The organism is Chloroflexota bacterium (genome assembly GCA_026713825.1).
GTDB lineage: Bacteria > Chloroflexota > Dehalococcoidia > Lucifugimonadales > UBA1127 > UBA1127.
In genome coordinates this window covers 1-42,064 of sequence record JAPONS010000030.1, presented here as the reverse complement: position 1 = coordinate 42,064, position 42,064 = coordinate 1, and the positions used below count along the sequence as shown (strand labels likewise).

Here is a 42,064-nt window from a genome sequence, read left to right as displayed (position 1 = left end):
GGCGGTGCCGGCGGGGGACCGGGGGTGGCGGCCGCTCTCCCGCCCCCACCATTCGTTTTCGCGACGGAGTGGCTAGCCAAGCTTACGGAGGAGGACAATCTGACCGCCAGCGACGAGCTCCCTGCTGATGTTGCTTCCGCCAAACAGGTCGCCCTGCATACTGTGGGCCTGTATGTTCACCAGCAGCATGGTCGTGCGGCTGTTGAACAGGGAGGTCACGTCAAGAACCCCGGTGGTCTCCCAGTTGCCGAGGTCGTCGGGCGCAGTGTCCACGGTGCCCACCGGGGTAAAGCTGCGGTTGACTTCCGCGATGCGGACGAGCTGGGCAGTCTGAGGATTCAACTGCCACACCGAAGCCTCGCGGCCGCTGGAACGGCCGAAGACGGCAACACGCGTGGCGCGGTCTTCCTGGACGTAGATCATGCCGTCATCGGCCAAAGCCACGTTATCGGGGCTGCGGAGACCAAAGTCGGCGCCACCGGGGAACTGGCTGTTGCCGCCATCGTCACCGGAGTAGAGGATGCGGGCGTTGGCGGACAGAGTGTTGGCGGCGACGTCAATAAGGTACACAGCGCCCCAATCATCGCCGGGGTAGCTCTCACCGTCCCCGGTTGAAGCCAGGACGATCTGGCGTGAGTTCCGCGGGTTAGTCGCAAGGTCCTCTGGACGGGAAAAGTGGAATGCGCCCACGCCATCGATGCCAAGCGCATCGCTGCCGAAGGCCAGGGCATCCTGCATCTCCTGAGTCACGTAGCCCTGGGCGTCGTAACCGTCAGTGTTCGCCTTGGCGGCGTCAAATATCTCAATCTCCTCAAAGGTTCCCTGGCGGAACTCACCGGTCCTCCCAAACTCATTGGGGGTTTCGTCACCGTTCCGGGTCTTCCAGACGTAGAGGGTGCCCTTGGCCAGGCCGTTGCGGTCCAGGAATGAACCGTCGCCGAGGGCGTTCTTGTCGCCAATGTAGAGCTTCAGGGGAGCGCCTGGGCGGTCGTCACTGATAACCATGCCGATGGACGTAGATGTGCCGGTGTCAATGAAGGTTACGTTCTCAAAAGCGGCGCGCCCAGCCACCGGGACGGCGTAGAGGTCTCCCTCATCGACATCGAGGGCAAAGAGCTGACCGCCCTCGACCTCCTCACCGGTAAAGTAGACGTCATCCACAAGGCCAAAGGACCCGTTGGGAATGTAGGTGGCGGAGCAGAGCAGGCGAAGGGGGCCCGAGTCGACATTGTCGACCGTGCGCACCGTCAGGGGAGCGCCCGCACGGTTAACAATTCGGTCGTACGCCAGTCCGGAAGCCTTCACCCTGTGGGTCTCCTTGTCGATGTCGAAGTAGGAAATTCGAGACCCGGTAAGAGAGAGGTTGTTGCTCAAGGTGTAGGCCACACCCTGTTCTGCCAAGAGCTCATGATTTGTAAGGACCCGGACGGTGGCGCTGTTCAAAGAGAATGCGCCAGTGCCGTCCAAGAATCCCGGCGGCCGGTAATTGTTGACGCGGTCTCCGATGGTGAATACGGTGATGACCTCCCAATCAGGGCTTGGAGCAAGCATGCCCAAGCTGGGGCCTGCAGAAGGTGCGAAACTGGGCTCCGGCAGCGCCGCCAGCGTACGCCAAGCGTCTGAGGGCTCATCGGTGTACTTCCAGGCTATGGCGCCGCCAACGGTGGTGAACTCAATGTCTCTCTCGCTTGCGCTCCCATCGATGCCGGGCGGGCCCTGCTCGCCGCGGGGGCCGGGCGCGCCGGCCACGCCCGGTTCGCCCTGGGGCCCCTGGGGGCCCTGCGGGCCACGAGCCCCCTCCGGGCCGGCAATGCCCTGGAGACCCTGGCCGCCACGCTCTCCGGGCGCACCTTCCTGCCCAGACGGTCCAGGCGGTCCTTGTGCGCCCTCTTCGCCACATGCCCCGGCCGCCAAGGACAAGGCCAACGCCGCAAGCAGCAGGGCTGCCAGCGACTGCATCCTGTTGATCCTACTCAGCAACATAGTTCCTCCTTGAATGCATTGGGTGGAATGGAGGCATGGCAAGCGGATGCAACGCCCACAAGCCGGAAGCACCACCTACTATACGATGTTTGGAGAGTTCATGCAGTAGGCGGAGATTAACCCGAAATCAACTACTGTGTGACCTGGAATATCGAAGTTAATTGAAAAGTTCTTGATGCAATTGTTGCAGAGGGTACGTATAGAAACGCTGTGACTTACCGTCAGAATCGGCGGGAACTCCTTTCTCACCCTGGTTGTCACTGCACTTACTGTTTGGTTGGCCGAGATACTTGGCGCTTGAGGGGCCAAGCAATTGCGCCATTCGGCTTTACTCCAGTCATTATCAATGACTTCACGCAGCTCCAGAGCGTGTCCGCCTTAACTGAGGCCGGCATCAGCTACGGGTTGCCGGACCACGTCTACGACGAACAATCACGGGGTTGGCGACAGGGGCGGGAGCGCCGTTGCCGAAATGGCACGCGGTCTCAGTTTTGCCCCCTTGGATACTGCTTTCCTTGTATCCAAGTGTTGAATCCCGTAGAGTAGCGTATATGAAGGGGGCCGCTTTCCCTCACGGCTTCGTGTGGCCGCCCAACTACAGAGGAGGCATCAGATGACCGACCGCCTGTTGGACAGAATAGAGGGCCCAGCCGACCTCAAGCAGCTGTCGCAAGCGGAGATGGAGCAGCTTGCCCAAGAAGCGCGAGACACTATCGTCGAGGTCATCACGGAGCGTGGCGGTCACCTGGCTTCCAACCTCGGCGTAGTAGAGCTCACGCTGGCGATCCACAAGGTATTCGAGAGCCCCACGGACCGCATCGTCTGGGACACCACCAACCAGCTTTACACGCACAAGCTGGTGACCGGCCGGCGTGACGAGTTCAAGGACATCAGACTTGCGGGCGGCATATCGGGCTTCGGCGAGCCCACGGAGAGCCCGCACGACGTCCTGGTAGCCGGGCACGCGGGCACCGGCCTTTCTGTGGCCCACGGCATTGCCGAGAGCGTCGCGAACCGGGGAACCGAGGCGTGGACGGTGTGCGTCGTTGGGGACGGCGCGCTGACGTCCGGATCGAGCCTCGAAGCGCTGAACAACCTTGTCCACCGCAGCCCGGAGCGGCTCATCATCGTGTTGAACGACAATGGAATGTCGATCTCTGAGAACATCGGCTTCCTCACCAATTGGCGAAGAAAGCTCATCAGCCACCCGGAGTACCAGGCGATGATCGGCCGGATGCGGGCCCTGTCGAGGCGGGTGCCCAGCGGGGAGGCGATCTACCGGCTCGTGAAGCGCATGGGCGGCGGCATAGAGGGCTTCATCCTGCCAACGGTCATGTGGACGGAGATGGGCTTCCATTATCTGGGACCCGTTGACGGACATGACATAAAGCAACTCCAGGAGACGCTGGAGCAGGCTAAGGTCACGTTGGGCCGGGTGCCTTTGGTCCACGTTGTGACACACAAGGGGCATGGCTACAAGCCGGCCGAGGACGACCCTGTGAAGTTCCACCAGCCCAGCTCACCGCTTGGAGCAGGCTCCGGCGCCCCTACCTATTCGGCGGTGTTTGCCAAGACCATCAGCCACATCATGCAGGAAGACCGCGGGGTCGTGGGCATCTCCGCCGCCATGCTGGAAGGCACCGGGCTGGCGGAAGTGCTGCAGGAGTTTCCCGACCGGGTGTTTGACGTGGGAATTGCTGAGCAGCACGCGGTGAGCATGGCTGCCGGCATGGCCGCGGATGGCATGCACCCGTTTGTGTCCATCTATTCCACGTTCATGCAACGCGCCTTTGACCAAGTGGTACACGACGTTTGCTTGCCCAACCTTCCGGTCACGCTCATCGCGGATAGGGCCGGCATTGTGGGGGAGGACGGCAAGACCCATCATGGCGCCTTCGACATATCGTACCTGCGAGTGCTGCCCAACGCCATCGTGGCGGCGCCGATGGACGAAAACGACTTGCAGCACCTGATCTACACGGCCTACCGGCATCCGGGGCCGTTTGCCATTCGCATCGCCCGGGGGTCGGCCGCCGGCGCGGAGCTGGACGCCGAACTGCAGGAGTTGCCAATTGGGAAGGGCATTGTTATGCGCGAGGGGCGCGACGTGACCCTTTTCGTGCTAGGCAAGCCCGGCACGGCGGCGATGCAGGCCGCAGACAGGCTGGCGGAGCACGGAATCGCGTGTGGCGTGGTGAATGCGCTCTTTGTGAAACCCCTTGACGTGGACCTGCTGCTCGACGCTGCCCGCAATACGGGCCGCATCGTGACCATCGAGGAAAACGTCCTGGCTGGGGGATTTGGATCCGCAGTCCTCGAGGCGTTGTCGGACGCGAGGGCGGAGGGGGTGACCGTGCGCCGTATCGGCATGCCGGACTCCTTCGTGGAGCACGGCACGGCAGCCGACCAACGAAGGCAGCTTCAACTGGACACGGACGGCATCGTTCAGATGGTGCTGGAGATGTTTCCCCAGCAGCAGGAAGCCACGGTCTAGACCCTCATCATCGTCGGCTACGGAGCTGCGACCGCACTGACTGTGGCGGGCTAGGCGCCGTCCGCAGCATCGGACTCCACGGCGCCCACCACCTCTTCATCATCGTCGTCATCGAGGTCATCCTCTGCTGCCACGGGTTCTTCGGCAGTCTCGGTGGCGCGGGCCGCGTTCACCAAAGGCAAATGTATGGTCATCTCCGTACCCTCGCCCGGCGTGCTCATAACATCGATTGAGCCGCCATGCTCCCGGATGATGTCGTTGGAGATTGCCAGGCCCAGTCCTGTACCCTGTCCCGTGGGCTTTGTGGTGAAGAACGGATTGAAGATCCTCTCGACAACATCCGGGGGCATGCCGTTGGCGTTGTCCCGAACCTTGATGGTGATCCGTTCCTCGTCCCTGATTGTTTCGATCCACACCGTTGGCATGTAGTTGCCGCCTGTGCGGAGGATTTCCTTTCTCTTCTCGTCAGTGGCGTAACAGGCGTTGCTGACGATGTTGAGGAAGACGCGGCCAAGGTCCTGCGGGATGGCCTCCAATTGGCCAACGTTGCTATCCAGGGATACCTGCAAGTCCAATTGGAAGTCGGGATCGGTTGCGCGTGCGCTGTGGAACGCCAGCCGGGAGTATTCATCGACGATGTTGTTGACGTCGATGGTCTGCCACTCGGCCGTATCGCGGCCCATCATGAGCATGTCGTGGACGATGCGGTTGGCGCGCGCCGTGTGAGAGCCGATGCGGTCAAGGTTGCTGGACAGGTCGTCGGAGATTTCCTGAATCTCGTCCCGCTTTTTCTGTGGAATGCTGTCGCCCGCTTCGTCGAGCACCTCATGCAGCTCTTCCAGGAGCTCCGTCGAGACTTCGGAGAAATTCTTGACGAAGTTGAGCGGATTGCGGATCTCGTGGGCAACGCCGGCCGTAAGCTCACCGAGCGCAGCCAGCTTCTCACGCATCACAATCTGGTCTTGTGCGCGGTTGAGCTGGGAAAGGGCGCTCTCCAATTCCTCGTTCTTGCCCTGTAGCTCACCTGCCAGCTCTTCAACAAGGTTGAGGCGTTGCACTTCCAGGGCGTGCTGGCGGAAGACCTCCAGCGCGGCGGCCATGTTGGCTACCTCGTCGCGGCCCTTCATCTCGACCTTGGCTTCGAGGTCACCGCTGGCCATTCGGCGCATCCAGGCTGAGAGGGTTGCAAGGCGCCGCAACAGAGAGCGGCCGACGAAGAGCCAGGCGATGAGGATGGCGCCGCCGACGCTGATGCCGCTGATGGAGAGGAGGAGCGCCTGACCAGTGGAGATTGCTTCCTCTGACGCTAGCGTTGCCTCTGCCGCCCGCACGTTGGCGGCGTCTACAAGGCCGTCAACTTGAGACACCAGTGCGACCGAGATGCCCCGATTTTCCGCGGCAAGAAGATCCTGCCTCTCCGCAAGGCGCAGTGATTCACTCAGTGTAATGAACACTCCCTGATCGCCAAGGCCCAACTCCACAAGCTGGTCCAGCAAAGGATCCAGTTCCTCCTGAAGATTACTGTTACCCATGGCTGTCTGAATGCGGAGGATTTCACCGGAGGAGGACTCAAAGCTCTCCTCCAGCGGCTTCAGGAGAGCCGCAGCGGAGATGCTGAAGGCGCTCTCCAACAGGAGCGTCGAGCTGTCGGATTGAGCGTGAAGGTCCGCCAGCAGGCGATAGCGGCCAAGCTGCTCCGTGGAGAAGTGTTCTTCAGGGAGGATCGGTGGGTCCTCAAGTGTCCGGAAGCCCGTCATGGTGAAAAAGATCTGGTCGTCGACTTCAGATACCAGCAGTTCATCCAACTGCTCACGGACATCTGCGAGATCCTGGCGAAGAAACTCAGAGCGAGATTCCAGCTGAAAGTGCATGGCGCGCAGTTCCCGAATGGCGTCGATATTGCCGAGCAGGTTATCGATGTTCGACTCGATGCCGAGGAAGGTGGCGGTGTGCTGCTCCCCGCTCCGCAGCGCCGACAGATCTTCCAGGAGGTTCTGGTGGGACTGCTCAACACTGGAGGCAATGGAGGCCAAGTCCTGGAATGAGTTGGCGCTGGCCAGGCGGGGCGCTGCGTCGGTGAGGGACGCGGTGCTCTGGGCGACCTTGAACGCCGCCGTAAGCTCCGGCACCGTGTCATCGTTCACACGGCTTTGGACCTCGCCGAGGTTGTTGAAGGAGAACCAGCCGACAAGACTGGCGGCGATGGTGAGGGCCACCGCGCTGCCCAGCGCCATATAGAGCTGTGTTGAGATCCTATACCGGAGATTCAGTATTGACCTAAACATGACTCTGCCCCTATTGAACAAATGCGTCGCGCATGTTTGTTACAGGCTGAAACTCGCCGTTCTCGTCAATTCGGGTGATGAATACCCTGTCCGAGCCCTGATTGTCACCCTGGCCGTACTGTACATGGAACCCGCCGAGGTCGATAGGCTCGCCGTCACGGAGTGACTCAAGGAAGCACTCCCGCGTGATGTCTTCACCACAGCGCTTGACTCCCTCGATGGCCAACCTGCCCGCCAGGTATCCCTCGAAGGACACGAAGCCCGGCTCTCTGTTGGGGAAGTACCGTTCGAGGGCACGCAGGTATTCCTGGGTTATGGGAAGGGAGGCGTCCGAGGGGAAGGGCACGACCTGCGTGATGAAGACATCCTCTCCGCCCGATCCCAGACTCTCAGCCAGGGCGTTGCTGCCGACAAAGGACACTGCGATGAACACCGGGTCCATGCCCAGATGCCGGGCCCATTTAATGAGCGCAGCAGCCGGTTGATACGCGCCGATGATGATGACGGCTTGAGGGTCACCCTGACGGATGTCAAGAAGGGCAGCCTTGACCGCGGTGGTAAGCCGCTGGTAAAGGCCGATGGAGGCCAACTCCATATCACGCTTTTCCATGGCGTTGAGGACGCCCTGAAGTCCGGCGCGGCCAAACGAGTCATCCTGGTAGAGAATGGAAATGCGGGTGATGCCCAAGTCCGTAGTCAGCCGCTCCACCATTTCCTCTGTCTCCTGAAAGTAGGAGGAGCGGAGGTTGAGCACATTTTCGAGCTGGGGGTCCCGAAGGAATTCCGCGCCGGTGAAGGGCGCAATGTACGGGACGCCGGCCTCCTGCGCAACGGGGACGGCGGCACGGGATGTCGGCGTGCCGACGGCGCCGATAAGCGCGAATACCTCAAGCTCCTCAATGAGCCTGATCGTGTTGATGACAGCCTTCTCAGGAGTATAGAGGTCATCAAGGTTGGAGAGCTCCATGCGCCGGCCATTGATGCCGCCCTGGTCATTCACCTCATTGAACGCCGCTTGTATTCCGATGCGCATGTTCTGGCCAAGCGCGGCGGCGGAGCCGCTGAAGTCGGCGCTCTGTCCAAAGTGGATGCGATTCGGCGCGACGCCGGGGACGCCCGCATTCACAGGCTCTGCTGTCGGAGTAAGGGTGACGACGTTATCCGGGGTTTGGGTGCCGCCTCCTTCCGCGTTCTCTCCGCCCAAGAAGGGGATAAAGTCGCAGGAACCCGACACGATGGCGAAGAGAGCGGCGGCAATCAAGAGAGCCTTGGCCAATCCGCTCCGAACTGTGGGGCGCATGGCCGTCTGTTCTCCAGACATCCGATCTACTTCTCCCTATTGGCGATCAAGGTGAGGTAGTTGCGGTCTCCCTCTCTGCGGTACTGCATGTCATCCATCATGTTTCGGACAAGATAGACGCCCAGGCCACCGATAGGACGCTCGGCCATGGGGGCATTCACGTCGGGCACGGGGGCTTCATTCAGCGGATCGAATGGCTTCCCGCTGTCCGCGATTTCGATGGTAAGCCGGTGGTCCTCTGAGATGAGGGTGATGTCAATCTCATGGTCACCGCTCTCGAACCCGTAGTCCATGATGTTGATGACCAACTCTTCCAAGGCCAGGTTGACCTTATAGGAAAGTTCTGCAGCCCAGCCTTCGCGCTCCGCAAGGGTCTCCACCTCGGCTGTGATGTGACCGATCTCATCGCGGTTGGTGCGGACCTTCAGTGCGAGGGTTTCGCTCAAGTGTTAGCCCCCTTGCGGTGGAGGACCAAGCAGGTGATGTCGTCGGACTGGGCCGCGCCTGCCACAAATTCTGCCACCGCGGCAAACGTGACGTCGTTGGCTTCAGTCGCTGACTTGGGTGGACGGCCGGCAAAGATTTCGAGGAGCCGGTCATTGCCAAACTCTTCATGGTCTCGATTCATGGCCTCGTTGACGCCGTCGGTATACAGGACCACGGTATCGCCGGGGCTGAGCACAATGGAGTCCTGCTGGAATTCCATGTCCGGAACGATGGCCAACGCCAGCCCGGCGGTCAGGGGCAAAAGGGAGCGTTCTCCGTTTGCCTTGATGAGCAGGGGAGCATTGTGACCGCCGTTGGCGTAAGTGAACCTTCCCGTGTAGGCATCGTATACCGCGTAGAAAACGGTGACGAACATGGCGGCATCGTTGTCCTGGGTGAGGAGGTCATTCACTTCCTTCAGCACTTCCGCAGGCTCCGGGTGGCCAATGGCGGAACCCTTGAGCAGGGTACGGCTGGACATCATGAAGAGCGCGGCGGGCACGCCCTTGCCGGAGACGTCCGCAATGGCGACGCCGACGCGTTCATGGTCCAGCTGGACGACGTCGAAGAAGTCGCCGCCGACGCTGCGTGCAGGCTCCATGCTTCCGTAAATCTCAAAATCGTCGCCCTTGGGGAATGCGGTGGGGAGGATGGACTGCTGCATATTGCGCGCGACATCCAACTCATTCTGGAGGGCTACCAGCTTGTCGCGGGAGGAGAGGGCCTCGCGCCACTGGGCAATGTGCCCAAGAGTACGATCGATGGTGACCTCCAGGTCCTCGAAGTCGATGGGCTTGGTGACAAAGTCAAAGGCTCCGCGGTTCATGGCTGTGCGGATGTTCTTCATGTCGCCGTAGGCGGAAATAATGACGGCGCGAATGTCCGGGTCCACGTTGGGAATCTGCTGCAGCAGCGTCAGGCCGTCCATTTGCGGCATGTTGATGTCGGAAACCACCATGTCGATGGTGCCGTCATTCTGGAGCCGCTCAAGGGCCTCGACGCCATTCTGCGCGAACACGAACGAATACCTGCCCGAGCGAATGCGCCGCCGCATGCGCTGGAGCACCAGCGGCTCAACGTCGGGCTCGTCGTCTACCACGAGGATTTTATAGGTGCGTTCGTTCTCCGCAGGTTGTTCCATGCGTATTTCACTCCCTGGCAGGGCTACTAGAAGCGTATCCGGCATTGACGCCTACAGGGACTTCCCTGGATGGCCGGGCCAGTCACGGTACGACTGAGAGTTGCCCTAGCCACCAAGCGCCGAAAGGGCGTCTGCCCGAGCGGCGTGGATGGGGATAATCTTGTCGAAGCCGCTGAGGGCGAACACCTCGCTGATGGGGCCGGTCAACCCGCAGACGCCAAACTTGCCGGACCGACCCTGCATCTGCCGGGAGATCAGCAGGATTACACGGAGACCGGCGCTGCTGATGTAGGCGAGGTTTTCCAAGTCCATGACAAGGGCAGCGGCGCCGTCACCCAAAAGTGTTTCTATGGCGCTCTGAAAGTCCTGGGCGTTGCTGCCGTCGACACGGCCGGCGACGCTGGCTAGCAAAACACCATTGCTGGTCTCACCGCTGACGGTGAGGTTCTTGGAGTCGGCAACTGTCCTGGCTTCACTCTGGCGGTCATCTGTGCTCATTGACCCTGCTCCTTCCGGTAGGCTCAAGTGTGGAAGACCGTCCTGGCCGAAGTCCCGGTTCCGCTCCCTGCGAGGGCGCTCGCCTGCGGCGGCGAGCCTTACCCTACCGGGAACGGATTGGCCAAAGACTGACCCACCCCGAACGTAAGGTATGCAGATTGTAGCCAAGATGCGGCGTTGGGTCTAGTGCCTTTTCCGCAACTTGGGAATATAGAGGAGGGCTGGAAGGAAGTTCTGCGGTATTGCAGCCTAACCTGGGACCTCCGCTTTGGCTGCCGGCACATTGGGGCAGATGGCTATGATCCGGGTAAAGCCGCTGATCTCAAAGATGGTTGTGATGTTGGGCAGGACGGTGCAAAGGGCCACTTTGTATGATCCCTCTGAGAGACTCCGCCGAAGGCCCAGAGAACGCGGAGCCCGTCACTGGCGATGCAGGTGAGACCCTTCGTGTCGAGGAGGAACAATTGGCGCCCGCCGAGTGGCAGCGACTCAAGCGTTTGCCGGAAGATGGGAATGTTCTGGCCGTCCGGGCGTCCAGCTATATGAGCGAAGAGCACCCCATCCTGCGTCTCCGCGAGCACCGACAAGGAGGAGGTTGTTACAATCGATTGGGGGGCGGGTTCACCTGATTTCGCCATTGCCCCTCTCTTTCCGAGGACGCCTTGGTCATGCGGGCGCCGCCACCGCGAGGACCGGGGCGAGGGTCCGGAGACCGCGGAGACCGCGTTGTGACAGCGCCCGGCGGCGCGCGCGTTGATTCTATAGCTCCCTCCACGCCGCCAGTCCGGCGACAAGGTGACAGGCAAGGCAAAAATAGTGGTATTGAGCATCTTGACAAGATTATTGAGATAAAGTATCATCATAGCGTCTTGCCCGTCGGCCATATCTAAGCGGAACTCGGATAACATGAAATTGATACAAACGGCGGGTCAATTGAGAAAAAATTGATATAGAGTATCAATATGACAGAAAAAGCAGTTCGATCCAACTTCATGGCGATCCTTGAGGACAACGGATACCGCCTTACGCTTCCGCGCCGGGAGATCATTGGCGCGCTGGAGGCCAAACAGGAGGGTTTCACCGCCGAGGAGATTGTGACGGAGCTGCCGGGACTGGGCAGGGCCACAATCTACCGCACGCTGAAACTCCTCCAGGACGTCGGGGCCATTTGCCGGCTGAATATGATGAATGGCGCACCGCGGTACAGCCCCTCCCGGGTGGAACACCATCACCACACGGTCTGCATCCGCTGCGGCATGGTCTCAGAGTTCCGCGCCGCCACGCTGGAACGGTTCCTTCGAGCGCTGAGCGCGGAGATTCCAGGGGTCATTGTCGGGCATCGCATCGATCTGTACGTCACCTGCCCGACGTGCCTCCAGGACGAACACATGAAGCCGCCCGTCCATCTGCACGGGCACGGGCATGCGCACACGCACGACCACGATGACGCCTACGCTGAGTTAGTGGGTTCCTAGCCAATAGCGCACAAATACTGGGAGAAGGTGATATGGACATGCGAGGAATGCACAAGGTTCGGGTCATGGGATGGATTGCGGCGTTGCTAATGGGGCTGCTGCTGGCCGCTGCCTTTGCGGGATGTTCCGGCGGGGCCGCCGCCCAGCCCAAGTTGAGCGTAGTCACCACCAACAACATCGTCGCGGACTGGGTGCGCAACATCGGCGGGGAGAACGTGGAGGTCTTCAGTCTCCTGCCAGTCGGCGCTGACCCACACACCTTCCAGCCAGGCGCCCGGGACGTTACCCAGATAGCTGACGCTGAGCTGGTCCTGAGCATCGGACTGGGTCTGGAGGGAGCGTGGCTGCAGGAGTTGCTGCACAACGCCACAAGGGACCCCGCGACGGTCATCGAGCTTGGCGAGGGTATCGACCCCATTGAGTTTGCGGCCACCCACGCGGACGAGGTGGAACTGCTCGAAGAGCTGAGCCATATCGTCCATGAGGTTGAAGAAGGCGAGATCACAGCCGTGGAAGGCCTGGTAGAGATTGGCGAGCTGATGGAAAGCATGGCAATGGAGGAGGAAGAAGAGCTGCCGGCCATGGTGGTTGAGCTGCTGCTGCAAGCCCAGGCTGGAACGCTTACCCCTGAAGAGGTCATCGAGGAAATCGAGCATTTCACCGAGGAAGGCGAGGGAGAGCACGAGGGGCATGGCCATGGGCTTGAAGACCCCCACTTCTGGTTCGATCCTATCCGAGTCCAGAGCGCGGTGAATGACATAGCGGGACGTCTTGGGGCCCTCGACCCCGACCGCGCTGACACCTACCTGCTCAACGCAGACGCGTACAACCGGCAGCTGTTGGAGCTGGACCAATGGACCACGGGCCGAGTGAGCGAGGTGCCGGAGGCGCGCCGCCTGCTGGTTACCTCTCACGACAGCTTCGGCTACTTCGCCATACGGTACGGCTTCGAGGTCGTGGGCGTCGTGCTGAGCACAACGACTGACGTCGAGCCGTCTCCTGCAGACCTGGCAGAGCTGACACATGATGTTGAAGAGTACGAAGTCCCGGCGATATTCGGTGAGACGACGGTCACCGAGCGGCTGGCGCAGGCCGTCGCAGAAGAATCCGGAGCAGAGCTTGTCCGCCTATACTCAGGCTCGCTGGGCACCCCCGGCAGCGACGCGGGCACCTACATAACCATGGTGCGGACCAACGTAGACCGCATAGTCGCGGCATTGCGGTAGGATCCGAAGCGAGGGGTAGGGATGGCAACTTCAATTGCTACGCGTCCGGAACTGAGCGTCGCCCACGTAACGGTGGAACGGAGCGCCTTCCGAGCCCTTTCAGACGTTACCTTCAACGTCCGAGGGGGCGCCCTTGTGGGGATCCTTGGGCCGAACGGCGCAGGCAAAAGCACGCTGTTTGACGTCATCGCCGGCGTCTTGCCCGCCACGAAGGGCAAAGTGGACTTCCACGGCGCGTTGGCCTATGTCCCTCAGAAGGACAGCATCAACTGGCGGTTTCCGGCAACCGTCATGGACGTCGTCATGCTGGGGCGGAGCGGCGGGAACCCGCTCCGCCGCCCGGGGCGCCAGGACCGCGAATTGGTGCGAAACAGCCTCGATCGCGTAGGACTTTGGGACCGGCGCTCATCCCTGATGACCGAACTCTCCGGCGGGCAACGCCAACGGGTATTCATCGCCCGGGCGCTGGCGCAAGAAGCCAATATTGTCCTGTTGGACGAGGCATTCAGCGGCGTCGACGTTGGGGCGCAGCAAGAAATCGTGGATGTGCTGCGCTCCCTTCGGGACGACGGCTGTATCATCATGCTGGCCACCCATGACCTGTCCAATCTCGCCGAGCGCTTTGACATGGTCCTGTGCCTCCACCGTCACGTTTGCGCATGGGGCCCGCCGGTGGAGGCCTTCACCCCGGAGGTGCTGCAAGAGCTCTACGGGTCGCACGGGATGGACTTCACACAAGGCCACTGGCACGGGCGAGGCATGTGGCATGGCCACTCTCACAACATGGCCGAGGCAGAGACGAACGGCCCTGCATGATAGACATATTATTCGACCCCTTCCAATACAGCTTCATGGTTCGGGCGCTCATCGTGTCATTGCTCGTGGGCATCATGTGCCCGGCGTTGGGCGCCTACGTCATCACCCGGGGGCGAGCCTTCATGGGGGATGCCCTGGCGCACTCGGTCCTGCCGGCGATGGTGCTGGCCTTTCTGCTGGGGTTCAGCCCGTTTATTGCCGCTGTACCCGCGGCTGTCCTCCTCGCAGTCATAATGGGAGGGGTCGCCCGCCGCACCGGCATCAGCGAGGACACGTCTATTGGCATAATCTTCGCGGGAATGTTTGCACTGGGCCTCGTCATGATGTCTCGCGCGACTGGCATAACGGTCAACATTGAGGACTTGCTGTTGGGTCAGGTCCTTGGCGTTTCCTCGACTGAAGTTGTGGTTTCGCTGGGGTTGGCTGCCCTGGTGGTGGTTGGGCTCTATGTGTACCACTGGCAACTGGTGTACACAACTTTTGACCCAATAGGGGCCAAGGTCATCGGCATCAAGACGGGAGTGGTGGAGTACATTCTCCTGGGTCTGTTGGCGCTGGTGATCGTCATCGGCATTCAGGCGGCGGGCATTGTGCTGGTCATGGCGATGCTCATCACTCCAGCTGCGACGGCCTACCTGATCGCCCGGCGGTTTGTGGGCGTCATGCTGTGGGGCGCGGCGATTGGCGGGACTTCGGCAGTGGCGGGACTCTACCTCTCGTATTACGCTGACTTGCCGTCCGGGCCCGCAATGGCGCTGGTGGCTACAGCCTTTTTTGCCGGTGTGGCCTTTGGCAGGCACTTCTTGCGACGCCGGATAGAGGAAGAAGAGGGGTAAGGCGCCCTCTCTACGAGGACTCCTCTGCGACGACGGCCGTGCCGTACGCCAGCAGCTCCGCGGCGCCGGCAATGACCGTCGATGTGGTGTAGCGCACACCCAGGATGGTGTTCGCGCCAAGCTTCTCCGCTTCGTCGACCATGCGCTGCGTGGCCTGGGCGCGGGACTCGGTCATCAGCCGTGTGTACTCCGTGATCTCCCCGCCAACGAGGGTGCGAAGGCCAGCCATGATGTCGCGGCCGACGTTACGCGCCCGAATGGTGTTCCCCTGGACCAGTCCCTTCACTTCCTTGACGGTCATGCCGGGCAGTTCGCTGGTAGTGGCCATGATCATTTGCTCGACTCCTTGGTGGACGGTTGGACGCATTGTGTCCGTCTGGCGGACCTGAGGCAAGGGACCTTCCGGCGGAACGAGGGATTGGCCGGCGGCGCTCATTTCATGAGGCGGGGAGCGCCCGAACGTACGCAGGTGTCCGTTGCTAGTCCTCCAGCAGCTTCTGGAGCTTTTCCTGAGCCTCCTGAATGAACCTTGGCCTGCTCCGCGATCTTCTGGTATTTGAGAAATCTCATTATGGCTGGATCTTGGGAGAGTGGTGTGGTTGTCAGGCTCAACCATCACAACCCTTGTTAATACGGTTGACAATCGCTGTCATCCGCAATTACGCCCTAGGAAATAACAGAGCGTAAAAAGAGCGTTAAATGTGAATGAAAAAACTGCTCTGTGCCGGGCAAGTAGAGTCAGGGCCACCGGGTTGCTTAATGCTTGTATTACGGGCGGCAGACAGCAGGGAATTCTTGGAAACTGGAGAACAGGCGAGCCTGTGTCATTCCAGGCCCGCCTGTTGGGTGTGAACTGGGGAAAGGGTTCCCGGACTAGTTGTCCCGAGGGCCGTCGCCGGAGGCGTCACTCTCAGGGTACAACTGGTGGCGGACGCGTTCCGCCAAGTGCTCCACCTGCTCGCGGATTCCGCGCGTGCGCTCGTTGATCTCATCGCGCATCTCTTGGCCGGATCGTGGCGCCGCCAGGACACCAGCGACGAATCCAATAGCCGCTCCCAGGATGAATGCATTCATGAAATGTCCTCCATTGTCGTTTGCCATAACACTTCCTCCATGTATTTGCCCCCTGGTGTTCTGGGCTATCGCCTGAAAGCGGAGCGGACAAGTGCGCTGATCGCCTTGCCGAATCCCGCTGCGGCGATGCCGAAGAGGGGATTTTTACCTGCGAACGAGTCCCTAAAGGCCTGTCCGCTTTCCGAGAGATTGTGGGCGGCATTGCGGGCGGCGGACAGGGTGGCGTTCAGTCTCTTGTAGACCAGAATTGCGATGATTACCATCACCAACGACCAGAACACCAATGCGCCGCCGGCAAGAATGATGAAGATGTCCCGTATGAATTCGACGAGCGTACTATCTCCCACGTTTCCCTCAGTCCTAGTCTTTTACCCAGCATATCATGGCGTCGTCACAGGTACAACACCGGATATGACGACGATACTGTCTAACACGTAATGGTGTTGCTCATTAGTCGCGTTAATTTCTCCTGCATACGGGCCCATCGGTAACAAAATGCCTTGACGTGGAGGGCGTCCTGGGACACAATTTGTGCTGAATTCCGCAAGAGCATCTATTTCCTTTGGGAGCCGTGTCGGACGGACATAGGAATGACGGCACGGCTTACGGTGAAACAGCTGCATTCCGGCGCCGAAGCACTCTGGTTTCCGGCTAGAGGGAGGAGAGGTAGGATGACGAACCAGAACGACGGCAACACTCCAGAGGAGTTGGATCAGGAAGAAGAGAAGAAACCCAACATATTCGAGCGAGTGGAGAGCCACATCCAGTCGCGCACCTTACAGGGCTTTGTGGCGCTTATCCCCCTCCTTGTGACGGTGATACTGCTGGCGTTCCTGATTGGAAAGGCGGACGGCTACATTCGCTCCCTGCCCTTTGTCATGAACCGGGCATGGGACTTTCCCGGCTTCGGGCTCATCACGCTCATTGTCATCTTCTATTTCATCGGGTGGATGGACTCCACGCGTATCGGCGGCAAGATCCTGGTATTCAAGGATGAGGTGTTGAGCCGTGTTCCCATGGTCAAGACGTTCTACAAGATTACCCAGCAGGGCATCACCTCTCTCACCTCGTCGGCCACGTTTACCCGGGTGGTGTTTGTGGAGTGGCCCAGGGAGGGCATGGTGGCTCTAGGGTTTGTCACCGGCCGAGTCTTCACCCCCGACCGGTCCCAGTCACTAGCAGTGGTGTACATCCCGACTGTACCCAACCCCACATCCGGCAACATGGCATTCATCCACGAGGACGACGTGATGGAGACCGACATCAGCGTTGACGCCGCAATGCGACTGGTGTTCTCCGGCGGCATCGTGCTCCCCGAGAAGATGGTGTTGGCCCGTGCGCCGCAGGAGCGGGTCACGGAGGGCTCGATGCTGGTGGGTGAGTACCAGGCGCCAGCCCGCCGGGCGTAGGCTTGACTGCCGCGCTGACCGTGACACGCAGTGCTTTCAGCAGCTCTGCATGTCCCCAAAGTACGGAGCGGAGCGCCGACCTGATACGCTGTTCTGATTTCATACGCATGGTCTCTTTTTCACACTCGCTGGAGGAAGCCTTCATGGAACAGCAACGAGTTCCCACAAACGACAGTCCTCCCACCGCAAGCCGGCCCGTGATGCCTGAGTCATATGGATTGGCGTCACCGGAGGAGGGTGAGATCCTTCCGTGGGCGTGGGCCGAGGAGCGGCTGACGGCGTCGCGAAACTACTGGGTGGTCACCGCCCGACCGGACGGCAGACCACATGCGATGCCGGTTTGGGGTGTGTGGTTCGACGGCGCCTTTCACTTCGGGACCGGGGCCAATTCACGCAAGGGACGCAACATCTCGGCGGACCCAAGGGCGACTGTGCATCTGGAGAGCGGTGACGAGGTGGTGGTGCTTGAGGGAGTCATGACCGAGGTTACGGGCGACGCCGAGGCTATTCGCCGATTTGAGGAAACCTTCAATCCCAAGTATGGCTTCAAACCCGGTTCCGAGGAAATGGATCTGGTCAACATGGGCGCTGTGATGTACCGCATGGCGCCGCGGGTGGCGTTCGGGTGGACGGAGGCGAACTTCCCGCAGAACGCGACGCGGTGGGTGTTCGAGGAGGCGGAGTCAGAGTAGCCGAGCCACTTGACAGGCAGTTCTCAACATACTGCTGACAGCCAAAGAAGAGGGGTCCCGCGATTTTGGGGACCCCTCTTCTTTACATTCCAGGACTAGCGGTTAGTGGTCTACGCCCTGCCGGCCAGCTCCAGCGCTCTGTTGAGGCCGTTGTAGGAGCGCTCCGCTCCGACCATGAGGTAGCGGTAGCCGTCCTCGATGACGTGGTCGATGTTGTCCAGGCCCACGTGCGGGTGGCCTACGGGCACGTTGTGCTCCTTGCAGATCGCCCGGATCTCTGCCATGGCCTCCACCACGATGGGGTGGTAGTAGTCACGCGGGTGGCCCAAGTTCTGCGACAGATCGCCCTCGCCGATGAGGACCACGCCGATGCCGGGGACTTCCTTCAGCATGTCCGGCAGGTTCTCAATGGCCTTGACCTCTTCACACATGATGATGCAGAGGATCTCGCCCTCCGGGTTGAGGGGCCAGACGTCGGCCTTCTTGTAGTACTCCTGCTGGGAAAGGCCCCAGTAGCGGGCGGCGTTGCCGGGGGCGTCGCCGCGCTGGCCCTCGGGCTCGAAGTACTCGGCATCGCGCGGGCGGGGGTAGCGGCAGGCGGAAACGGCGTTGTAGGCCTCTTCAACCGTGCTCACGTGCGGCCACACGATTCCGTAGTAGCCGATGTCCAGTACCTGCTTGGCCAGCCACTGGTTCATCTCGCCGCCGTTGGGGGGGATGCGGACCGTGGGGGTCACTGCCGGCGCCAAGGTGCCGCCGTCCAGGATCTGCTTGCGGTTCAGCATGTACTGCAGACAGTGGCGCAGCACCCCGATGTCGTACGGGTTGTGCTCGGACTCATACACGACCCCGTCGTACTTGGCCGAACTGACCGAGATTGCGTTGTCGATGCTGGGGCCTGCAAACGTCGTGATGGCGGGCTTCCCCTCTTCCAAGGCCTTGATGATGTTGTTCAGCCGTTGTCCTGCCATGACTCCTCCTTTGTTCTTTCCAACTGTTATCGGCGCGCCCAAGACGGGGGCTCCGACGAGCGGCCCGCGACCCAGTCCGCAATATCGGTGTCCACCCCCCGGTGCCATTCCCGGTTTAGTTCGTCCTTCACGGTCACTGTGATCCTGCCCAGCCCGTCGATCTCCATCTCCATGATGTCGCCGTTCTGGATAGGGCCGAGGCCCTGGTGGTTGGTGCCGGTGGCGATGAGGTCTCCCGGCTCCAGCTTGACGATAGAGCTGAGCCACTCGATGGTCTCCGGGAGTTTGTAGGCCATGTCGTTGGTACTGTAGTCCTGTCGAATCTGGCCGTTGATCCACAGCCGCACCTGCAGATTGTGTGCGTCCTCGACTTCGTCGGCGGTCACAAGCCACGGCCCCAACGGCCCGAAGGTGTCATGGGACTTCATCCAAAGGAAGCTGTTGGGATGCAGACCCCGCGCGGAGACGTCGTTGAAGTTGACGTAACCGAAGATGTGGTCAAAGGCGTTCTCCGCGGAAACGTCAACCGCTTCCTTGCCGATTACCACGCCGAGTTCAGCCTCATGGTGAAAGACAGGCGCCTCGTGCACGGTAGGGAGGACGACCGTCTCGCCCTCGCCGATGACGGACTCCGGCGACTTGAAGAACCCGTTGATGGGCTTGGGCTCCGGGAGCGCGCCATTCTCGAGGTAGTTGGCCGCCATGCAGAGGATCTTGCCCGGCCGCGGCAGCGGCGAGCGGAGATGCACCTGATCCAACGAGATGGGCTGCGCCTTGGAGGCGATCTCCTGAATGCGTGCCCGGAACGTGCCCTCGAAGTCGGCGATGACGGCGTTGACAAGGTCCTGCGGCGTGGGCGCGTTTACGTCCGAGAGGGACTCGGACAGGTTGATGACGCCCCCATCCTGGAGCAGGCCCAGTTGATAGTTGTTGTACATGACCAGCTTCATGGTTGCTTCTTACCTCCGTGGCATAAGGCCGTTGGCTTAGATCCTGCCGGCGACGCGGTCCGCCATCTCCTGGTCGATGCCTCGGGGCCACTCGCGCTTCCTCGGGTCCGAGACGTAGTTGGTCAGGCGGCCGAGGCCGGGGCTCTCTCGCTCCACCTTGTCACCGTCCTGCAGAGCGCCGAGGCCCTGGTGGTTCGTGCCCAGCGCGATCACGTCGCCCGGGTTGAGGGTGACGATGGTGGAGAGCCACGCGATGGTCTTGGGGATGGAGTGGCCCATGTCGCTGGTGCTGTAGTCCTGATGGAGCTCGTCGTTTACCCAGAGCTGCACCTTCACGTCCTGTGGGTCGGGCACCTCGTCGGCGGTGACGAGGTAGGGGCCCATGGGGGCAAAGTAGTGGTAGGACTTGCCCTGCAGGAAGGTGTCGGCGCCCTGCGGCCCGAGGCCCCGCGCAGAAACGTCGATGAAGTTCACGTAGCCAAAGACGTAGCTGTATGCCTCGTCCTCGGAGATGTTCCGCGCCTTGCGGCCGATAACCAGCCCGAGCTCAGCCTCGTGGTGGAAGATGGTCGCCTCAGCGGCGGGCAGGTGGATGGTGTCGCCGTCGCCGATGACACCGCTGGGGTTCTTGAGGAAACCGTTGATGGGCCGAGGCTCTGTGAGGTAGCCGTTCTCCAGGTAGTTGGCGGCCATGCAGAGGATCTTGCCCGGCTTGGGGATGGGCGCCCGGAGCTGCACGTCGCTGAGCGGGATGCCGGGCAGGTCGATGGCGTTGCGCTCCAGCCGGACCTTGAAGCCGTTCCAACGCTCGATGAGCCGGCACATATAGTCACCGGGGCCCACGCGGGGTATCTCCTCAAGGGCCAGGGTCATGTCCACAACCCGGTCCTCTTCCTTCTTCAGGACACCGAGGCGGTAATCGTTGAAGAACACCAGCTTCATGGCTTGCCTCCTTTGGCTTAGTCCTTCAAGTGCTGCCTGAGCCGAGGGTAAACGTGCTTGACGTTGCCCTCAAAGAGCTTGGTGCGGTCCTCATCGGTAAGCCAGTCGATCTCGTCGATGGTTGGCTTGAGGTCATCAAAGTAGCGGCCAGTCTGCGGGTCAATGGCGTTGACCGCGCCGATCATCTCCGAGGCGAAGAGCACGTTGTCGATGCCCGCCACCTTGAGCAGCAGCTCCAGACCGTTCCTGTCGTAGATGGCCGTGTCGAAGTAGATGTTCTTGATGAACTCGTCAAAGGGCTGGAAGCCGTCGCGCAGAGCAATGCCCCTGTAGCGGCCAAACTGGTAGGGAATGGCGCCGCCGCCGTGGGGAACGATGATCCTAAGGCCGGGGAAGTCCTGGAAGACGGTGCTCTGGTGCAGTTGGACGATGGCCGTGGTGTCCGCGTTCATGTAGTGAGACGCGGTGCTGTGGAAGTTGGGGTTGCACGTGGCGCTAACGTGCACCATTGCAGGCGTGTCCAGTTCCATCAGCTTCTCGTAGAAGGGATACCACCAATCCTTGTCGCTGAGGGGCGGGTCAGTCCAGTAACCGCCCGATGGGTCAGGGTTCATCACGCAGCCGACGAAGCCCATGTTCACGCACCGCTCCAGCTCCTCGATGGATGCCTTGGGCGGCACACCGGGCGACTGGGGAAGCTGGCATACGGGGATGAAGTCGTCCGGGTAGAGGCTGACGACACGCGCGATGAGGTCGTTGCAGTGCTGAGTCCAGTAGAGGCTGATCTTCTCGCCGCCGAAGTGGTGCCCCATGGAGGACGCGCGCGGCGAGAAGAACATCTTGTCCGTGCCGCGCTCCCGCAGCCGCTTTATCTGGCCGTTCTCAAGGGTTTCCCGGATCTCGTCATCGCTGACGCGAATGGAGCCCTTGGCGGGCGACGCAAGCTCAGCTATCTGGCGTGAGCGCCAAGCATCCACTGCCGGCGGCAGCGTCGTGTAATGCCCGTGGCTGTCGATGATCATGCGCGATACTGCCCCTTACTTCAGGTAGTTGTTGATGCGTGGGTATACGCGCCTCGCGTTGTCCTCGAAGATCTTTTGCCGGTCCTCGTCCGACAGGTGCGGCGAGTTGTCGACGTAGGGCTTGGTGTCGTCGAAGTTTCGGCCGGTGTTGGCGTCGACGCCACGCACGGCGCCGATCATCTCGGACGCGAAGAGGATGTTGTCGACCGGGATGATCTCCGTGAGCGCGTTGATGCCCTTCTGGTGGTAGACGCAGGTGTCGAAGTAGATGTTGTTCAGGAAGCGCTCTTCCAGGGGCGCATTGCCCCTGTCCTGGTTGATGCCCCGGTAGCGGCCCCAGTGGTAGGGAACGGCCCCGCCGCCGTGGGGGATGACGAACTTCAGATTGGGGAAGTCCTTGAAGAGGTCCCCCTCTATGAGCTGCATGAAGAAGGTGGTGTCGCCGTTAATGTAGTGGGCGCCCGTTCCGTGGAAATTGGGGTTGCAGGACATGCTGACGTGCAGCATCCCGGGCACTTCAAGCTCCTCCATCCGCTCATAGAGCGGGTACCACCACTTGTCCGTCATGGGCGGGCCGGTCCAGTAGCCGTCCGACGGATCTGGGTTGACGTTGCACGCGACAAAGCCGAGCTCATTCACGCACCGGTCCAGCTCCTCCAGGCACGTCTCCGGCTCCACGCCGGGCGACTGCGGCAACTGGCAAACGGGGATGAAGTTGCTGGGGAAGAGCATCGCGACGCGCTTCACCAGGTCGTTGACGGTCCGGGTCCATTGGAGGCTGGTGTTGAAGTCGCCGTAGTGGTGGGCCATGCCCCCGGCAGTGGGTGAGAAGAGGGCGACGTCTGTGCCGCGCTCCTGCTGCAGTTTGAGCTGCCCGTTGATGATGGTCTTGCGTATCTCATCGTCGCTGATATCCAGAGGCTCGCGGAACGGGCGACCCGAGGGGTAGTCGGCGATTTGGCGGTCTCGCCACTCGCGGAGCTGACGCGGGGCGGTGGTGTAATGCCCGTGGACGTCGATAATCATGACTTCTCCTTTGCGGCATAGCACGGCCGTAGGCCATGCAAGAGCGAAACTTTCGGGATGGTAGCACAGGGGCGCGAGGTGGGGAAGAGGGCGGGGTGGCGAAGGAGGCAGGCGAGGGGTGGCCTGGCGGCTACGGCGCAGCCGTCTGACCGGGACCGTCATACCAGTGGTCGATGATGCGCTCGGCGGTGGCAGCCGCTTCCTCCGAGTCGGCTTCATCCATGAAGGCGGCCCGAACGTAGCAGACGCCGCGCTCGATCCCGAAACAGGGGCCGGCATGGGCCTCGTCCCGCAGCGAGACGTAGAGGCGGGAGAAGGCCGGGCGGAAGGCGGTGTCGCTGAGGGCCTCGTACAGGTCCTGGAAGAGGCCATACCCCAACCAGTAGTGGCAGCTGTCTCCAAGCCGTGGGAGACCTTGTGATCTCTCCTCCCACTGGAGCAGATTGTCCGCACTGCTGCACACAGGCGGTGAGAACGGCTCCTCATACGTCAGGCGCTCCATGAACGTCGCCGCGCCTTCGGCGATCCACCGGGGGAGTAGGGCCAGTACACGTGGGCCAACTCATGGGCGATGAGCAAAGCGTCCGGCTCCCTGCCCGGATCAATGGTCAACAACGCGGCGGGCCCACCACCGCCGGCCGCGTTGTTGACGTCCGCGACGAGGACGGCGATGTAGTCCCAGCGATAGGGGATGCCCATGAATGCCTCGTGGTGGCGCACCATGCGCTCCAGAATGTCCATGGTGGGGTGTTGCGCGCCGGGGGTGACGTGCACCACGGCCAGCACCACATCCCCGGTGTGTGGGAGTTGGATGTCCCGTTTGTCTATGGTGATCCGGGAAGGGTCGAGCAATGCCTCCGTCAAATCTGGGCGGTCAGGGGCTGTCATCGGCAGCATCCCTACCTGAACAGCCTGGTCGTCAGTGATGCCGTCTACCAGGGCGGGATGCTCCAGCAGTTGCCTGAACGCATCTCCGCCGAGGCTCCAGAAGAGGTCTCCCAGGGAATCCGCCGCCGCGCCGTCTGCCCCGTTCACCGAATCCATGAAAGGCATCCGGAGGATGCGCAAGGCTGTGGACAGCCCATCCATTTCAATCCCCCGAGCGATTCCCTGCAGCCCAATGACGGCGCGGCGCTCATTGGCGGTGAAATCGTCCTGCATCCAGTGCTTGGCCATCACGGCTGCAAAGAGCGGGTCAAAGAGTGCATCGTGCTCCACTGCAAGGTAGGCCAGGGTGATGAAGCCGGGAGCCTCTGCGGGAGAAACGCCGTCCGCCACCCACGGCAAGGAATCGAGGTCCTCCGCAGCCCTCGGGTTTTCCTGCGCCAATCCCAGCTGGTTGATACTCAGGAACATCCGATCATGGCTGGAGACGTCGAGGGACGGGTGTTCAAGCACCGAGCGCAACGCCAACTGGCCGGACCTTTCCAAGAGCTGGGACAGCGTGTCAACAATGGAATGGGTCCCGAGCGTGATGGCGTCAAAGATGGGGAGCCCCATGATCCTCAATGCTGCCTCTTCATCCCGGAAGCCGATATCCAGGAGGTCAGAGAACACGTTCATCTCAACACGATTGAACCCGTCCCGAACCCACGACTCCCGTACCAGGACAGAGAAGAAGCGGGGAGAGGTGTGGCCCAGACCCTCCAACAGCGCGACGTACTCGACCTCATACTTCATAGGGTCGTCGTAGATGCCGGAGGAACCAGATTCCGGGACGGGACGCACGCCGTCCGCAATCCAGGGGATAGACCAGAAGGCAGCCCATGGGTCCTGTTCGGGTGTTGGGGTCGACGCGGGCGTGGGAACCGCCGTGGGCACCGTGGTGGCGGGGACCGGAGTGGCTGTGGACACGGGCGCAGGGGGGGCAGTCGAGACCGCAGCGACAGGAAGTGGGGAGGGCGGTGGAACCAGTCCAGACTCCGGCGTAACGGGCAGCCGCGGCGCCGACGCCGGGGCGGGACCCTCAAGGGCTGCGGGCTGCTGACTCACACACGCTGCAGCCAACGCCAACACGCACAGAAGCAGCGCCCGCAAGTCGGTCTGCCTTGCTCGATTGCACCCCGGATGATGAGTCATATCCGTCATTGCGTGCCTTTGCAAGCCCCCGCCTTTAACCAGAAGGGTGTAAGGAGTTCACCTCAATGCTTAAGAACACCCCACCCCTGAGCGCAGGAACCCCGCGCAAGGGTGGGGTGTTCAGCCCTGGTTTTGGCGCCTCGCTGGGCGTCAAGCGCTACTGGGCTGCCCTGATGTTCTGGATGTGCGTCCACGTGCCGGTGATGGACCCCGGGAAGACATAGTCGGAGATGAACTCCGGGTTGTATACCGCCTCCGCCGGGAGCCAGAAGAGCGGCAGGGTCAGGTAGGCATCATAGTATGCGTTCCCTATGTCCCTCCAAACGTTAAACTGCGCCTCAGGGTCCAGTGTTTGCATTCCCGTCCTCGTAATGTCGTTGATTGCGGGAATGTTGTTGGCGTTGGTCTTTGAGAAGATGGGCGTGGTCCACACCGCGAACCCGAAGAAATGGTCAGAACTGGACGCCGAGACGATGAGGTGGTTGGCGTCCTTGAATGCTCGTCGCGCGGCCGAGCGTATCGCGGACTCTCTGGTGAGTATGTTCACCTTCACTCCGACGTCGTCGAACATGCCGATGATGCCCTCGCCCAGGTCGCTGGCTCCAGCGTAGTGGGGCAACTCCGCGATGTCGAAGTTGGTCTCGAGCGGGTTGTTCTCGTTGTACCCGGCTTCCGCAAGGATCGCTCGGGACGCGGCTGGGTCATAGCCGTGCTGCTCCGGGAAGTTGGTCTCCCAGTCAGGGTTCCACGCCAGCCGAGTGGGGTGGAAGTGGTTCATGTACATTGGGGAGGCCGAGTTCCGGAAGAAGGCCTCATTGAGGAGCGGGCGGTTAATGGCCTTGGACAGCGCCTTACGCACTCTAACGTCGGTCAATGGACTGTCGGGTCTGGCGGGGTATGCCCCCGTCTCCGGGTCCGCCCAGCAGCAGGAAATATTGACCCACGTCCGCAGGCCGGGAACGTTGCCGTTGGCGATGCCCATGCCCTTGCCGGTTGCCTGCGGCTGCAGGTCCTTGGGAATGTCGGCTATGTGCATTTCGCCCGCCAGCAAGCCGGCGAGGCGGGTTGAAGGTTCAGCCACGAACTTGTACTCAAACTCCTCGAAGTCCGGTGTGATGCGCCAGTGATTCCCCTCAGGCCGTTCAAAGCGGATGTAGCTGGAGAGGGACCGGCTTTGCATCTGGTACGGCGCCGTGCCGGCGATGAACAACGCTTCCGGAGTTGTCGGCTCGCCCTCAGCGTCAAAGTTGGCCTTGCTCTGGATGGGCATCATGCTCTGCTGCTCACCCAACTTGCTCAGGAAGTTCGCGTCGGGGCTGGTGAGGCGGAAGATCACTTCGTAGTCATTAACGGCATCCACCCTGCTGACGTCCCGCGCCCAGCTGAAGGCCTGGGCGTGCTCCGAGTCCGGGAGCGCGAGCTGTTCATGGGTGTGGATTACGTCCCTCGCCGTAAACTCTCCCCAGCCGCGGTGGAACTGGACACCCTTCCGCAACTTGAAACGGAAGGAGAGGCCGTCCGGCTCAAGTGACCACTCCGTCGCCAGCTCCGGGATCGTTTGCCCGGTATCAGGGTCCAGGGCAACGAGATGCTCGTACTCCGGGCGGTACTGGATGGACTGGGTCTGACTGCCGTGGCGCATGATGCTGTACTCCTGGCTCAGCACGTTGACGCCAAATACAACACGCTGGATCTTGGCTTCCAGGGCTTCTCTGGGCGCTGCCCCTGGGTCCGCAACGGGCTTGGCTGCTGCGGCCGGCGCCATTGCGGTGCCTGGCGCGCTTTCGGCGGGCATTGCGGCCGCCGGCGCTGGGGCCGGGACCTGAGGAGCGGCGGGCGCGGCCTGCTGTACGGGCGCCGTCTGGGTTCCTCCACCGGTGTCACTGCTGGAGCAGGCCGCGGAGAGGGCGACTGCCAGCACCATAATCAGGAGCAACCGTAACCCCATTCCACTAAGTGGCATTGTCATTGATCCGCTCCTTTCTCCTCTTGTTGCCAGTCCGGGCTCGGTCACCTTGCCAAAACATAGGGGGACGGTACAGGCGTTTAGCCTGAAAACCCGTCCCCCTTTCCGTTGCTGAGGTCAGCTACCGGAGGCGCTCACCTCGCTTGGTGGTCTCGCCGGCGTCTGCCGCGACGAGCCACGGGTCGTCGTCGGGGCCGATAACTATCTCTTCCGACTGGATCATGTGCGTCGGAATGTCTGGGTCGAGGCCCGGCGGGTCAATCCCTTCCTGGATGTTGCGGGCCATCGCCAAAAGCATCTGACGGCAGCGGATGATGGCCGCGTCGCCGCCGTAGAGGTGCTCCTTGGTGCGGTCGTAGATTGCGCCCATGGTCTCGATCAGGGCGTAGTCCTGCTCGGGGATGGGCCAGATGCCTGCCAGAATGGTGTTCTTCTGGGCCCAGCGGTCGACCATGTAGTCGTTCTCGGCCCTCTTGAGCCGCTTCTTGGGCTCGTTCGGGTCCATTAGCGCGCCTGTTTCGATGGTCTGCCGTCGCTCCGCGGCGGTGAATGGGGCGTGGACGTTGTAACGGATGCCCACGCGCTGGTTCGTGTAGTCGTCAATCGGCACTTGGATGAGCACGCCCGCTGCGCCTCGGCGCTGGGCTGCAATGAAGGCCGTGTACGGCAGGACAAAGCAGTTAGTGCGGATGTACTTGTTGCCGGCGTCAGTGGGGCGCTCGGCGATGAGGCGGAAGCCGTAGTCCGTGTCCTGTACGTCGACGCGGGCGTAGCGGTACTTTGCGCGGGAGTAGAGCGCGAACTTGGGAGACGGGTAGCCCGGCCTGTCGGTGTCGAGGTCAACGGGAACCTTGTCCTGGTGGTAGACGTGCAGCGTGCCCAGGTGGGTGGAGTCGATGTTGCCCTCCATGCTCTGCAGGTAGTTGCAGTAGATGGGCACGCGGTAGGCGATGACGTGATCCGGGGGCAGGTTGTTGAAGATGTAGTTTGGCGGCGCGGGCTGCTTCTCCTTTGGTCCCATGTACGCCCAGATGACGCCGGCCGACTCGACGGTGGGGTATGCCGTGACGTGCACCTTCTCCTTGAACTGGCTGCCGGGCATGTCGGATGGCATGTCGACGCAGTCACCGTTCACGTCGAACTTCCATCCGTGGTAGATGCACATGATGCCGCATTCCTGGTTGATGCCGAAGAACAGTGACGCGCCCCGGTGGGGACACGACTCGGCGATGAGTCCGATCTTGCCGTTTGTGTCGCGGAAGGCGATCAGGTCCTCGCCCAGCAGCCGGGCACGGACGGGCGGGCAGTCCGGCTCCGGGAGCTCGTCGGAGATGAGCAAGGGGTGCCAGTAGCGGCGCATCACCTCGCCCATGGGCGCGCCGGGGCCTACTCGACAGATCAGTTCATTGTCTTCCTGTGTGAGCATGCCTTTAATCCTCCCTATGTCTTTGCCAATCCAAGGTGATGTGGACGGCACACGCCACCCACTTTGGTGCGCAGAGGATACGCCGGTTTCTGCATCGGGTCAAGGCAAATTCCGGGTTGCCGCTGGCGCGATTGACACGGGCCCCTCCGAGAACGATACTTTGGGCGCTCTTAACTTATGGCGGCGGCGCGCGTACGCGTGCGCCCGTGTTATCTACTTTCTCCTCCGCCGCAAGGAAAATCAGAGCGTAAGGAGGCCCCATGGCGGACTACAAGGTTGTAGACATTCACGGGCACCTCAACAGCCCGCCGGAGCTCATGGCGTTCAAGGCGGGACTGCTCTCCAGCCGCATCCACCGCAAGCGCGGCAGCCTGAAGATTTCCGACGAGCGCATGCGCCCAGTGGTCGACAACCACGTCAAGCGCATGGACGGCGTCGGCACGGACGTCCAATTCCTCTCGCCGCGGCCCTTCCAGCTGATGCACTCTGACCCGCTTGCCAGCATCGTCGAGGACTTCTGCAAGGCCAACAACGACGCCATCAAGCAGTCCGTCGACTACTACCCCGACCGCTACCGCGGCGTCTGCGGCCTGCCGCAGGTGTGGGGCGAGCCCGTGAGCATCGTCTTCGAGGAGATGGAGCGGTGCGTCAAGGAGCTGGGCTTCGTCGGCGTCATGATCGACCCTGACCCCTCAGAGGGGCAGGACCCCTACATGCCTCCCATGGGCGACGAGTACTGGTACCCCCTCTATGAGAAGATGATTGAGCTGGACGTGCCCGCCCTGATCCACACGGCGTCCTGCCGCAACAACAGGGAGACCTACTCCAACCACTTCATCACGGAAGAGGGCATCGCCATCATGTCCCTCATGGACCACAACACGCTGGACACCTTCCCGGACCTGAAGATCATTGTGTGCCACGGCGGCGGCTCGGTGCCCTACCAGATTGGCCGGTGGCGCGCCCACCGCTGGCGCGAGAAGGACGTCGAGACCTTCGACGAGTCCCTGCGCAAGCTCTACTTCGACGCGGTGCTGTACAACAAGGAGAGCCTGGACCTGCTGTTCCAGATCTGCGGCACTGACCGCTGCATGTTCGGCACGGAGAACCCGGGTTCCGGCTCCAGCCAGAACCCCGAGACGGGCGAGTGGCTGGACGACCTGAAGCCCGTCATCGAGTCCATTGACTGGCTGTCGGACCAGGACCGCAAGAACGTGTTTGAGGACACCGCGAAGAAGGCGTTCCCGCGCTTTTCCATCGCCTAGTTTCTGCGCACTTGACCCCGGTGGTGGACGCATTCCCCACCGGGGTCTATAATCTGCGACCAAGAACGGCCAGGAAGAGTAAGGGTTCACAGGACGAAGGAGGAAGAGATGCCAGAGATTGTTTTGGGAATAGGGACCTCCCATAGCCCGATGCTCATGCAGCCGGCTGAGCTCTGGGCAAACCACGCCCTCAACGACCAGCGGAACAAGGAGCTGTGCTTCGCTCCGACCGGCGAGATCTACAGCTTCGAGGAGGCCCTGGAGCGGGCCAACCCCAGCATTGCGGACCTCTGCAACTATGAGACCCACAAGCGGCAGAAGGAAAACACTGACGCGGCGATCGCCCACCTGGCGGAGACCTACAAGCGCATCAAGCCCGACATCGCCGTCATGGTTGGCGACGACCAGGACGAGATGCTCTTCGAGGACAACATGCCTGCCTTCATGGTCTACTGGGGCGACTCCATCAATTACTACCCCCGCAAGGTGGCGCCGGACGCATCCGAGGCCGCCAAGGCTTCCGCGGCGGGCTACCCCCAGCGCGAGCTGGAGATCCCCGTGGTCTCCGAACTGGGCCGCCACATCATCGAGTACATGATTGACCACGACTTTGACGTGTCCCACTCGAAGTACCTGCGGGAGAACCCCGGCGGCACAGTGGGCCACCGGTACCCGCACTCCAAGGGCGGCGAGATGGAGACTGTCCGCGTGACCCAGCCCCGGCAGTTCGGCCTGCCCCACGCGTGGAGCTTCGTGGTGAAGCGCGTGATGGAGGAGAACCTCATCCCCATCGTTCCCATTTGGCAGAACACCTGCTACCCGCCGAACCAGCCCAGCGCCAAGCGCTGCTTCGAGTTTGGCCGTGCCATCCGCCAGGCCGTCGAGTCCTGGAGCGGCGGCAACGGCACCCGGGTGGCCATCATGACCTCCGGCGGCCTGAGCCACTTCACGGTGGACGAGGAGCTGGACCGCACCGCGCTCAAGGGCATGGTGGACAACGACGCGGACATCCTGATGAACCTGCCGCGCCATCGCCTGCACTCCGCCGCCTCTGAGACCCTGAACTGGGTCACCATCGCGGGGGCGCTGGAACACCTGAAGGCAGAGAAGATCGGCTACGAGCCCGTGTACCGCACCAACGCCGGCACCGGCGGCGGCTGGGGCATGGTTGAGTGGACGTAAGTCCAAGCTGACACGGATACCAGGGGCCCCGCCTGTCAGGCGGGGCCCCTTTTTGCTTCTCTGGCGGCCCGACACCGGCGCCCCAGGCCGTCCGGACTCCCCCCGTTTCTCGCGAAATTGCCCAAGAAACGCGAAATTCATTCCCTCCAAACTGCTAGCGTATTGCCTCCCAAGGCGTTACACTGCGCACAGCATTCCGCTTGTGGGGGTACTCCTATGGCAACGCAGGAAGCGGCCCAGGAAACCCTGGTTGCACGCCTCTCCAAGGTCGACGCCTGTGCGGCCTCAGACGCCCTGGACCGGTTGGGGTTGAAGGGCTCGGTCATTGGCCTGCGGCCCCTCACGGTGACGGCCAAGATCTGCGGGCGTGTTGTCACGACGCGTATGAAAGCCTTCGGTGGCGAGCGTTCGACGCGACACTTGGGTGCGGCAGCCATCGAGGCCTCCAATCCGGGCGACGTCATTGTCATCGACCACCGCGGGCGCCTCGACTGCGCTGCGTGGGGCGGCATCCTATCGAACGGCGCCAAGGTCAAGGGCGTCGCGGGCGTCATCGTCGACGGGGCCGTTCGGGACGTGGACGAGAGCCGGGAGCTGGGCCTGCCGGTCTACGGGCGCGCCGGGGTGCAGGTAACCGCCCGGACACGCATTATCGAAGAGTCGTGCAACGAGCTGATCGAGATGTGCGGCGTCTGGGTGAAGCCGGGCGACCTCGTCATCGCGGACAGCAGCGGCGTCGTCTTCATCTCGGCCGACCACGCGGAGGAAGCGGTGGCTGCGGCGGAGGATATCGCGGCCAGAGAGGCGCTCATGACCAAGGACGTGCTGTCGGGCGTGCCCATCAGCCAGGTCATGGGGTCCAACTACGAAACCATGCTGGAAAGGAAGTAGTCCATGGAGAAGGTCATTGAAGAGCTGAACACAATGGGGACCACCGCCATCAGCGACGCCCTGGACAGGCTGGGGATCAACGGGCAGGCCGTCGGCATCATGCCGTTGGCCCGCAGCTTCCGACTGGCCGGGCGGGCCTTCACGGTGAAGACCATTCCCGTCGACGCGGTGAAGCCGGGCAACGTGGGCGACTACATCGACGAGGTGCCCGAGGGGTACGTGGTGGTCCTGGACAACGAGGGCAAGCCGAACGCAACCGTCTGGGGCGACATCCTGACGATCATGGCCCACCGCAACAAGGTTGCGGGCACGGTTATCCACGGTGTCTGCCGAGACGCGATGCGCAGCCTGGAGCTGGGCTACCCCATCTTCAGCCGGGGCAACACCATGCGCACCGGCAAGGACCGCGTGGAGTGCGTCGGCATCAATGAGCCCTGCTCGCTGGGCGAGGTCCACGTGACGCCCGGCGACGTCCTCATCGGCGACGCCGACGGCATCGTGGTGATCCCGCAGGAGCGTGTTGAAGAGGTGCTGAACATCAGCCGAGAGATTGAAGAGGCGGAAGACAACATCCGGCAGGAGATCGCCAAGGGAGGCCGGCTGGACGCGGCGCGGGAGAAGTTCCGCTACCACGCGCTCCAGACCCGTCAGACCAGCTAATTGCACACAGACTACTTACCAGACCACGGAGATGAGGCTGACCCTTCCGTGAGCCTCCTTTCTCCGTATCACACGGGAGCCAGACCATGCCACAACATGGCCTGGCTTTCCTACTTGGGAAGTTGGCCATGCAAGTGAACAGACGGCGCGGCAACGCACGATTTCTGAACGGAACAGTCCTTGGTTTTCTTGTGATGCTGGGCCTCATTGGCCTGACGACTTACCTCCTTTTCACGGTCCGCAGCGACCTTGACCTGGCCAAGCTGGACGACACTGAAGCGGCGGCCGAGATCCAGGTGCAAACGCAAAGCCGGGTGAATGCGGAGTCGCAGGTTGCATCCCTGCAACAGCAACAGGCGACGCTGCAGCAGCAGCTTGACGCCGCACGCATTGCGAGGGGCGTCGCGGAGGCGGCCACGCAGCGCGAGTCACTTGCCAGGACGACCGCTGAGCAGGAGGGCATCAGCCAAGAGATGCTGAAGAATGAGGCGCTGCAGCAGGCCAGAGAGGAGCAGCAGGAGCGCATCGCGGCGGAAGCGGCGGCGCAAACAGCAATGGATGCCGCGGAGGAGGCTCAACAAGTGGCGTCTCGTGACCGCTTGGCGAAGCAGCGGGCGGAGCGGGAGCTTGCTTCTACGCGGACGGAGCTGCAGCGGGAGGCGGAGTGGGAGCGGGCATTGGGCCACCTCTTCTTGCGAGGGATCGTAACCGGCCTGCTTACCTACACCGTCGACGACCTGCCGGAGTACGCTGCGGATGGGGTGGAAGAATCGCTCCAATTGTTGACCGAAGATCTGGCGTCCTGGACCGAGGAGGGCTTTACGGTCAGCCGTTCCGGGCCGCAAGAGACCCCCGACTTCACCATCGGCTGGCTGCGCGACGCGGGCGGCCACCAGGCCACCATCGTCGGCGAGAGCCGTCGGCTCCTCGCACCCCTGGGCGAGACCAACTGCCTCGGTGACTGGGTGCCGTACGACGGAGAGACCGTCCGGCGCCTCCTCTGGCATGAGCTCGGCCACGCCTTCGGCTATGGCAACAGCGAGGACGCGAACAACGTCATGCACTCGGATCTGACGACGAAGTTTGCGGTCGACCAAGAGGTGGAGCTGGTCATGGCGCCCAGCATCACCCACGTCATTCCGCTGTGTGGCGAAGGAACCTTCACCTTCGTGTTCCAGGAGCCTGACATAGGACAGGGGTACCAGTTTGCCGTGCTGAAGCCGGGTGTCACGCCCGAGGACGACTATTTTGATGAGGACAACCAGTACATGGAATGCGGCAGCACGCCGACCCTTTTCACCAATGAGTGCATCGTGGAAGATGGGGCAGCGCTGCTCATCTACACACAGGTCGCGATTACGCGGATTACGGGGACTATCACCAAACACGTAGAACTACCGGAGATCACCATGGTGTGGGACCCGGCCACCTTCCGATATAGTGAAGCGGAACTGCAGAAACTGCGGGATCTGTTCAATTAGGGCGCTCGGTCAAGGGCTGTATGTCAGCACGGGAATTGGGGCAAGACAGCGGAGCGAGGGCGGCCACTCGGCCGCCCCCGTTTCGTTGTGCAGCGCTGCGGCGCCTAGTCCGGGGCAGTTCCCACCCAGCCGGCCTCCGAGAGGTCGACGGTGACGCCGTCCGGGCCGACAAACTTCACCTCGACGTTGCCGTGGCGTGGAAGCTGGGCGTTTTCCGTCGTGATGCTACTCGGCCGGTGGACGGCTCCCGCTGACAGGATTTGCTCCTCCGCCTCAGCCATTGCGTCCACCTCAAAGCCGAAGTGGTGGATGCCTGTGTAGCGGATCTCGCCCTCGGTCGTGGCGGCGTCGTCGTCCTTAAAGCGGAGGATGGCCACATTGATGTAGCCGTCGGTGAGGTAGTAGCCTTCCGCCGCGACAGAGTTGACTTGGCCGGCCTCACGCAGGCCGAGGCCCTCCTTGTAGAACCTGGCGGTGGCCTCCGGGTCCTGGGTTGCGATGGCGATGTGCTTGATCCTTGGCATGATGCTCTCCTCTCTCCGCTGCGTATTGACCGCCCGTTCCTTCTTCGATTTCCCTCAGGGCGAACGGCCGCTAGTCCTCCGGCTCGGACGTGCCCAGCCAGCCGGTCTCGGACAGGTCGACGGTGACGCCGTCGGGGCCCGAGAACTTCACCTCGACGTTGCCGCGGGCGGCCATCTCCTCGGTGCCAGGGTAGGGGCGGTGGACGGCGCCGGCGGCCTCAATGCGGGCGCGGGCCTCGTCCATGTCGTCCACCTGCAGGCCGAAATGGTGGACGCCGGTGTAGCGGAGGATGCCCTCGGTGGTGGCGGGGTCGTCGCCCTTGAACTTGAGCACGGCCAGGTTGACGTGGCCGTCGCTCAGGTAGTAGCCCTCGGCGGTGGTGGAATTGACCTTCCCCACCTCCTTGAGGCCCAGACCCTCCTTGTAGAACTTCGCGGTGGCCTCCGGGTCGTCAGTGGCCAGAGCGATGTGCCTGATCCTTGCCATAGAGCACCTCCGGGGAGGGGTTGGGGATGCCCGTAGTGTAGTGAGCGCCCGATGGCGCGTCAACGGACGGGTGTCACGGTGGACACTGCGTCCGACGCCAACTACAGTGGGGTCACCTTACGCAGGAGAACTGTCATGGACGACGCCGTTCGGCAGGCGCTGGAAGTCGACCGCAACGTTGACATCACCACCATTGGCCGCAAGTCCGGCGAGGCCCGCCGCATCGAGATATGGCACCACCTTGTCGACGGGGCCGTCTACCTGACCAGCCTGCCCGGCAAGCGGTCCTGGTTCGCCAACATGCTGGCCAACCCGGACATGACCTTCCACGTCAAGGAGAGCGCCCAGCGCGACATCCCGTCGAAGGCCGTGCCAATCACGGACTCCGACGAGAAGCGGGACATTCTCACGAGGATGAAGGCGGCGGAGGCGCGCATGGCCCACATGGACGTCGACCGATGGGTGGCGGAGAGCCCGCTGATTCGCGTGGACTTCCAGGAGTAGGGACAGCCTCGCCTCGATCCCTCAGATCGCCAGGTAGCCGCCGTCGATGACGAGCTCCGTGCCGGTAATGTACGACGCCTCGTCGGACGCGAGGAAGAGCACACCGGCCGCGACCTCCTCGACCCTGCCGATGCGCCCCATGGGAATCTTCTCCGTCACCAAGTATTCAACCCGCTCGGGCGTGCGCACGGTCCGCTGCATAGGCGGCATGATGCCGGGGTGCACCGAGTTCACCCGGATGCCCTGCTTTGCGTTCTGGACGGCCGCCGACTTGGTCATGATGCGGACCGCGGCCTTGGAGGCGTTGTAGCCCATGTGGGTGCCCTCCATGCCCACGAAGCCCGAGATGGACGAGACGTTTATGATGGAGCCCCTTCCCGCCTTCCGCATCTCCGGAATCATAGTCTTCATGGCGAGAAAGACCCCCCTAGCGTTGACGGCCATGACCTCGTCCCAGGGCTCAGTGTCCAGCAGGTGAGGCTCGTGGGCGCCGTCGACGCCGGCGTTGTTCACGAGGATGTCCACACCGCCGAACCGGGCCACCACGGTGGCAACCGCCTCCGCCCAGTTTTCCTCGCTGGCCACATTGAGAGAGAGGAACATCGCCTCTCCGCCCGCCTCTGCGATCTCGGCCACGACCGCCTGCGCCTCCTCCTCGGCGATGTCGGCGACGGCGACCTTTGCGCCCTCACGAGCGAACATCCGGGCCTCTTCGGCGCCCATGCCGCGCGCGGCGCCGGTGATTATTGCTACCTTGCCTTCCAGCCGCATTGCTGCCCCTTTCGCGTGCCCGTCAGTATTCCGGTCGTTGCCAGTATAGGCTATGCGCATGGGCAATGCCTTGCCAGCCGAATCGCGTCCGCATAGACTGCACGCGTCACAAGCACGTCTCTGACTACGCTATGGGAGAAACGCCATGAACACGGAGATTCGCCTGGACCTCAACAAGCAGCTCGGCTTTGCCGACGGCCACTCGTTCGGCGACGTTGGGCCGTACGAGCGACTGGTGGGCAAAGTCCACTTCGCCCTCGATCCCGACGACCCGTCCAACGGCAACGTCGTCGACTTGCAGCTCGCCCCGCGCAATGACAAGGGGTTGGTGGAGTTCAGCGCCGACCTCGACATCCTGAAGCCGGTGGACCTGGACAAGGGGAACCGGCGCATCCTGTACGACGTCAACAACCGGGGCAACCGGACGGCGCTGTCGAGCTTCAACGACTCGCCACGGTCGCCGGACCCGATCACGCTGGCCGATGCCGGCAACGGCTACCTGATGCGAAAGGGCTACACTGTTGTCTTCTCGGGCTGGCAGGGCGACCTGCTGCCCGGCGACGGCCTGATCACATGCGACCTGCCCGAGGCGATGGAGAACGGTAAGCCCGTGGAGGGCGTTGTGCGGCAGGAGTTCATCGCCAACGACCCCGGCGTGCTCTCCATCCCCCTCAGCGGCCACAAGGCCATTCGCAGCTACGAGCCGATCGACCCAGACGGCGCAACGCTGACGCGCCGGGAGCTGGAGCGTGACGAGCGTGAGGACGTGCCGCGCGACGAGTGGTCCTTCGCCACAATCGGGCCGGACGCAACGGGCAACGTGAAGGTCATGCCCTCCAAGACGCACCTGTACCTGAAGGATGGCTTCCAGCCCGGCCACATCTACGAGCTCATCTACGCCACCAGCCGGTCGCGGGTCATGGGACTTGGCCTTGTGGGCGTCCGCGACCTGCTCTCCTTCCTGCGGTACGACGACGAGGACGCCGACGGCAACGCGAACCCGCTCGCGGGCTCGGTCGACAAGGTGTACACCTACGGGCAATCGCTCTCGTCGCGGGTGGTGCGGCAGTTCATCTACGACGGCTACAACGTCGACCCGACGGGCCGGCGGGTTTTCGACGCCGTCTACCCGCACGTGTCGGGCGGCGGGCGCGTCTTCCTCAACATCCGCTTCGCGCAGGTAGGGCGCTACCCACGGCAGCACGAGGAGCACCAGTGGCCCTCGGAGTGGTACCCGTTCGCCTACTCGGCGGTGCCGGACCCGTTCACGGAGGAGGTGGACGCCGTCCTGAAGCGACCGGAGTCGGACCCGCTGGTGGTACACACGCACACCAACACCGAGTACTGGCAGCGGCACGCGTCGCTGGGGCACACGGACCCGCGCAACGGCGACGACCTGGACTTTGAGGACAACGTGCGCATGTACGTCATCGCCAGCGCGCAGCACGGCGGCGCGGGCCTGGGCGAGGGCGACTACACGCAGCACCCGAACAACCCCATGTCCAATGGGCCGACGCTCCGCGCCATGCTGGAGAACATGGACCAGTGGGCGACCAACGGCACGGCGCCGCCCGAGAGCCTGGTGCCCCGCCGCGCCGACGGCACGCTGGACTGGTGGGAGGAAGTGATCGGCAACTACCCGTCCATCCCGGGCTTCAACCTGCCGCCATCGCCGAGCAGGCTGCCCAAGTACGACTACGGCCCCGACTTCGAGCGGGGGCACATCAGCGCGCACCCGCCGCAGCCGGTGCCGGGGCAGGAGTACCATCTTCAGCTGCCCGTCGTGGACGATGACGGCAACGACCTCGGCGGCATCCGCACGCCGGAGATCCAGACGCCCGTGGGGACGCACACTGGCTGGAGTCTCCGCAAGGAGGGCGTCGGCACGGGCGACTTCTTCTCGCTGTCCGGCAGCTTCGTGCCCTTCGCTCGCACCAGGGTGGAGCGGGAGGCCACGGGCGACCCGCGGCCGTCGATCGAGGAGCGGTACGCCAGCCACGACGAGTACGTGCAGCGCATCCAGGCAGCGGCGGAGGCGCTGGTGGGCCAGCGGCTGCTGCTGCAGGAGGACGCGGACCGGTACGTCAAGGCGGCAAGGAACCGGAATCCGCTGGACCCGAACGTGCCGCTGGCGCCGCTGGCGCTCACGAACTAGGGGCCACGGCTCTTCACGGACCCCGCAAAGGGCGCCGCAGGCAGAGGGCAAGACCCTCGCCTGCGGCGCCCTTTCCAGTGATCGATGGGACCCGTGAATTGAGTTGAGTCCCAGAGTAAATCTCTGCGGAACGTGTGTATCTGAAATCACGCATTTCAGCTTGGGCGCAGTTGCGCGTTTTGCGACGTGATGCCGCGACGTGGTTGTAGCTGAAACCCTATTGTCTTGCATTGCGCCGTATTGGGCCGTCTGACTCAAAACGTATGGAAAACGGGTTGTGTTGCATTGGGTTGAAGGAATCAATGCTGTGCCTGGGTTCATGGCCGATTCCGCTGCTCCAGTCTCCTCATCATTTGCAATGTCCTTATCGCCCTCTCAAAGGTGATCATCGTGCGCATGGCGTTGATTGAGTCAACAAGGAGCCGCTTGTTCATGCGGGGGTCGCGGGTGACTGCTTCGAGCTGACGCGCCGTCGCAGGGTCCAAGGGCGGGTGGCCCTGCTCCCGCCGGAGGCGCTCGAACGTGTCCATGAATTCAACGGGATACAGCTTGGAGTAGAGGCCGTGCCTCCTGCCGTTCTGGTTGCCCTTCGGGGCGCCCGGCCGCTTTCGCGCCGGCTTGGGGTCCTTGTCCTGCTTGTCTTTCTTGTTCATGAGGCCAGCGTACGGACGCGCTGGACTCAGGGGCAAGGAGCAAATGGCAGGGTCGGCGGTTGTGGGGCCCCCCTTCGCCGGGCGCAGGATGCCATCGAGTCAGTCGGTGGCGAGAGAAACGTAGAGGGGCCTCTCCGGCTGCCGGAGAGGCCCCTTCCTATGCCGTGTCGATCGGGACTAGTGGCCGTTCCAGCGGACCATGCCCCAGCCGCCGCCGGTGCCGGCGGGCGTGCGGTAGACGGGCTCGTAGGCGAGGACCTCGCCCTTGAGGTGTGAGGAGGCCGCGGCGGCGGAGATCCAGTTGCGGGTCTCAGAGGCGGCGGAGTTGAGGCGGTGTCGCGGGAGGTTGGAAAGGGTCTCGGCGTCGTTGTCGACCATCGCCTTGAGGGCGGCGCGGTCGAGCTCCTCGTCAACGACGAAGTGGCTGAGGCCGCCGGAGCCGATGACGGCGACGCGGGCGTCCTTGTGCCAGCTGTCAACCGCGGCCTTGATCTGCTGGCCGAAGGCGTAGCAGCGGCGCGGGGTCGGCTGGTTCGGCGGGTAGCAGGTGTTCAGGGAGACGGGGATGATGGGGAAGGGATCGTTGTGCATGAGCCGCTTGATGACATAGGCGAAGCCGTGGGGCATGCCCTGCTGGCGGGGGGCCGTCATGCGGCCGTAGGTGGACTCGCCGTTGGGAGTGGGGTAGCGCCGGGCAACGTAGCCGCCGGACTCTTCCTTGAGGTACTTGGAGTGCGACACGTCAAACTCGTTGTCGATCATGTGCTCGATGATGTGGCGGGCCAGGGCGGTGTCGACGGGGACGTCCATGGAGACGTCGCCGTAGCCCCACGCCATCGCCTTGACGGCGGGCGGCGCGTCGTCCGGGGGCGTCCGGGCGATGAGGGGAATGGTGTCGCCCCAGTAGATGTTGAACATGGGCATGTTGTCTTCAAAGAAGACCTCATCTTGGTCGTCGCTGATGATGACGACGGCATCGGGGTTAGCGGCGCGCAGGCTGCTCGCCAGTTCCTCGATGGCGTTGGTGAGGTTGGCGTGCTGCTTCTTGTAGAGCTCTTCGTCCACCAGCCTGGCGATGTCGGGGTTGGCGCGCTCCGCCGCCTCCTCGTAGGGGTAGATGAGGCCGTCAGGCGGGAAGACCAGCTCCTGATTCCGCTTGTCGTTCTGCCCGTGCACGGCCCAGAGCTCCGGCGGCTGGGCGAGCATGGGGCTGTGGGACGTTCCGATGCCAAGCACGATTTCTCCCATTGCGCTCTCCTCTCAAGCAAACGCTGACATAACGATAAACAATATCCCTGTAGCCCAATGATAGCAGACGGCGCAAGGCGTGTACACGCAGCGGCGCGCGTGTGCGGGCAGCCGGGCAATTGTGGGGCTACCAGTTGTTCAGGCCGCCGTCGCTGCGGGTGACGCGGGGGTAGAAGCCGCTCGGCGTCCACGCCCTGGCTTCGGCCACGTCCATGTCGATCTCGACGCCGAGGCCTGGGCGGCCCTCGCTGAAGGCGTAGCCGTCCTGGAAGCCGACCTGGACGGGAAACAGGTCGGCCTCGTACGTGCCCGGCGCCCTCGGCATCTCGAGCACGCCGACGTTGGTCGACGCTGTGCACAGGGCGACGCCGGCGGCCGCGCTGACAGGGCCGAGGGGGTTGTGGGGGGCGATGTCGATGTAGTGGGTCTCCGCCCAGTGGGTGATCTTGGCCGCTTCCGTGATGCCGCCGACGCCGCAGAGATCGATGCGCGCGTAGCTGATGGTCTCGTCCTCGATGGCCTCGCGGAACTGCCACTTGTTCGACCACTGCTCGCCGGCGGCGATGGGGACGTTGACGGTGCGGGCGAGGGTCCGATAGCTGGCCGGGTTCTCGGCGCGCAGCGGGTCCTCGATGAAGAAGGGGTTGTAACCCTCGACGCGGCGGCAGAAGGCGGCGGCGTGGGCGGTGTCGAGGCGGGTGTGCACGTCGAAGGCGAGGTGAATGTCGGGGCCGACGGCCTCCCGGACGCGGGCCATCTGCTCGACGCCGATATCGACGGCCTTCACGGGGTCGAGAACGCCCTCGGAGGCGCCGTGCAGGCCGCTGTTGTCGGGCAGGCCCCACCGGACGAACTTCCAGCCGCGCTCGACGTGGTCGACGCAGCTGGCGATGAGCGCATCGGTCGAGGGCGCCTGGCAGTGGGGGTAGCAGATGACCTTGTCGCGGACGGGGCCGCCGAGGAGCGCGTGCACGGGGATGCCAAGGGCCTTGCCCTTGATGTCCCAGAGGGCGATGTCTATGGCGCTGATGGCGCAGGAGTAGACGCCGGAGGCGGGGAAGAAGCCGCGGCGGAACATGTGCTGCCAGTGGCGCTCGGTGGAGAAGGGGTCCTCGCCGACGACGAGCTCGGAGAGGTGGTCGACGGCTGCGGCGACGGCCTGTCCGGCGAGGACCATGAGGGCTTCGCCGAGGCCGTAGACGCCGGCGTCGGTGTCGACGCGGACGTAGAAGCCGCCGAAGGCGCCGGCGCGGACGGGTATGCTGGTGATTTTGGTGACCTTCATGGCGCCTCCAGTGACGCGCCGGCCCGCGCCGGGGCGTGGGCTTCGGGCGGGACGTGTTGACGCGCATGATAGCAGCGGACGAGGAGGGATGGCAGGAGACGCAGGGGGAACGGAGGGCAAAAGAAGACACCTTAGCGGTGAAAGAGTGGAAAGAAGGCGAAGCTCCGAACGTTGTGCTCTCAGAAGCGGTCCCCATGGGGCCCCGTGAGAGTAGCGGGGCGGACCCCTTGCGGGGTTGGGGCGCCTCACCGACCTAGGATCTCTCCCTGTGAGGGGAGAAGCTCCCTAGAAAGGAGGTGATCCAGCCGCACCTTCCGGTACAACTACCTTGTTACGACTTCGTCCCAGTCACCAGTCCCACCTTCGGCGCCTGCCTCCCGAGGGTTAGCGCGGCGACTTCAGGTGTTACCGGCTTCCATGACGTGACGGGCGGTGTGTACAAGGCCCGGGAACGTATTCACCGCAGTGGTGCTGACCTGCGGTTACTAGCGACTCCGCGTTCACGGAGGCGGGTTGCAGCCTCCGATTCCAACTGAGATGAGGTTTGCTGGGATTGGCTCCCCCTCACGGGATTGCAGCCCGTTGTCCTCACCATTGTAGCGTGTGTGTAGCCCAGGGCGTGAGGGCCATGCGGACTTGACGTCATCCCCACCTTCCTCCCCCTTGCGGGGGGCTGTCTCCTGTGAGAGTGCAACACAGGACAGGGGTTGCGCTCGTTGCGGGACTTAACCCAACACCTCACGGCACGAGCTGACGACAGCCATGCAGCACCTGTGATGGTTCCCGACTCAACGGGTCGTCGCCCTTTCGGGGTTCTACTACCATCATGTCTAGCCCTGGTAAGGTTCTTCGCTTTGCATC

General features: G+C 62.7%; 38 protein-coding genes and 1 rRNA gene. 14 read left to right on the top strand and 25 right to left on the bottom strand.

Going from position 1 to position 42,064, the window contains the following annotated elements; all coding sequences use genetic code 11:
• Positions 1-72 precede the first annotated feature (72 nt).
• Positions 73-1,983, bottom strand: a complete 1,911-nt coding sequence (locus tag OXC99_03840) for a DUF839 domain-containing protein (protein MCY4624120.1) — start codon at positions 1,981-1,983, stop codon at positions 73-75.
• 613 nt (positions 1,984-2,596) lie between these two features.
• Between OXC99_03840 and dxs the strand changes: the two genes are divergently transcribed.
• Complete coding sequence (gene dxs, locus OXC99_03835; GenBank protein MCY4624119.1) at positions 2,597-4,477, top strand: 1-deoxy-D-xylulose-5-phosphate synthase; 1,881 nt, start codon at positions 2,597-2,599, stop codon at positions 4,475-4,477.
• A 50-nt stretch (positions 4,478-4,527) separates the two neighbouring features.
• Here the strand turns inward: dxs and OXC99_03830 are convergent, their stop codons facing one another.
• The 5 genes from OXC99_03830 to OXC99_03810 all read right to left on the bottom strand — a co-directional run bounded on the left by OXC99_03830 (position 4,528) and on the right by OXC99_03810 (position 10,187).
• On the bottom strand, positions 4,528-6,711 hold the full coding sequence (locus OXC99_03830; GenBank protein ID MCY4624118.1) for an ATP-binding protein: 2,184 nt from the start codon (positions 6,709-6,711) through the stop codon (positions 4,528-4,530).
• A gap of 61 nt (positions 6,712-6,772) precedes the next feature.
• On the bottom strand, positions 6,773-8,083 hold the full coding sequence (locus OXC99_03825) for an ABC transporter substrate-binding protein (protein ID MCY4624117.1): 1,311 nt from the start codon (positions 8,081-8,083) through the stop codon (positions 6,773-6,775).
• Positions 8,084-8,088: 5 nt separating this feature from the next.
• Complete coding sequence (locus OXC99_03820) at positions 8,089-8,508, bottom strand: ATP-binding protein (GenBank protein ID MCY4624116.1); 420 nt, start codon at positions 8,506-8,508, stop codon at positions 8,089-8,091.
• Positions 8,505-9,689 (bottom strand): SpoIIE family protein phosphatase, encoded by a 1,185-nt coding sequence (locus tag OXC99_03815; GenBank protein ID MCY4624115.1) that lies wholly within the window; start codon positions 9,687-9,689, stop codon positions 8,505-8,507. Before OXC99_03815 ends, OXC99_03820 begins: the two co-directional genes overlap by 4 nt.
• A 105-nt stretch (positions 9,690-9,794) precedes the next feature.
• On the bottom strand, positions 9,795-10,187 hold the full coding sequence (locus OXC99_03810) for an STAS domain-containing protein (GenBank protein MCY4624114.1): 393 nt from the start codon (positions 10,185-10,187) through the stop codon (positions 9,795-9,797).
• Between the two features lie 962 nt (positions 10,188-11,149).
• On the opposite strand from OXC99_03810, the gene OXC99_03805 reads away from it, so the two are divergent.
• Genes OXC99_03805 through OXC99_03790 form a run of 4 tightly spaced genes read left to right on the top strand, consistent with a single transcriptional unit; the run spans position 11,150 to position 14,540 of the window.
• The gene (locus OXC99_03805) at positions 11,150-11,662 is read left to right on the top strand and encodes a Fur family transcriptional regulator (GenBank protein MCY4624113.1); all 513 of its coding nucleotides are present in this window, start codon (positions 11,150-11,152) and stop codon (positions 11,660-11,662) included.
• Positions 11,663-11,694: 32 nt separating this feature from the next.
• Positions 11,695-12,888, top strand: coding sequence for a metal ABC transporter substrate-binding protein (locus OXC99_03800; GenBank protein ID MCY4624112.1), 1,194 nt, complete (start codon positions 11,695-11,697; stop codon positions 12,886-12,888).
• Between the two features lie 21 nt (positions 12,889-12,909).
• Positions 12,910-13,704 carry a metal ABC transporter ATP-binding protein gene (locus OXC99_03795; protein MCY4624111.1) on the top strand — a complete coding sequence of 265 codons (795 nt, stop codon included), beginning with the start codon at positions 12,910-12,912 and terminating at the stop codon, positions 13,702-13,704.
• The gene (locus tag OXC99_03790) at positions 13,701-14,540 is read left to right on the top strand and encodes a metal ABC transporter permease (protein ID MCY4624110.1); all 840 of its coding nucleotides are present in this window, start codon (positions 13,701-13,703) and stop codon (positions 14,538-14,540) included. Before OXC99_03795 ends, OXC99_03790 begins: the two co-directional genes overlap by 4 nt.
• Before the next feature lie 10 nt (positions 14,541-14,550).
• Here the strand turns inward: OXC99_03790 and OXC99_03785 are convergent, their stop codons facing one another.
• From OXC99_03785 to OXC99_03775, 3 genes are all read right to left on the bottom strand, one after another.
• The gene (locus OXC99_03785) at positions 14,551-14,874 is read right to left on the bottom strand and encodes a YbjQ family protein (GenBank protein ID MCY4624109.1); all 324 of its coding nucleotides are present in this window, start codon (positions 14,872-14,874) and stop codon (positions 14,551-14,553) included.
• Positions 14,875-15,413: 539 nt separating this feature from the next.
• A complete protein-coding gene (locus OXC99_03780) occupies positions 15,414-15,614 on the bottom strand; it encodes a YtxH domain-containing protein (protein ID MCY4624108.1) in 201 nt (66 codons plus the stop codon).
• A gap of 65 nt (positions 15,615-15,679) precedes the next feature.
• Positions 15,680-15,961 (bottom strand): hypothetical protein, encoded by a 282-nt coding sequence (locus OXC99_03775; protein ID MCY4624107.1) that lies wholly within the window; start codon positions 15,959-15,961, stop codon positions 15,680-15,682.
• A gap of 324 nt (positions 15,962-16,285) precedes the next feature.
• On the opposite strand from OXC99_03775, the gene OXC99_03770 reads away from it, so the two are divergent.
• Positions 16,286-17,023, top strand: a complete 738-nt coding sequence (locus tag OXC99_03770; protein ID MCY4624106.1) for a DUF502 domain-containing protein — start codon at positions 16,286-16,288, stop codon at positions 17,021-17,023.
• A gap of 143 nt (positions 17,024-17,166) precedes the next feature.
• A complete protein-coding gene (locus OXC99_03765; GenBank protein MCY4624105.1) occupies positions 17,167-17,715 on the top strand; it encodes a pyridoxamine 5'-phosphate oxidase family protein in 549 nt (182 codons plus the stop codon).
• Positions 17,716-17,825: 110 nt separating this feature from the next.
• Here the strand turns inward: OXC99_03765 and OXC99_03760 are convergent, their stop codons facing one another.
• The 9 genes from OXC99_03760 to OXC99_03720 all read right to left on the bottom strand — a co-directional run bounded on the left by OXC99_03760 (position 17,826) and on the right by OXC99_03720 (position 28,097).
• Positions 17,826-18,686: an aldolase/citrate lyase family protein gene (locus OXC99_03760; protein MCY4624104.1), complete on the bottom strand. Its 861-nt coding sequence runs from the start codon at positions 18,684-18,686 to the stop codon at positions 17,826-17,828.
• A 26-nt stretch (positions 18,687-18,712) separates the two neighbouring features.
• The gene (locus OXC99_03755; protein ID MCY4624103.1) at positions 18,713-19,636 is read right to left on the bottom strand and encodes a fumarylacetoacetate hydrolase family protein; all 924 of its coding nucleotides are present in this window, start codon (positions 19,634-19,636) and stop codon (positions 18,713-18,715) included.
• Positions 19,637-19,672: 36 nt separating this feature from the next.
• Positions 19,673-20,578 carry a fumarylacetoacetate hydrolase family protein gene (locus OXC99_03750; protein MCY4624102.1) on the bottom strand — a complete coding sequence of 302 codons (906 nt, stop codon included), beginning with the start codon at positions 20,576-20,578 and terminating at the stop codon, positions 19,673-19,675.
• A 17-nt stretch (positions 20,579-20,595) separates the two neighbouring features.
• The gene (locus OXC99_03745; GenBank protein ID MCY4624101.1) at positions 20,596-21,600 is read right to left on the bottom strand and encodes an amidohydrolase family protein; all 1,005 of its coding nucleotides are present in this window, start codon (positions 21,598-21,600) and stop codon (positions 20,596-20,598) included.
• A 15-nt stretch (positions 21,601-21,615) separates the two neighbouring features.
• On the bottom strand, positions 21,616-22,626 hold the full coding sequence (locus OXC99_03740) for an amidohydrolase family protein (GenBank protein MCY4624100.1): 1,011 nt from the start codon (positions 22,624-22,626) through the stop codon (positions 21,616-21,618).
• A gap of 130 nt (positions 22,627-22,756) precedes the next feature.
• Positions 22,757-23,128, bottom strand: coding sequence for a hypothetical protein (locus OXC99_03735; protein ID MCY4624099.1), 372 nt, complete (start codon positions 23,126-23,128; stop codon positions 22,757-22,759).
• Positions 23,116-24,480, bottom strand: coding sequence for a hypothetical protein (locus tag OXC99_03730; GenBank protein MCY4624098.1), 1,365 nt, complete (start codon positions 24,478-24,480; stop codon positions 23,116-23,118). Before OXC99_03730 ends, OXC99_03735 begins: the two co-directional genes overlap by 13 nt.
• A gap of 382 nt (positions 24,481-24,862) precedes the next feature.
• Entirely contained in the window at positions 24,863-26,674 is a 1,812-nt protein-coding gene (locus OXC99_03725; GenBank protein ID MCY4624097.1) for an ABC transporter substrate-binding protein, read from the bottom strand.
• A 118-nt stretch (positions 26,675-26,792) separates the two neighbouring features.
• Entirely contained in the window at positions 26,793-28,097 is a 1,305-nt protein-coding gene (locus tag OXC99_03720) for a Rieske 2Fe-2S domain-containing protein (protein MCY4624096.1), read from the bottom strand.
• 260 nt (positions 28,098-28,357) lie between these two features.
• On the opposite strand from OXC99_03720, the gene OXC99_03715 reads away from it, so the two are divergent.
• From OXC99_03715 to OXC99_03695, 5 genes are all read left to right on the top strand, one after another.
• Positions 28,358-29,362: an amidohydrolase family protein gene (locus tag OXC99_03715; GenBank protein MCY4624095.1), complete on the top strand. Its 1,005-nt coding sequence runs from the start codon at positions 28,358-28,360 to the stop codon at positions 29,360-29,362.
• A gap of 108 nt (positions 29,363-29,470) precedes the next feature.
• Positions 29,471-30,544: a hypothetical protein gene (locus tag OXC99_03710; GenBank protein ID MCY4624094.1), complete on the top strand. Its 1,074-nt coding sequence runs from the start codon at positions 29,471-29,473 to the stop codon at positions 30,542-30,544.
• Between the two features lie 216 nt (positions 30,545-30,760).
• Positions 30,761-31,435, top strand: a complete 675-nt coding sequence (locus OXC99_03705; protein ID MCY4624093.1) for an RraA family protein — start codon at positions 30,761-30,763, stop codon at positions 31,433-31,435.
• A gap of 3 nt (positions 31,436-31,438) precedes the next feature.
• A complete protein-coding gene (locus OXC99_03700) occupies positions 31,439-32,095 on the top strand; it encodes an RraA family protein (protein ID MCY4624092.1) in 657 nt (218 codons plus the stop codon).
• A gap of 128 nt (positions 32,096-32,223) precedes the next feature.
• Positions 32,224-33,576, top strand: a complete 1,353-nt coding sequence (locus tag OXC99_03695; GenBank protein ID MCY4624091.1) for a hypothetical protein — start codon at positions 32,224-32,226, stop codon at positions 33,574-33,576.
• A 104-nt stretch (positions 33,577-33,680) separates the two neighbouring features.
• Here OXC99_03695 and OXC99_03690 read toward each other — a convergent pair whose 3' ends face one another.
• Together OXC99_03690 and OXC99_03685 are read right to left on the bottom strand one after the other, a co-directional pair.
• On the bottom strand, positions 33,681-34,100 hold the full coding sequence (locus OXC99_03690; protein MCY4624090.1) for a VOC family protein: 420 nt from the start codon (positions 34,098-34,100) through the stop codon (positions 33,681-33,683).
• A gap of 70 nt (positions 34,101-34,170) precedes the next feature.
• The gene (locus OXC99_03685; protein MCY4624089.1) at positions 34,171-34,587 is read right to left on the bottom strand and encodes a VOC family protein; all 417 of its coding nucleotides are present in this window, start codon (positions 34,585-34,587) and stop codon (positions 34,171-34,173) included.
• Between the two features lie 135 nt (positions 34,588-34,722).
• Here OXC99_03685 and OXC99_03680 point away from each other — a divergent pair, with 135 nt between their 5' ends.
• A complete protein-coding gene (locus OXC99_03680) occupies positions 34,723-35,091 on the top strand; it encodes a nitroreductase/quinone reductase family protein (GenBank protein ID MCY4624088.1) in 369 nt (122 codons plus the stop codon).
• A 21-nt stretch (positions 35,092-35,112) separates the two neighbouring features.
• Here OXC99_03680 and OXC99_03675 read toward each other — a convergent pair whose 3' ends face one another.
• Positions 35,113-35,862, bottom strand: coding sequence for a glucose 1-dehydrogenase (locus OXC99_03675; GenBank protein ID MCY4624087.1), 750 nt, complete (start codon positions 35,860-35,862; stop codon positions 35,113-35,115).
• 145 nt (positions 35,863-36,007) lie between these two features.
• Here OXC99_03675 and OXC99_03670 point away from each other — a divergent pair, with 145 nt between their 5' ends.
• Positions 36,008-38,017 carry an alpha/beta hydrolase domain-containing protein gene (locus OXC99_03670; protein MCY4624086.1) on the top strand — a complete coding sequence of 670 codons (2,010 nt, stop codon included), beginning with the start codon at positions 36,008-36,010 and terminating at the stop codon, positions 38,015-38,017.
• Positions 38,018-38,334: 317 nt separating this feature from the next.
• Here OXC99_03670 and OXC99_03665 read toward each other — a convergent pair whose 3' ends face one another.
• The 4 genes from OXC99_03665 to OXC99_03650 form a co-directional block, all read right to left on the bottom strand.
• A complete protein-coding gene (locus OXC99_03665) occupies positions 38,335-38,670 on the bottom strand; it encodes a hypothetical protein (protein MCY4624085.1) in 336 nt (111 codons plus the stop codon).
• Positions 38,671-38,847: 177 nt separating this feature from the next.
• A complete protein-coding gene (locus OXC99_03660) occupies positions 38,848-39,918 on the bottom strand; it encodes a hypothetical protein (GenBank protein MCY4624084.1) in 1,071 nt (356 codons plus the stop codon).
• Positions 39,919-40,045: 127 nt separating this feature from the next.
• Entirely contained in the window at positions 40,046-41,203 is a 1,158-nt protein-coding gene (locus tag OXC99_03655) for a mandelate racemase/muconate lactonizing enzyme family protein (protein ID MCY4624083.1), read from the bottom strand.
• Positions 41,204-41,492: 289 nt separating this feature from the next.
• A 16S ribosomal RNA gene (locus tag OXC99_03650) occupies positions 41,493-42,064 on the bottom strand; the annotation flags it as partial.

Coding starts and splice junctions, on each gene's coding strand:
- OXC99_03840 (MCY4624120.1), bottom strand. CDS start 1,983: ATGTTGCTGAGTAGGATCAACAGGATGCAGTCGCTGGCAGCCCTGCTG.
- dxs (MCY4624119.1), top strand. CDS start 2,597: ATGACCGACCGCCTGTTGGACAGAATAGAGGGCCCAGCCGACCTCAAG.
- OXC99_03830 (MCY4624118.1), bottom strand. CDS start 6,711: ATGGCGCTGGGCAGCGCGGTGGCCCTCACCATCGCCGCCAGTCTTGTC.
- OXC99_03825 (MCY4624117.1), bottom strand. CDS start 8,083: ATGTCTGGAGAACAGACGGCCATGCGCCCCACAGTTCGGAGCGGATTG.
- OXC99_03815 (MCY4624115.1), bottom strand. CDS start 9,689: ATGGAACAACCTGCGGAGAACGAACGCACCTATAAAATCCTCGTGGTA.
- OXC99_03810 (MCY4624114.1), bottom strand. CDS start 10,187: ATGAGCACAGATGACCGCCAGAGTGAAGCCAGGACAGTTGCCGACTCC.
- OXC99_03805 (MCY4624113.1), top strand. CDS start 11,150: ATGACAGAAAAAGCAGTTCGATCCAACTTCATGGCGATCCTTGAGGAC.
- OXC99_03800 (MCY4624112.1), top strand. CDS start 11,695: ATGGACATGCGAGGAATGCACAAGGTTCGGGTCATGGGATGGATTGCG.
- OXC99_03795 (MCY4624111.1), top strand. CDS start 12,910: ATGGCAACTTCAATTGCTACGCGTCCGGAACTGAGCGTCGCCCACGTA.
- OXC99_03790 (MCY4624110.1), top strand. CDS start 13,701: ATGATAGACATATTATTCGACCCCTTCCAATACAGCTTCATGGTTCGG.
- OXC99_03785 (MCY4624109.1), bottom strand. CDS start 14,874: ATGATCATGGCCACTACCAGCGAACTGCCCGGCATGACCGTCAAGGAA.
- OXC99_03780 (MCY4624108.1), bottom strand. CDS start 15,614: ATGAATGCATTCATCCTGGGAGCGGCTATTGGATTCGTCGCTGGTGTC.
- OXC99_03770 (MCY4624106.1), top strand. CDS start 16,286: ATGACGAACCAGAACGACGGCAACACTCCAGAGGAGTTGGATCAGGAA.
- OXC99_03765 (MCY4624105.1), top strand. CDS start 17,167: ATGGAACAGCAACGAGTTCCCACAAACGACAGTCCTCCCACCGCAAGC.
- OXC99_03760 (MCY4624104.1), bottom strand. CDS start 18,686: ATGGCAGGACAACGGCTGAACAACATCATCAAGGCCTTGGAAGAGGGG.
- OXC99_03755 (MCY4624103.1), bottom strand. CDS start 19,636: ATGAAGCTGGTCATGTACAACAACTATCAACTGGGCCTGCTCCAGGAT.
- OXC99_03750 (MCY4624102.1), bottom strand. CDS start 20,578: ATGAAGCTGGTGTTCTTCAACGATTACCGCCTCGGTGTCCTGAAGAAG.
- OXC99_03745 (MCY4624101.1), bottom strand. CDS start 21,600: ATGATCATCGACAGCCACGGGCATTACACGACGCTGCCGCCGGCAGTG.
- OXC99_03740 (MCY4624100.1), bottom strand. CDS start 22,626: ATGATTATCGACGTCCACGGGCATTACACCACCGCCCCGCGTCAGCTC.
- OXC99_03735 (MCY4624099.1), bottom strand. CDS start 23,128: ATGGAGCGCCTGACGTATGAGGAGCCGTTCTCACCGCCTGTGTGCAGC.
- OXC99_03725 (MCY4624097.1), bottom strand. CDS start 26,674: ATGACAATGCCACTTAGTGGAATGGGGTTACGGTTGCTCCTGATTATG.
- OXC99_03720 (MCY4624096.1), bottom strand. CDS start 28,097: ATGCTCACACAGGAAGACAATGAACTGATCTGTCGAGTAGGCCCCGGC.
- OXC99_03715 (MCY4624095.1), top strand. CDS start 28,358: ATGGCGGACTACAAGGTTGTAGACATTCACGGGCACCTCAACAGCCCG.
- OXC99_03710 (MCY4624094.1), top strand. CDS start 29,471: ATGCCAGAGATTGTTTTGGGAATAGGGACCTCCCATAGCCCGATGCTC.
- OXC99_03705 (MCY4624093.1), top strand. CDS start 30,761: ATGGCAACGCAGGAAGCGGCCCAGGAAACCCTGGTTGCACGCCTCTCC.
- OXC99_03700 (MCY4624092.1), top strand. CDS start 31,439: ATGGAGAAGGTCATTGAAGAGCTGAACACAATGGGGACCACCGCCATC.
- OXC99_03695 (MCY4624091.1), top strand. CDS start 32,224: ATGCAAGTGAACAGACGGCGCGGCAACGCACGATTTCTGAACGGAACA.
- OXC99_03690 (MCY4624090.1), bottom strand. CDS start 34,100: ATGCCAAGGATCAAGCACATCGCCATCGCAACCCAGGACCCGGAGGCC.
- OXC99_03685 (MCY4624089.1), bottom strand. CDS start 34,587: ATGGCAAGGATCAGGCACATCGCTCTGGCCACTGACGACCCGGAGGCC.
- OXC99_03680 (MCY4624088.1), top strand. CDS start 34,723: ATGGACGACGCCGTTCGGCAGGCGCTGGAAGTCGACCGCAACGTTGAC.
- OXC99_03675 (MCY4624087.1), bottom strand. CDS start 35,862: ATGCGGCTGGAAGGCAAGGTAGCAATAATCACCGGCGCCGCGCGCGGC.
- OXC99_03670 (MCY4624086.1), top strand. CDS start 36,008: ATGAACACGGAGATTCGCCTGGACCTCAACAAGCAGCTCGGCTTTGCC.
- OXC99_03665 (MCY4624085.1), bottom strand. CDS start 38,670: ATGAACAAGAAAGACAAGCAGGACAAGGACCCCAAGCCGGCGCGAAAG.
- OXC99_03660 (MCY4624084.1), bottom strand. CDS start 39,918: ATGGGAGAAATCGTGCTTGGCATCGGAACGTCCCACAGCCCCATGCTC.
- OXC99_03655 (MCY4624083.1), bottom strand. CDS start 41,203: ATGAAGGTCACCAAAATCACCAGCATACCCGTCCGCGCCGGCGCCTTC.